This is a genomic window from Vibrio sp. 10N.222.51.C5 (assembly GCF_041474575.1).
Taxonomy (GTDB): domain Bacteria; phylum Pseudomonadota; class Gammaproteobacteria; order Enterobacterales; family Vibrionaceae; genus Vibrio; species Vibrio crassostreae_C.
In genome coordinates, this window is sequence record NZ_JBFRUJ010000053.1 from 1 (window position 1) to 57,671 (window position 57,671).

General features: G+C 45.1%; 33 protein-coding genes (1 of these 33 running past the window's edge). 17 read left to right on the plus strand and 16 right to left on the minus strand.

The window, feature by feature from the left end; translation table 11 throughout:
- Positions 1 to 202 precede the first annotated feature (202 nt).
- From AB4558_RS16665 to AB4558_RS16680, 4 genes are all read right to left on the minus strand, one after another.
- Entirely contained in the window at positions 203 to 1,084 is an 882-nt protein-coding gene (locus AB4558_RS16665; protein ID WP_004733521.1) for an NAD(P)-dependent oxidoreductase, read from the minus strand.
- Positions 1,085 to 1,625: 541 nt separating this feature from the next.
- Complete coding sequence (locus AB4558_RS16670) at positions 1,626 to 3,704, minus strand: DUF4962 domain-containing protein (RefSeq protein WP_372073769.1); 2,079 nt, start codon at positions 3,702 to 3,704, stop codon at positions 1,626 to 1,628.
- Between the two features lie 219 nt (positions 3,705 to 3,923).
- The gene (locus tag AB4558_RS16675) at positions 3,924 to 5,702 is read right to left on the minus strand and encodes a sodium:solute symporter family transporter (RefSeq protein WP_102332117.1); all 1,779 of its coding nucleotides are present in this window, start codon (positions 5,700 to 5,702) and stop codon (positions 3,924 to 3,926) included.
- Positions 5,703 to 6,428: 726 nt separating this feature from the next.
- Positions 6,429 to 7,148 carry a FadR/GntR family transcriptional regulator gene (locus tag AB4558_RS16680; RefSeq protein ID WP_017061478.1) on the minus strand — a complete coding sequence of 240 codons (720 nt, stop codon included), beginning with the start codon at positions 7,146 to 7,148 and terminating at the stop codon, positions 6,429 to 6,431.
- Between the two features lie 265 nt (positions 7,149 to 7,413).
- Here AB4558_RS16680 and phnD point away from each other — a divergent pair, with 265 nt between their 5' ends.
- From phnD to phnE (AB4558_RS16700), 4 genes are all read left to right on the plus strand, one after another.
- Positions 7,414 to 8,370: a phosphate/phosphite/phosphonate ABC transporter substrate-binding protein gene (gene phnD / locus AB4558_RS16685; protein WP_372158936.1), complete on the plus strand. Its 957-nt coding sequence runs from the start codon at positions 7,414 to 7,416 to the stop codon at positions 8,368 to 8,370.
- A gap of 143 nt (positions 8,371 to 8,513) precedes the next feature.
- Entirely contained in the window at positions 8,514 to 9,332 is an 819-nt protein-coding gene (gene phnC, locus AB4558_RS16690) for a phosphonate ABC transporter ATP-binding protein (RefSeq protein ID WP_372073767.1), read from the plus strand.
- On the plus strand, positions 9,329 to 10,204 hold the full coding sequence (gene phnE, locus AB4558_RS16695; RefSeq protein ID WP_372073765.1) for a phosphonate ABC transporter, permease protein PhnE: 876 nt from the start codon (positions 9,329 to 9,331) through the stop codon (positions 10,202 to 10,204). Before phnC ends, phnE (AB4558_RS16695) begins: the two co-directional genes overlap by 4 nt.
- A 10-nt stretch (positions 10,205 to 10,214) precedes the next feature.
- Positions 10,215 to 11,045: a phosphonate ABC transporter, permease protein PhnE gene (gene phnE / locus AB4558_RS16700; protein WP_372073763.1), complete on the plus strand. Its 831-nt coding sequence runs from the start codon at positions 10,215 to 10,217 to the stop codon at positions 11,043 to 11,045.
- Between the two features lie 279 nt (positions 11,046 to 11,324).
- On the opposite strand, the gene AB4558_RS16705 is transcribed toward phnE (AB4558_RS16700), so the two are convergent.
- Both AB4558_RS16705 and AB4558_RS16710 read right to left on the minus strand, forming a co-directional pair.
- The gene (locus AB4558_RS16705) at positions 11,325 to 13,478 is read right to left on the minus strand and encodes a heparinase II/III family protein (RefSeq protein ID WP_372057307.1); all 2,154 of its coding nucleotides are present in this window, start codon (positions 13,476 to 13,478) and stop codon (positions 11,325 to 11,327) included.
- A gap of 2 nt (positions 13,479 to 13,480) precedes the next feature.
- Positions 13,481 to 15,679 carry a heparinase II/III family protein gene (locus AB4558_RS16710; protein ID WP_372073759.1) on the minus strand — a complete coding sequence of 733 codons (2,199 nt, stop codon included), beginning with the start codon at positions 15,677 to 15,679 and terminating at the stop codon, positions 13,481 to 13,483.
- A gap of 333 nt (positions 15,680 to 16,012) precedes the next feature.
- Here AB4558_RS16710 and AB4558_RS16715 point away from each other — a divergent pair, with 333 nt between their 5' ends.
- From AB4558_RS16715 to AB4558_RS16735, 5 genes are all read left to right on the plus strand, one after another.
- A complete protein-coding gene (locus tag AB4558_RS16715) occupies positions 16,013 to 16,348 on the plus strand; it encodes a cupin domain-containing protein (RefSeq protein WP_009846518.1) in 336 nt (111 codons plus the stop codon).
- A 34-nt stretch (positions 16,349 to 16,382) separates the two neighbouring features.
- Positions 16,383 to 17,315 carry a sugar kinase gene (locus tag AB4558_RS16720; RefSeq protein WP_017061485.1) on the plus strand — a complete coding sequence of 311 codons (933 nt, stop codon included), beginning with the start codon at positions 16,383 to 16,385 and terminating at the stop codon, positions 17,313 to 17,315.
- Positions 17,316 to 17,388: 73 nt separating this feature from the next.
- Complete coding sequence (locus tag AB4558_RS16725) at positions 17,389 to 18,015, plus strand: bifunctional 4-hydroxy-2-oxoglutarate aldolase/2-dehydro-3-deoxy-phosphogluconate aldolase (RefSeq protein WP_017069898.1); 627 nt, start codon at positions 17,389 to 17,391, stop codon at positions 18,013 to 18,015.
- An 863-nt stretch (positions 18,016 to 18,878) separates the two neighbouring features.
- A complete protein-coding gene (locus AB4558_RS16730; RefSeq protein WP_017061487.1) occupies positions 18,879 to 20,645 on the plus strand; it encodes a sodium:solute symporter family protein in 1,767 nt (588 codons plus the stop codon).
- A 247-nt stretch (positions 20,646 to 20,892) separates the two neighbouring features.
- A complete protein-coding gene (locus AB4558_RS16735) occupies positions 20,893 to 21,657 on the plus strand; it encodes a transporter substrate-binding domain-containing protein (RefSeq protein WP_017067326.1) in 765 nt (254 codons plus the stop codon).
- A gap of 75 nt (positions 21,658 to 21,732) precedes the next feature.
- On the opposite strand, the gene AB4558_RS16740 is transcribed toward AB4558_RS16735, so the two are convergent.
- From AB4558_RS16740 to speA, 3 genes are all read right to left on the minus strand, one after another.
- The gene (locus AB4558_RS16740; protein WP_372158937.1) at positions 21,733 to 39,312 is read right to left on the minus strand and encodes a retention module-containing protein; all 17,580 of its coding nucleotides are present in this window, start codon (positions 39,310 to 39,312) and stop codon (positions 21,733 to 21,735) included.
- Between the two features lie 658 nt (positions 39,313 to 39,970).
- Positions 39,971 to 40,900 carry an agmatinase gene (gene speB, locus AB4558_RS16745; protein WP_102425818.1) on the minus strand — a complete coding sequence of 310 codons (930 nt, stop codon included), beginning with the start codon at positions 40,898 to 40,900 and terminating at the stop codon, positions 39,971 to 39,973.
- Positions 40,900 to 42,807, minus strand: a complete 1,908-nt coding sequence (gene speA / locus AB4558_RS16750; protein WP_372073755.1) for an arginine decarboxylase — start codon at positions 42,805 to 42,807, stop codon at positions 40,900 to 40,902. Before speA ends, speB begins: the two co-directional genes overlap by 1 nt.
- A gap of 561 nt (positions 42,808 to 43,368) precedes the next feature.
- Between speA and AB4558_RS16755 the strand changes: the two genes are divergently transcribed.
- The 4 genes from AB4558_RS16755 to AB4558_RS16770 all read left to right on the plus strand — a co-directional run bounded on the left by AB4558_RS16755 (position 43,369) and on the right by AB4558_RS16770 (position 48,789).
- Positions 43,369 to 44,805, plus strand: coding sequence for a coniferyl aldehyde dehydrogenase (locus AB4558_RS16755; protein ID WP_372073753.1), 1,437 nt, complete (start codon positions 43,369 to 43,371; stop codon positions 44,803 to 44,805).
- Complete coding sequence (locus AB4558_RS16760; protein ID WP_372073751.1) at positions 44,802 to 45,380, plus strand: TetR/AcrR family transcriptional regulator; 579 nt, start codon at positions 44,802 to 44,804, stop codon at positions 45,378 to 45,380. The genes AB4558_RS16755 and AB4558_RS16760 overlap by 4 nt, the downstream gene beginning before the upstream one ends.
- Positions 45,381 to 45,860: 480 nt before the next feature.
- Positions 45,861 to 47,435 carry an ABC-F family ATP-binding cassette domain-containing protein gene (locus AB4558_RS16765; RefSeq protein WP_372073750.1) on the plus strand — a complete coding sequence of 525 codons (1,575 nt, stop codon included), beginning with the start codon at positions 45,861 to 45,863 and terminating at the stop codon, positions 47,433 to 47,435.
- Positions 47,436 to 47,550: 115 nt separating this feature from the next.
- A complete protein-coding gene (locus AB4558_RS16770; RefSeq protein WP_372073748.1) occupies positions 47,551 to 48,789 on the plus strand; it encodes a leucine-rich repeat-containing protein kinase family protein in 1,239 nt (412 codons plus the stop codon).
- A gap of 81 nt (positions 48,790 to 48,870) precedes the next feature.
- Here AB4558_RS16770 and AB4558_RS16775 read toward each other — a convergent pair whose 3' ends face one another.
- The 7 genes from AB4558_RS16775 to AB4558_RS16805 all read right to left on the minus strand — a co-directional run bounded on the left by AB4558_RS16775 (position 48,871) and on the right by AB4558_RS16805 (position 54,211).
- Positions 48,871 to 49,320 carry a hypothetical protein gene (locus AB4558_RS16775; protein ID WP_017063604.1) on the minus strand — a complete coding sequence of 150 codons (450 nt, stop codon included), beginning with the start codon at positions 49,318 to 49,320 and terminating at the stop codon, positions 48,871 to 48,873.
- Between the two features lie 68 nt (positions 49,321 to 49,388).
- On the minus strand, positions 49,389 to 49,703 hold the full coding sequence (gene yqfB / locus AB4558_RS16780) for a N(4)-acetylcytidine aminohydrolase (RefSeq protein WP_017063603.1): 315 nt from the start codon (positions 49,701 to 49,703) through the stop codon (positions 49,389 to 49,391).
- Between the two features lie 203 nt (positions 49,704 to 49,906).
- Entirely contained in the window at positions 49,907 to 50,260 is a 354-nt protein-coding gene (gene rplT / locus AB4558_RS16785; RefSeq protein ID WP_004733517.1) for a 50S ribosomal protein L20, read from the minus strand.
- A 42-nt stretch (positions 50,261 to 50,302) separates the two neighbouring features.
- On the minus strand, positions 50,303 to 50,497 hold the full coding sequence (rpmI, locus tag AB4558_RS16790) for a 50S ribosomal protein L35 (protein ID WP_004738430.1): 195 nt from the start codon (positions 50,495 to 50,497) through the stop codon (positions 50,303 to 50,305).
- Positions 50,498 to 50,601: 104 nt separating this feature from the next.
- Positions 50,602 to 51,153, minus strand: coding sequence for a translation initiation factor IF-3 (gene infC, locus AB4558_RS16795; RefSeq protein ID WP_076654893.1), 552 nt, complete (start codon positions 51,151 to 51,153; stop codon positions 50,602 to 50,604).
- 2 nt (positions 51,154 to 51,155) lie between these two features.
- Positions 51,156 to 53,084 (minus strand): threonine--tRNA ligase, encoded by a 1,929-nt coding sequence (gene thrS, locus AB4558_RS16800; RefSeq protein ID WP_017059786.1) that lies wholly within the window; start codon positions 53,082 to 53,084, stop codon positions 51,156 to 51,158.
- 383 nt (positions 53,085 to 53,467) lie between these two features.
- Complete coding sequence (locus AB4558_RS16805) at positions 53,468 to 54,211, minus strand: sporulation protein (protein ID WP_372073746.1); 744 nt, start codon at positions 54,209 to 54,211, stop codon at positions 53,468 to 53,470.
- 181 nt (positions 54,212 to 54,392) lie between these two features.
- Between AB4558_RS16805 and hutC the strand changes: the two genes are divergently transcribed.
- The 4 genes from hutC to hutU form a co-directional block, all read left to right on the plus strand.
- Entirely contained in the window at positions 54,393 to 55,106 is a 714-nt protein-coding gene (hutC, locus tag AB4558_RS16810) for a histidine utilization repressor (protein WP_017059778.1), read from the plus strand.
- Positions 55,107 to 55,219: 113 nt separating this feature from the next.
- Positions 55,220 to 56,470 carry an imidazolonepropionase gene (gene hutI / locus AB4558_RS16815; RefSeq protein ID WP_372073744.1) on the plus strand — a complete coding sequence of 417 codons (1,251 nt, stop codon included), beginning with the start codon at positions 55,220 to 55,222 and terminating at the stop codon, positions 56,468 to 56,470.
- Positions 56,457 to 57,485 carry a formimidoylglutamase gene (gene hutG, locus AB4558_RS16820; protein ID WP_102393420.1) on the plus strand — a complete coding sequence of 343 codons (1,029 nt, stop codon included), beginning with the start codon at positions 56,457 to 56,459 and terminating at the stop codon, positions 57,483 to 57,485. The genes hutI and hutG overlap by 14 nt, the downstream gene beginning before the upstream one ends.
- A gap of 72 nt (positions 57,486 to 57,557) precedes the next feature.
- A protein-coding gene (hutU, locus tag AB4558_RS16825; RefSeq protein WP_017063597.1) for a urocanate hydratase crosses the window boundary here: on the plus strand, positions 57,558 to 57,671 show its start. The gene runs 1,581 nt beyond the window's last position; only the first 114 of its 1,695 coding nucleotides appear in the window; the start codon lies at positions 57,558 to 57,560; its stop codon lies beyond the right edge, outside the window.

The window sequence follows — 57,671 nt, forward strand, 5'->3', positions numbered from 1 at the left end:
TATAGATATAGATATAGATACAAAAATAGGAATTGAGGCAGTAACAAAGTTGAACAGAGTTTTGAGTAGGTGTAGCTGAGGAAGTAGAAGTAGAAGAGTTTAACGAGGGAACAAAGGGTTGGGTATGGCAGATAAAAACGAACCTCGCTGAGGTATCGCCGCCTAAAAAGACAGGCAATACCCTAGCGAGGTCGTACGTCGATTACTTCTCTAGTTTAGCGAAGTAGTCGAAGATTACTGGTACGTCGTTGTTACCCATTCCTGCGTCAACAGCAGCTTGTAGGCTAGTTGCAGTACCTTGAGCAATTAGAGACTCAGTACCTAGCTCTTCACAAAGAGCAAGGAAGTAACCAAGATCTTTGTTAGCGTTAGCAACAGAGAAACCTAGCTTCTCTTCGCCGTCTACTGCGTAGAACTTACAGAATTGCATGAATGGTGAGTTAGATGGACCTGCAGACATGATGTCAAACAGTTGTTGGCCATCAACACCAGCGCGTTGAGCAACAGCGAAAGCTTGAGACATAGTCGCAACAGTCGTCATACCCATGAAGTTGTTTACAAGCTTAGTAACGTGACCAGAACCTAGAGCACCTAGGTGGAATACGTTTTCGCCTTGCTCTTCAAGAACAGGTTTAACTTTGTTGAAAGTTTCCATGTCGCCAGCAGCCATGATGTTCAGAAGACCATCTTTAGCGTGTGCAGGAGTACGGCCTAGAGGTGCGTCGATCATGCCCGCGCCTTTTTCAGCTAGAGCTGCGCCGATTTTCTTAGTAGAAGCAGGGATAGAAGTACCGAAGTCTACTAATACTGCGCCTTCTTTGATGCCAGCTAGAACGCCGTCTTCGCCGTAAACGATTTTTTCAACAACAGCTGAAGTTGTAAGACAAAACTGAACGATGTCACTTGCAGCAGCTAGTTCTTTAGCAGAAGTGAATGCAGTCGCATTGCCGCGATCTGTAACGCGAGCAACAGCTTCAGCGCTTAGATCCATTACGTTTACGTGGTAGCCGCGCTTTTGTAGGTTTTCAACCATGTTGCCGCCCATAAGACCTAGGCCAATGAAACCGATTACAGGTTTAGTCATGTTCAAACTCCAAATATAGTATTGTATGATTATATGGTCATTATAATAACGACGTCTTTTCCGTTACGCAATAGTTTTAGGGTAATCCTTCAATGCTTAGACGCAAGTTGTGACGGGGATTCACTTTACGAGAAAATATGGTCACGCTTTGTACTTACAAGAGCGATATCCCAATCAAAAAATAACCTATTGATGAAATAATGCACTCTAAATGTCATACGATTAATGAGAATAAGCCACTCCAATAACGATTATTAACCTGCCGTCCCTTTTTTCAGACAAGATTAAGGCTGCCCACTGTCAGTAGTTGACAAATTATTGGAAGACAGTCACTGCCCTAGCCTTAGTAAGGTTTACTGAACACGGGTTTTAAACCAAGTTTTGTCGCCACTTACTAAGCCTGGCACTCTTGCTACTTAGCCTCTAACTAACCAACGCAACCTCTTCCCACCTCGTAGGCTACTGCCTGTTCTGTGCAAACAAAAAAACTCCGAGCTTTCACTCGGAGTTTTTAGTATCTAGCTTCTGTTGCTTCAGCGAATTACAGTTCGATTGAAACCGTTTCACCATCAACATTTAGCATTAGCGTGTTGCCTTCAAGCTTGTGAGACACTTCAACTTGCTCGCCTTCGTTCTTATTAGGAACAAGAAGCGTAAGGATGTTGTGCTCTTTTGATGGCTTGAATTCCACTTCAACGTGACGGTGGATTTCAAGATCTTTGAACTCGTATGGGTCAACTTCGCCAAAACCTTCAACGTTCTTAACTGACGTGATGTTATCAGCAGACTCGTTGATGAAGTTTACGTCTAGGTGCGCAACTTCGCCACGGATAGTGAAAGACTTGTCTGCCACGTCGTTTGCGAAAGTTGTGTGCATTAGCCAAGTCATGTCTTTCTCTTCAGAAAGCGTTGCCTTGTCTTGCATTACGAATACTTTACCTTGAACAAACCAGACCTTACGCTTGTAAGATTCAATTTCAGGAACGAAGTACTTGTAAGATGCCGTTGCATCACCCTCAACCATCTTCACATCAGATTCAGTGTCGAAATCAGAGATGTTGCCGCCCGCTTCGATACAGAAGCGATCTTGGTGGTTTTCGTAGCCCGTGTTCTTGTTCTCGCCGTACTGACCTTTACCGCCAAATAGTGGAAGGTTCTTAGAGAACGTTTGACGACGCCATTTCGTGTGCATATCAACACCGAAACCACCGTAGTAGCCAGTGATTGACGCTAGCGTTTCACCGAATGCATGCAACGTGAATGCGTTTTGGTCACCGTGAGAGTGGCTGATTGAGCCAAACGGAGAACATTTGAATACCATGTGAATATGGTTATCACGCTCATTCATCTTGTTGTGGAATGCAGCCCAACCCGTGATTGGGAATACTTTCAACAGTGGGTCATTCGATGGTGCTTTCTCTTCAGGTGCATCCCAAAGGAAGTTAAAGCGAAGATCATCGTAACCGAAGTCCCACCAACCGAAGTTGTAGAATTTGGTGTGTGCTTCAGTATCACGGCCTTTCAGTTGGTTGTAGTACCAAACATACTCAGGCTTCTGGTTAACACCTGCGTAATGCTTGATGTTGTAAGCCAGTTTTAGACCTGGGAAATCACCGATTGAAGACTGGTCACAGAAGCTCGCGCGCTTAGAGTGAACAGGCATGCAGTAAAGCGGGAAATCACCTGTGTTTTCGTAGAATGTTTTGTTGAACATGTCTACGCCACAGTATGCTTTCAATAGGTCGAATGCTTCGCCTAGGAATGCAGTTTGCGTGTTCCAGTAGTCAGGACCTTCAGCCCAACCGCCGTCTACACCGCCCCATGGTGGGTAGTGTACTGCGTAGTATTCTAGTGCGTATGCAATGTACTCGCCTGCTTTCGGGTGATCGTGGTAAAGCGCGATACACGTTGGGATGATAGCAGAAGAGATAGAACGAACACCGTGGCTGTTCAGTGGGTTGTTCAATAGATCAACCGTCACTTTCAGGTGGTGCATGATTTCGTCTAGACGCTCAATCAAAGCATCTTGAACTTGCTGACGTTCTTCATCTGTGAAGTAGCCGTGTAGCCAGTCGTAACCCCAAGCCATAGCCGCGATAACACGGAAAGCCGCTTCATCGTTATAGCCACGAGAAGTCACGCCTTCTGGATCGTACGTAGACAGTTTTAGAGTCCAAGCTTTTGCTTTAGCAATTAGCGCTTCGTCTTCTTTCACAACACCAGCAATTGCTAGGTTACGTGTCGCGTTTAGTGCCATTTGGCAATCAACGTACATTTGACGCCAGTAAGGACGCCATAGAGAAGCTTTGCCTACCGTGTCAGCTGGGTACGCTTGAGGCTCTTCGAAAGGAGCAGTCTCAAGGAACTTAACTGTCGAGTTATTGTAGAAATCATCAAACATGCAGTGAGCTTCATCAGCTTTCACTTTCGCTTTGAATTCTTCTAACTGATCTGCTTGAACAAGAAGACGTGGACGTGCTTCGCTCAAGTTGTCTAGGAATGATAGGTCGAAGTCACGTTTCTGTACTTCGATAGGGAGTAGGTCTACAAGATTACCTGCTGAAGTATCATTCTCCAGCTTCATCTTCCTGATTGCATCAAGAGATTTTTGGTCGCTCATTCTAACTCACTTATTTTTCAAGTTGATTGAAAGGAATTAGCAATAATATACGTCTTATTGTAGGACAATTAAATCTATTTCGGTTCGATTGAACCATTTTGTACAGTTTTCGTGATTTAGGTCAGATATCTTCCACCTGACCGTTTTCCGTTTCGCAGAGCAAAAAAAATGCGACGCCCTTTCGAGTCGTCGCATTCTATTATAATCGTTTTCTATGTATTAGCTTTCAGTTACTGCTTTCGCTTGCTTGCCGCCGTCATCGACCGCTTTAACCAATAGCACACCAACACCACCAACAATCACACCACAAAGTATGAAGACTAGACGTCCCCACATTGGGTTAGTGAGTAGAGCCATTAGCATGATACCGACACCCGCTACCGCAATCAGTTTACCAAGCATTTCACGCTGTTTGTTATCCAGTACTTTCTGTTCTGCTGACTCCGCAACTAATGGAGTAGACAGGTTACCGAAGAACTTATCAACGTCTGCTTGACGCTTCTCAGTTAATGGCTTGTAGAACAGAGTTGATAGGATGAAGAAACCACCTGTCAGCGTAATGTGAGCAATCAGACCGATAGCAACCTTAACATCAGACCATTCACGGCTTGTTAGCTCTTCTAGACCGAAGATTGAAGACACCATTTCAGCGTTAACAACGAAACCCACGTAGTAAGAAACAAAACCACCAACCACTAGCGTACCCCAACCAGCCCAGTCCGGAGTCTTCTTAATAAAGAAGCCAAGGAATGCAGGAATTGTCATTGGGAAGCCGATCAGTGCGCCTACATACATCATGGTATCGAACAGGCTCAAACCTTTAAGCGAGTTGATGAACTGTGCAATAAGGATGATAGCAATACCAAACACGGCAGAAGTAATCTTAGAAACCGTTACTAGTTCTTTTTCGCTAGCCGTACCTTTACGAACGATTGGTTCATAGAAGTTCTTAACAAAGATACCCGAGTTACGGTTTAGACCAGAATCCATTGAAGACATTGTCGCTGCAAACATCGCCGCAACTAGAAGGCCAACCATACCTGCTGGCATGTACTCTTGTACGAAGTATAGGTAGGCAAAGTCACCCGCTTTCTTACCTGCATCTGGGTAAGCTGCTGCTAGGTCGACACCTTGACCTGCAATGTACCAAGAAGGCATGAACCAGATAAATACACCACAAAGCATTAGCACACACGCTAGTAGCGCCGCTTTCTTCGCGTTCTTTGAGTCTTTAGCCGCTAGGTAACGGTAAGAGTTAAGCATGTTGTTAGTAATAGAGAACTGCTTCACGAAGATGAAGAATGCCCAAATGCTGAAGATGCTTAAGTAGTTAATGTTGTTACCAGAAAGGAAAGAACCGCCTTCCGCTACAGGGAAGTTATTCACGATTTCACCAACACCGCCACCTTGAACAACAGCAACAACAGCACATGTCACGGTTACTGCCATGATGATAACCATCTGCATAAAGTCAGATGCAATTACCGCCCATGAACCACCCGTTACAGACATTGCCAATACAACCAAACCGGTAATCCAGATAGTTGCTGTCATGTCGAAACCGAAGATACCAGAAGCGATGATTGCTAGTGCGTTTAACCATACACCGGCAGAAACAACACTGTTTGGCATTGAAGACCAAGTGAACACTTGTTCGTTAGTCGCACCGAAACGCATACGAATTGCTTCGATTACCGTTACTACACGTAGTTGACGGAACTTTGGAGCAAAATATGCGAAGTTCATGAAGTAACCAAATGCGTTGGCTACGAAGATGACCGCTACTGCAAAACCATCGTTATACGCTTTACCTGCCGCACCGGTGAATGTCCATGCACTAAACTGGGTCATAAAGGCGGTTGCACCAACCATCCACCACAACATGTTACCGCCCCCGCGGAAGTAGTCACTGGTGGTACTTGTAAATGTTCTAAACATCCAACCTATCGCAATCAAGAATAGGAAATAAATGCCGACAATAATCGTGTTGAGTTCCATCGTGTATCCTTTGTCCGTTGTATTTTGTTACGAGGACTATAGGAAATCTCAAACTTTATTTGTAGTACAATAATCCAAATAAGTGATGGCGATCTTATTTTGATTGATTAAGTTAATTATATATATGACATAGGATGGAATATGGCCAATCCATTAAGGAAATTACTGGTGTTTGAGATGAAAACTCAAAAAACCAAGACCAAAGAACATCACACCCATTAAAATCAAAGACTTATAAAAAAGCGAGACTTTGCACACTTATTAACAAATACAACCAAACACATATAAATATAAAATTCTCAAAAATAATAAAAGCCAAATCTGAGCTAAATCACCCTCATTTATCACACAATAAACCAGCGTTTTTTATCTATTGAGAGTGGATAATTTCATTAGAATTCTACTTAAATTAATCAATATAGAAGAGGCATATCCAGTTCAAACGATGGTAGATTCAAAATATACAAAAATGAAAAATCATGGATGACGCATAATTATTTGGGGGTCGAGAGTGTCTAAAAACGAATATCGAGCGTAATATTATTTTTATTATGATGGTAAAGAGAACGACCGCTAGGCGTATACAAGAAGGAACTGGCTTAAGAAGGAGTTAAGCGAGGATGAACCAAAACAGTGCCACACATGGTGCAACACGCTTTCTAAAAACAAAAAAGCATGCACTTGGCATACCTTTTTGATTGGTTCAAATGAAGTTGAAAACCGTGTTTAGCTTGCAGTGGCTAAACGGTGGTTAGCGTCTTGCAAGTGAGCGGCTGACATTGTACGAGCTTTTTCACTGTCGCCAGCCATAATCGCTTCATAGATTCTACGGTGTTCATTGATACATGTGCTGCCCTCTTCAGAAGAGTGCACGATGAAGTTAACGAACATGGTAGTCAGAATATTGCCGAATGGCAGGTAGAAATCGTTACCTGTCGCATTAAAGATCAAGCTATGGAAACGAATATCGATGTCTGTCCAACGTTCTTGGTCAAACACTTCTGCGTCATCCACTTCAACCATCTTCTGGAAGATCTCTGAAAGCTCGATACGTTGCTCAGCAGTCGCAAATTTTGCAGCTAATGCACACGCTTCAGGTTCAATCGCACGGCGAAGGCCTAAAAACTGAGAACAGAATTGGTCTATGTCGGTTAGACCATCCATCCATTCAATCAGTTGAGGATCAAGAAAGTTCCAGTATGCGCGATCTACTACACGAGTACCGATTTTCGGGCGGGACTCTAACAGACCTTTAGAAGTCAGTAGTTTAACGGCTTCACGAAGTGCCGTACGGCTGATACCAAACTGTTCACACAGCGCCATTTCACCAGGAATAATAGAACCTTGTGGCAGTTCACCAGACAAGATTCCACGAGCGATTTCACGCGCTACTTGCACGTGCAGGCTGCGCTTCGAGCCCGAGATTGAATTAAAAGTGCTAACCATAAGTTCACTTATTTTATATGTTATGTTTATGTATTATTTAAGGATCACTATAACAGGATTTCAACCTAGCGCCAATTGAGTAAATTAGCAACGAGTCGTGCCCTATTAATTTACTCAATGAATCAAACACTTATAAAGCATCTAACTCCATACCGCTAGAAACATTATGTTACACCATTCATAAATCCGTCATCAAAAGGCATCGGTTCTGTCATCCTCGATTCCTATACTTCCTTCCAACAAATCACTCAATTGGACTGACATAATGAAACCGACAAAAACAAATCTCACGCTTAAGAGCGCTATTACTGCTGCGCTGATTTTTTCTGGTTCTGCATTAGCAATGGATACACGATACGAAGATCGCTCTGGCAACTTGGTTGCTGATGTTCCTCAAGATGAATCACAATGGGTTGACCCAAACACGCTAATTTTTGCTTATACGCCAGTTGAAGATCCTGCAGTATACGCTGATGTGTGGAGCGAGTTTTTGAGCCACCTTGAAAAAACAACGGAAAAGACGGTTCGTTTCTTCCCTGTTCAAAATAACGCAGCTCAAATTGAAGCAATGCGTTCAGGTCGTCTGCATATCGCAGGTTTCAACACAGGTTCAACGCCACTAGCGGTTAACTGCGCAGGCTTCGCACCATTCACCATGATGGCAGCGGAAGATGGTTCTTTCGGTTACGAAATGGAAATCATCACGCACCCAGGTTCAGGCATCGAAAAGGTTGAAGACCTAAAAGGCAAAAACCTAGCATTCACATCGCAAACGTCAAACTCTGGTTTCAAAGCCCCTTCTGCGATTCTGGATGCTGAATACCAGCTTCAACCTGAACGTGATTTCAAACCGGCTTTCTCTGGCGCGCACGACAACTCTATTTTGGGTGTGGCACACAAAGATTATGACGCAGCAGCCGTCGCTAACTCAGTATTGAACCGTATGCTTTCACGTGAAGTCGTGAAAGAAGGTCAAATCAAGAGCATCTACATGTCACAAACCTTCCCAACAACAGCTTACGGCACAGCGCACAACCTAACACCAGAGCTTCAAGAGAAGATTCAAAAAGCGTTCTTCACTTTCGACTGGGAAGGCACAAAGCTTCAAGAAGAATTTGAGCGTAACGGTGAAGCGAAGTTCGTTCCGATCACTTACCAAGAGCACTGGGAAGTGATCCGCACTATCGATACAGCCAATAAAGTCTCTTACACGTGTAGCTAAGTTCAACCGAACTAAAAAGCCAATCACACACCGATAAAACTAACTGCAGGTGTAATCGCCTGCAGTTATTCACCACTCTTTCCGGTTTACTTTCCATGCCTGTCTCAGGCGAACTCTTAGTACACCGCTCTTATAGGAATTCTATGTCTACTCTTACCCTTAAAGGGCTTACCAAGCACTACTCCAGTTCTGATAAAGCCCTTACCAACGTTAGCTTGTCGGTCAATGCCTGTGAAGTGGTTGGTTTAATTGGTCCATCTGGTGCGGGTAAATCAACGCTTATCCGTTGTATTAATCGGCTCACCGAGCCCACCAGCGGCGAAGTGATCTTTTCCAATACCAATCTAGAAACGCTGTCTAAGCGACAACTGAGACAATCACGCCGTGAAATCGGGATGATTTTCCAAGAGTACGCGCTGATTGAGCGTTTAACGGTGATGGAAAACGTACTTTCAGGGCGGTTGGGTTACGTGAACTTCTGGCAGAGCTTTACTCGTCGTTTCCCTGAATCGGATATCCAAGCCGCTTATGCGCTACTCGACCGTGTTGGGTTGTTAGAACACGCCAATAAAAGGGCCGATGCTCTGTCGGGTGGTCAGCGTCAACGTGTTGGTATTGCACGTGCACTTGCTCAGAAACCGAAATTACTGTTGATTGATGAACCAACGGCCGCACTTGATCCACGTACAGCGCGCCAAATCATGCGACTGATCAGTGAGATTTGTTCAGAGCAACAGCTCCCTGCTATCATCAATATTCACGATGTTCAATTAGCAAAGCAGTTTGTTGACCGTGTGGTCGGATTAAATGCAGGTTGTGTCGTATTTGATGACAAACCAAACCTGCTCACTGAAGATGTTTTAACGCAAATCTACGGTGAAGAAGACTGGAGTCAACAAGCAGAAGAAGAGGCCGATGACCTCATCATCACGAGCCCTCGCCTGTCTGAGGCAACAATATGACTCAACCATATCCAAATCAAGCTCATCAGCATTTAAAGTCAGCACAACAACATTTAAAGTCAGGAAAACAGAATTCCAAACAATACCCGACACAGTGGACAAAGCCGCCACTGATTTCTAGCCCATGGCTACGCTGGAGCTTAATCATCATTGTCGCGGTTTACTTGTACTTTGCGACTCAATCGGTACACGTCAACTGGACTCGAATTTACGAAGGCAGCGAACGCGGCTGGCAGTTCATTTTGGCTTTCATGAACCCAGATTTTGGTGGCCGATGGAACAACATCTCACAAGGTTTGATTGAAAGTTTAACCATGACCCTGACATCGACCGTGGCGGGTGTCCTTCTTTCAATCCCATTCGGATTAGGCGCAGCGAAAAACCTTGCCCCTACGCCTGTTTACTTATTCTGTCGTGCGTTTATTTCGGTTGCGCGTAGCTTACAAGAAATCATCGTAGCGATTCTGTGTGTTGCTCTATTTGGCTTTGGTACGTTTGCGGGCTTTGTCACGCTCACCTTCGCCACCATCGGCTTTCTCGCAAAACTGTTTGCTGATGAAATTGAAGCCATTGATCCAGCACCACTCACCGCAATGCGCGCAACGGGCGCGAGTTGGTTACAACAGGTCAATTACGCGATTCAAGCGCAGATAATGCCGCGCTTCATCGGACTTTCGATGTACCGACTCGACATCAACTTTCGTGAGTCAGCCGTAATTGGCATTGTTGGCGCAGGTGGTATCGGCGCAACGTTAAACACAGCAATGGACCGTTACGAATACAGCGCAGCAGCCGCTATTCTATTGATTATTATAGTGATTGTGATGTTGTGTGAATGCCTATCAACCATCATCCGTAAGCATGTGCAGTAAGGAACGACCAATGAGCACGTTAAATGAAACACCGACAAGCGCCATCAATCGTACCCAATGGCAGCGTTACGACAGTAAACAGAGCCTCATGCTTTGGCTAGGCTGGCTTTGCTTTGTTGCTTTGACAGTATTCGCATGGCAAGTCATGAACAAGGATACGATTTGGTACTTTGTGACTGACTCACCCAACCAATTTACTGATATCTCTTCACGTATGTGGCCACCAAGATGGAGCTACTTAGAGTCTCTTTGGAGTCCGTTGTGGGACACCATTAACATCGCGACACTTGGCACACTGTTGGGGATAGTACTAGCGTTTCCAGTCGCGTTCTTAGCTGCACGTAATACAACGCCAAGCATGACGTTTATCAGACCTATCGCGCTGTTCATCATCGCGGCAAGTCGTTCAATTAACTCGTTAATTTGGGCATTGTTATTGGTAGCAGTCATCGGCCCAGGCTTGTTGGCCGGTATCATTGCGATAGCGCTACGTTCAATTGGTTTTGTGGCGAAGTTAATGTATGAAGCGATTGAAGAAGTGAATGCAACACAGATGTCTGCAATCCAATCGACTGGAGCTTCTCCGCTGCAGGTATTGAACTACGGTATTCTTCCGCAAGTGATGCCAAGTTTCATCGGCACGAGCTTGTTCCGCTGGGATATCAATATTCGTGAGTCTACAGTTTTAGGCTTGCTCGGCGCTGGCGGTATCGGCTTAAAACTGCAAGAGTCGATGGCAATGCTGGCATGGCCTCAAGTGACTGTGATTTTCTGTGCGATTCTAGTGACAGTCATCTTCTCCGAATGGCTGGCTGCGAAAGCAAGAAAAGCCCTTATCTAAATAATAAAAACAACGTCAAATAGACGGTTAGTTAGGACCAAAGCCTACTCACTGAGTAGGCTTTTTGTTTGTTGAAACGTTCTATTCTGTTTCTTACACACATAAAAAAACCGAGCAACTCGCAATGAGTTACTCGGTTTGACTTATTCCCGATGTATTCAGTCGTTGTTGGTATCAACGAACGATTTTGCAATCACGACTGAATTCAATGTGACGCTTCGTTCCCGCAAAGCACCACATCAGTACACACCATCGTTAAATGATATGTGTGTTGATCATTTACAGTTGAGCAAATGATCCTTCCCACGAGTATGTCTCACCAGCAAACTCAACAGTGTGAGTTGCTTGCTGCTTATCTTCAGCTTGGTTTGAAATACCGTAGTGGTAAGTGTTGCCAGATGTCGTTTGAATGCGCACAACAGTCCCGACACTGTTATGGCCAACAACAGACACTGATTTAACCAGACCACGAGCGCCTACAGAGGCTTCGATAGACTCGTTAAAGTAACCGTGTGTTTCCAATACAGAAGCAAACACATGGTTTTGACCAGACTGACGTAAGATGAACGCAGGCTCACTCTTAAGGTTGAAGTCTGGATCGTTAGCACCAGTGCGAGCAAAAATCACTTCGCTGCCCGCATTCGCGCTAGTTACTAGGCTGTAGTAGCTGCTGTCATGTAGCCAGCTTACTAGAGAGCCTTCTTCATTCACTTTGCCTGAAGCCACGTTCCATAAGTGCTGGTAACCGTTGTCTTCACCTAGCGGCTTAAGCGTTTTTTCCATGTTGTAATCAAAGTCAGTACGGATGATCTGACCAGAGTGGTGAACGGGTAGGTCGTACTGGTGCTCAGCGTCCGCTTCGATGCGGTATACGTCGATTACAAGTGGCTTCTCGAACTCAGGAAGTTCAGCAAGAATCACGCTGCGTTGCATGTCTACGCCAGTGTAGTACTCAGAAATTGTGCCGCTCATGCCTTGTAGAGACTGGTCGTCTGCTACGAAGAAGTGCTTCTGACCAAACTTTGACTCAGCCAATGCTGTGTTGAAATTGTTCTGCGTTTTCTGATCAACCGTTACTGTGTTGTGAGCAACCGTCTGCTTACAGTAAGACTTGTTCTCTGGGATGTAACGACCGCCAAACTTAGGCTCAACGTTTACCCAGCGACCAAAACCGTAATCGTGCAGTACTTCGTGGCCACGGTTGAATACGCTTAGGTGTAAGCCATCGTAGTGACCATGGTCTAGCGCAGAGTGGTACTGGTGATCAGAGCCGTGCTGACCAAACCAGATCAACGCCATTGTGTCGTCGTCTTGCTCATCACGGTGACGAAGGATGCTTACGCCACCTTTTTCGCCTTCAGGGCCGTCCGTTACAAACAGGCTACCCCAGTTAAATGCTTTGATGTCGGCTGCTGCATCAACCGCGTCAGACAGTGTTTTACCCGAAGCATGAACCCAAACGTTTTGTTGGTGATCAGCCATGCCAAGCAGAGTTTCAGTCTGCTCGTAACGGTGGTAACACACAGACGTTGCCATGATAACGCCTTCATCGTTGATAGAGATTGTCTTCGATGAATCATTTAGAGCTGGCAATGTACCGTCTGGGAATGCGGTTTTGAATACAGAGTACGACGTTGTCTTAATCACTGAATCGTTGAATTCATAGATACCAACTTCAGGCTGACGACGTTCAATTGCTTCAGCGAACAGGTAGATTGGACGTAGCGAGAAACGGTGGTAGTAAGGACCTTCCATGTAGTAGCCGTCTGGCGAAAACAGTTGGTCAAGTTGCGCTAAGAAACCGCCGCTTACTTTGTCTAGTTTCAGGCCGTAAAGCGCTTTGTCTACAGACTCTTGATCGTTGATTGCGTAACCACAGATACCTACCGCTGCCACTGCCCATAAGCCGTGGTTGTGTACGATATCGAAGTCGTGTGCGTAAGTCACAACGAACATTTCGATCATTTGCTTAAGAAGATCGTCTTCGATCAGACGCTTTTGCTCTTCAGAGATGGTGTGGTAAATACAACTGTACGCACAAGAAGCGTAAAGCATCCACATATTCTCGTTCAACGTTTGGTGGAACAGCTTACCCGGAGGGTTAGAGTCACGGCTTACGTTGCTTTCAAGTGTTGGGTACACCGTCGCGTACGCTGTTAGCATATCAACGATGTAATCACGGTACTTTGTTTCCTCAGTGATAAGGAACAAACGGCCCGCTAGATCCATATGGATGTAGTTTTGCTTGTGACGGTTGTGCTCGTAACCGCCGCCTTCACCGTGACCAGGTACTTCAATGCCAACTTCCGCCATGTAAGCGTCAGTTTGTTTAATGTCGCGAGTCAGTGCGTTACCTAAAAGGCTATCCTTGCCAAGTTCTTTACGAAGCTCTGCTGCTTCATCAAAGTTAAGTAAAAGTGGTTGATAGCTCATTATTATTTCCCCTGCTCTGCTCTGCTTGCTAATTCTGGGTTTAAAGTTGTTTCTACTGAGTAGAAGCCTGTCCAGCTGTATACTTTGCCGTTCAGCTCTACTTTGTGTTCAGTGCTGTCAGTCGCGCCAAGTTGGTTGCTGATCATCACTGTCACGTTTGATTTCTCTGTGGTGATCTCAACTACCGAACCGATATTGGTGTGAGCCACTACTTTGATGTCTTTCACAACACCACGTGCATTAACTGATTGCTCGAATTCTTCGTTGAAGTAACCGTGCGTTTCAACAACAGAAGCAAACAGTGTTGTTTCACCTTTGCTGCGTAGAATGAACGCAGGCTCAGAACGTAAGTTGAAGCTTGGGTCGTTAGCGCCAGTGCGAGTAAAGATAACTTCAGCATTGTCGTTAGACGTTGCACCTAGCCACGTGTAGTAGGTGTTGTTCTGTAGCCAGCTTACCAGTGCTGTGCCCTTCACTTCACCGCTTGCCACGTTCCATAGGTGTTGGTAACCGAAATCGTCACCTAGAGTGTTTAGCTCTTTGTTTGCTTGGTATTCAAAGTTAGTGCGAACAATCTGACCTTGATATTGGTGTGAGTAGTCGTATTGATGCTCGCCTTCACCGCCTTTTACAGAATCTAAGCGGTATAGGTCTAACAATAACGGAGATTCTAATTCTTCAAGATTTAGCATGAACACGCTGCGTTGCATGTCAAAGCCTTGGTAATGATCGTTAGCAAATGCACTCATGCCGTTGATTTGCTCGTCTTCTACTTTAAAGAAGTGAGGTAAACCGTGTACTGAGTCTGCACGTTCAACATCAAAGTTGTTCTGACATTTTTCATCAATCGTAACTGCATTGTGAGCAATCGTTTGACGAGCGTAAGATTTGTTTTCGTCTAGGTAACGGCCGCCGAATTTTGGCTCAACGTTCACCCAACGACAGAAGCCATATTCACGCAGTACTTCTTGACCACGGTTGAAGAAAGAAATACCCAGCGTATCAAAGTTGCCGTGACCCATGCCGTGTTGGCCGTAGTTCATAACAAGTTGAGAAACGTCGCCTTTCTTATCCTGCATACGGATAAAGCCTTGCGCGCCGTTATGACCTTGAGGGCCTTCGTTCAACTCAACACTTGGCCAGAAAGGCATGCCGATTTCTTTCTCAGCAGAAGCCGCTTCGTAGGCTTTAGATAGCTCAAGACCACATGGATGCATCCATACCGCGTCTTGAATCTTCGCCATACCAAGAATGTTTTGGTCTACGCCGTTTTCAGAAGAGTAATGCTTGCTGTAAACACTTACTGCAACCTGAACACCCATGTCTGTGATACCCATAGTACGAGAAGCATCATTCAGAGCCGGGAACTCACCGTTCGGGTAAGCCGTCGCCAGCATGGCTTGAACGGTGTTACCAATCACGCCGCCTTTGTAGTTGTAAATATCAACTTCAGGCATATGACGGTGGATCACTTCAGCGAACACACACGTTGGGCGAATCGCGTAGCGGTGGTAGTAAGGACCTTCCATGTAGTAGCCAGAAGGTGCAAACAGCTGAGAAACTTGCGCTAGGAAGCCGCCAGTGTCGTTACGGTCAATGCCGTACACCGACATTTCAAGGTATTCACGCTTGCCAAGAGCAAGACCACAAATACCGACAGCCGCTACTGCCCAAATACCGTGATTGTGAATTCGGTCGAAGTCGTGTGCGTATTTAACCGTGAACATTTCTAACATTGGTTCAAAAATGCGAGACTCAATATTGTCGCGTTGTTCTTGTGTCAGGGTTGAAGCAACACAAGAGTAAGCTAAGCTTGAGAACATTAACCAGCAGTGTTCGTTCAGGATTTGGTGGAACAAACGACCTGTAGGGTTAGTGTTTTTCTGTACGTGGTAATCAAACGTTAGGTATTTATCTGCGTACTCTTCTAGTAATTCTGTAACAAAGTCAGCGTACTTTTGCTCTTTAGTGATCAAGAACATGCGACCAGCTAGATTCATGTACGTGTAATTTTGCTTATGGCGGTTATGTTCGTAACCCCCAGCTTCACCATGACCTGGGACATCAATAGGTAAACGCATGAATGCTTCTAGATCTTTCGCGTTCGCTGCAATGGTTTTGCCCATTAAGCTAGAACGGCCCACTTCAAGATGAAGCTGCTCGATTTCTGCTTCAGTCAACAATACTGGTTTAGTCGTCATATTCTTTGTCACCCTCAATAAAGAGTTTATCTGCTTAAACTTTGATTAAATTTTCAAACTCCATATAAAGTAATACAATATGAGCTTTAATTATACCTATTCGTCGCTAAATGATGAGTAGAGTCACATAATTAGCCATAAGTCATTGATGTAGCTGGCTAATGGTAAATATTAGCCATTTATTAAGTTGTTGATTTATTTACGCTATATAAAGTATCGCTTGATCAATATCACACAAATTTAGATATATTGTATTACAATTAGGCTCATTCCCTTATGATGGATGGAAGTTAAGTAACACTTAAAAGATTTAAACAGATTAGGAGATACACAATGAACTCTTTCTTTATCCTAGATGAAAACCCATGGGAAGAACTTGGTGGCGGCATTAAGCGTAAAATCGTTGCTTACACTGACGATCTAATGGCAGTACACCTATGTTTTGATAAGGGCGCGATTGGCCACCCTCATACTCACGAAATCCATGACCAAATCGGTTACGTAGTTCGTGGTAGCTTCGAAGCTGAGATTGAAGGCGAAAAGAAAGTCCTTAAAGAAGGCGATGCTTACTTCGCTCGTAAACACATGATGCACGGTGCAGTTGCACTAGAGCAAGACAGCATCCTTCTTGATATCTTCAACCCTGCGCGTGAAGATTTCCTAAAATAATAAACAGCGCAACCTCAGTTGCTAAGGTAAGCATATGAAATCATTAAACATCGCGGTCATTGGCGAGTGCATGGTTGAGCTACAAAAGAAACAAGACGGGCTTAAGCAAAGTTTCGGTGGCGATACACTAAATACTGCACTTTACTTGTCTCGCTTAACAAAAGAGCAAGATATCAACACGAGCTACGTAACAGCGCTAGGCACTGACCCATTCAGTACCGACATGTTAGAAAAGTGGCAAGCGGAAGGTATCGACACTAGCTTAATTGCTCAGCTTGATCACAAACAACCAGGGCTTTACTACATCGAGACCGATGAAACTGGTGAACGCAGTTTCCACTACTGGCGTAATGATGCTGCAGCAAAGTTCATGTTTGACCAGGAAGACACGCCTGCTCTACTTGATAAGTTATTCTCTTTTGATGCGGTTTACCTAAGTGGTATTACGCTTGCTATCTTGACAGAGAATGGACGCACGCAGCTATTCAACTTCTTAGACAAATTTAAAGCGCAAGGCGGCCAAGTATTCTTCGACAATAACTTCCGTCCAAAACTTTGGGAAAGTCAACAAGAAGCGATTTCTTGGTACTTGAAGATGCTTAAGTACACTGACACGGCTCTACTGACGTTCGATGACGAGCAAGAGTTGTACGGCGACGAAAGCATTGAACAGTGTATTGCACGTACGTCTGAATCTGGTGTGAAAGAGATCATCATTAAACGTGGTGCTAAAGACTGCTTAGTAGTTGAAAGCCAAAGCGCTCAGTACGTTGCTCCAAACCCAGTAGACAACATTGTTGATACTACAGCGGCTGGCGACTCGTTCAGCGCGGGCTTCCTAGCTAAGCGCTTAAGCGGTGGCAATGCACGTGATGCAGCGTTGGCAGGTCATATTGTGGCAGGGACTGTGATTCAGCATCCAGGTGCTATCATTCCTCTAGAAGCGACGCCTGATCTGTCTCTATAATTACGCACTTTAACTATTAATCAAGGGTTTGCTTAGTTGAAAGCAAGCCCACATTTAACGTGAGAAAGAATTCATGACTACATTAAATGAACAACTAGCAAACCTAAAAGTAATTCCTGTAATCGCTATCAACCGTGCTGAAGACGCTATCCCTCTAGGTAAAGCACTTGTTGAAAACGGCATGCCATGTGCAGAAATCACGCTACGTACAGAATGTGCAATCGAAGCGATTCGCATCATGCGTAAAGAATTCCCAGACATGCTAATTGGTTCAGGTACTGTACTGACTAACGAGCAAGTTGACGCATCTATCGAAGCTGGCGTTGATTTCATCGTAAGCCCAGGTTTCAACCCGCGCACTGTTCAATACTGTATCGATAAAGGCGTTGCAATCGTACCGGGTGTTAACAACCCAAGCCTAGTTGAACAAGCAATGGAAATGGGCCTTCGCACGTTGAAGTTCTTCCCTGCTGAACCTTCTGGCGGTACTGGTATGCTTAAAGCACTAACAGCGGTTTACCCTGTTAAATTTATGCCTACTGGTGGCGTAAGCTTGAAGAATGTTGATGAATACCTATCGATCCCTTCTGTACTTGCGTGTGGCGGTACTTGGATGGTTCCAACTAACCTTATCGACGAAGGTAAGTGGGACGAACTAGGCAAGCTTGTTCGTGATGCAGTTGATCACGTTAACGCTTAATCTATTTTAGATTGAGTGATGAAGCCTCACCTCGGTGGGGCTTTTTGTTATCTGGCGTTTATTGCGCTGACTAACCGTAAACACGCTAAATCAACGTTGTGTTTCCCCCACACCCTATCGCCTTTCTCCCTATGGCCTCGTACAGCTCCACGACTAAGACGGGCAAGAACGAGTAATGTAAGGCTTTCAATCTACGTCAGTATGCATCTAACGAAGCGTTACTGGTGTCCCTACTGCCTATCTACCCCCTTTTACCCAGCCCTTTATCCAGCCCTTTATCCAGCAATGTTCCTTTTCGATACGTCGTCAAACATCTCTCATCGCATGCACTGATGGCCACAATAGACAAAGTGCGCCGCAAAATGTGTCCCGTCATCGAGTTTAACGCCCACTCAGTGACAAAAATTCCAAATACGCACCTCTATGATGAATAAATAGCATAGAAAGGCTTCATGGCCGCAGATAAACAGAAAATAGCGAAGTGAAAACAATGAGCTACACTTGAAATCTCAATACAAAAATTTTCAGTATAGGGTTCCAAATTAACGTGAATGTCGTCGCACAACACATCGATTTGTAGCACATTTGTTACGGTTATAATTAAAATCTTATAGATACGGCAAAGTAAGCGCTTTTGTTTATATTGTAATACATATAAACATTTAACCCTCAATTTATTTTAGATCTCAAACAAAATACACTCACATTTAAATTCAATTAAAACAAATACTTATATAACCACGTGTTAGAGGCCGAAAAATCAATGCGACCTAGATCATACTAAAGACATATTGTAGTACAAATAAACCTTGGGACGCGTTAATCTAAGCCCAGTTAATTATGATATTTAAAAGGCTGAAAAGATGACTATTGATACTTTTGTTGTTCTCGCCTACTTCTTCTTTTTAATCGCGATTGGTTGGATGTTCCGTAAGTTCACCACCTCTACAAGTGATTACTTCAGAGGGGGCGGCAAAATGTTGTGGTGGATGGTTGGTGCAACTGCCTTCATGACACAATTTTCAGCATGGACGTTTACAGGTGCCGCAGGACGCGCATTCAATGACGGTTTCGTTATTGTAATCCTATTCTTAGCCAATGCTTTTGGCTACTTCATGAACTATATGTACTTCGCTCCAAAGTTCCGCCAACTTCGTGTGGTAACGGCGATCGAAGCTATTCGTCAGCGCTTTGGTAAAACGTCTGAACAGTTCTTCACATGGGCAGGTATGCCGGACAGCCTTATCTCTGCAGGTATCTGGCTAAACGGTCTAGCTATCTTTGTAGCAGCGGTATTCAACATCCCAATGGAAGCTACCATTGTGGTAACGGGTATGGTTCTAGTATTGATGGCAGTAACCGGCGGCTCTTGGGCGGTTGTTGCTTCTGACTTCATGCAAATGCTTGTAATCATGGCCGTGACAATCACTTGTGCGGTAGCAGCTTACTTCCACGGTGGCGGCTTAACTAACATTGTTGCTAACTTCGACGGCGACTTCATGTTAGGTAACAACCTAAACTACATGAGCATCTTCATCCTTTGGGTTGTATTCATCTTCGTGAAGCAGTTCGGTGTAATGAACAACAGCATCAACGCATACCGTTACCTATGTGCAAAAGACAGTGAAAACGCACGTAAAGCGGCAGGCCTAGCATGTATCCTTATGGTTGTTGGTCCACTAATTTGGTTCCTACCACCTTGGTACGTTAGTGCATTCATGCCTGAGTTCGCTGAGCAATACACATCAATGGGCGACAAAGCCGGTGATGCTGCTTACCTAGCATTCGTACAAAACGTAATGCCAGCAGGTATGGTTGGTCTTCTTATGTCAGCAATGTTCGCTGCAACGATGTCTTCTATGGATTCAGGTTTGAACCGTAACGCTGGTATCTTTGTAATGAACTTCTACAGCCCGATTCTTCGTAAAAATGCGACTCAGAAAGAGCTGGTTATTGTAAGTAAGATAACGACTATCATGATGGGTATTTTCATCATTGCGATTGGTCTATTCATTAACTCTCTGCGTCACTTAAGCTTGTTCGATATCGTAATGAACGTAGGTGCGTTGATTGGCTTCCCAATGCTTATCCCTGTCCTACTAGGTATGTGGATTCGTAAGACACCTGACTGGGCTGGTTGGTCTACTCTAGTGGTTGGTGGTTTCGTTTCTTACATCTTCGGTATCTCTCTGCAAGCAGAAGACATCGAGAACCTATTTGGTCTAGAAACAGCGCTTACAGGCCGTGAATGGAGCGACTTGAAAGTAGGTCTTAGCTTAGCTGCTCACGTAGTGTTCACAGGTGGTTACTTCATCATGACTTCTCGCTTCTACAAAGGCCTATCGCCAGAGCGTGAGAAAGAAGTTGACCAACTATTCACTAACTGGAACACGCCGCTTGTAGCGGAAGGTGAAGAGCAACAAAACCTAGATACTAAACAGCGTTCAATGCTTGGTAAGCTTATCAGCACAGCAGGTTTCGGTATCCTAGCAATGGCTCTGATTCCAAACGAACCAACAGGACGCTTGTTGTTCCTACTATGTGGTTCAATGGTACTAACCGTTGGTATCCTATTGGTTAACGCATCTAAAGCTCCGGCTAAGATGAACAACGAGTCAGTTGCTAAATAGCTAAATAAGCAGCTAACAAGTTAAACCAAAATGAAGCCCATGTTATTCGATAACATGGGCTTTTTGTTTGTCTTCGGTTTATCAAAACGGAATATGAAACGCACCTCGATCAATGCTCACAAACCATAGAAATACCTATCTCCTGCCCTCGTTTCATCTTCTTTTCCAACCTTTCCAATGGTTTGATCTCTTTCTCTGATTGTTTCTGTTACTTTGAATGACAACACAAACACAACAGACAATTACAATGAAAAAAACATCACTATTACTTGCTTCCATTGCTCTGGCACTTTCTGGTGTCGCACACGCTGACCAGCTAGAAGACATTCAAAAATCAGGTACTCTGCGTGTGGGCACCACAGGTGACTACAAGCCTTTCTCTTACTTCGATGGTAAAAGCTACTCTGGCTACGATATCGACGTTGCACAGCACATCGCGGAACAATTAGGCGTTGAATTGAAGATTGTTCGTACCACATGGAAAGATCTACTGGCCGATCTAGACGACGATAAGTACGACATCGCCATGGGCGGCATTACACGTAAAATGCAGCGTCAGTTAAACGCGGAACAAACTCAAGGCTACATGACCTTTGGTAAGTGTTTCTTGGTTGCAAAAGGCACCGCAGAACAGTACGACAGCATTGAGAAAGTGAACCTCTCTTCTGTTCGTGTGGGCGTGAACATTGGCGGTACTAACGAGATCTTTGCCGACGCGAACTTGCAGAATGCAAGCTTCACACGCTACGAGAACAATCTCGACGTACCGAAAGCAGTAGCAGAAGGCAAAGTTGATGTGATGGTAACAGAAACGCCTGAAGGTCTATTCTATCAAGTAACTGATGAACGTCTTGAAGCGGCACGCTGCGAAACTCCATTCACCAACAGTCAGTTCGGCTATCTGATTCCTAAAGGTGAACAACGTTTGTTGAACACGGTGAACTTCATTATGGATGAGATGAAATTGAAAGGTGTTGAAGAAGAGTTCCTGATCCACAACTCCCTTAAGTAACTCTTTTCAATTTATACCGTAACAAAAAAGAGGCCAGCAATGCTGGCCTCTTTCGTTATGGTTCAATGGTTCGCTTTAACCGTGAGTTATCACATTCTGCTGTACCAATGCATCCAGAATGTCCGAAGGCATGGTGCTACTTAAGGTTAGCTGTGGCGCAAGGTCTTCAACCACAATCACCTGTTCCGTAGTACCTAAGCCATCCGGGTTGATCGTAAGCTCAATATCATCCCCGTCCACTTTCGCGTCTATTTGTTGTAGCAACGCGGTCATGTCTGGAGATGTATTTTTAAGCTCCGGCAACACTTCTCTCAAGTCAATGCTGTCCCCTTCCGACAAATCAAAGTCGGTAATCGTATCTTCAACACCATCTTCGATGTTAAGCCATACGAACGAGTCCATACCATCACCACCAGTCAGAATGTCTGAGCCTCCGCCGCCAATCAGGGTGTCGTTACCGTCACCGCCAACAAGCGTATCGTCACCTGCGCCACCTTCAAGTCGATCATTCCCTGAACCACCCGTTAAGTCAGTCGCATTAGCACCAGCCAGTAACTGAACATCATCGGTTTCCGAAGCCAAGTTAATATCAACTGCGTTAGACACAATGTTCAAGTTAAGGTCAATCGATGCAGAGGTTGCTGTATCGTTGTTGTCAGTCTCTTCAGAAACCGCCTCGACTTTCAGTGTGTAGTTACCTGGAGTTTGAGAAAGCCCAACCGCTTGCAAGCTTTCAATTGCATCTGCCGTTGCTACCCAAACACCACCGCCAAGATCCGTCACAGAACCCGCAGCACTGGTGATTTGAGCGCCAGCAGGTACATCACTGATATGCAGCGTTAGCTCTTCTGTAATGTCCGTTAAGGCTGCGATAATCCCAACTAAAGGAATGCCACTCGCACTCACAGACTGACTCGCAGTAATGTTTCTCACGTAGTTAGTCGCACTATCGATAGACAGGGTTGGTGCATTCGCCACTGGCGTCACCGCGATGTTGTAAACCACAGGTGCTGTCTCTATCGCAATACCTGAAGGGTTGCCGCTGTCTTTGGCAACAACTTCTAATCCAATGCTATTGGTTGGAGACAGGCTCGCATCAAGGAAAACACCATTTGGACTGGTTGGCGTATCAATCAACGCATTCAGGTCACTCAATGTCCCCACTAAGATGACTGAACCCGTGTTGTTGCCGTTAACAACAACCGTCGTCACTGCTGGAAGTGATACATTCAATGTACCGTAATCCACCGTCAGCGTGACGGTCATCAGATCATCAGAAAATGTATCTACATAATCAGGGTCACTGAAATTGATACCACTCAACAGTTGACCAGCATCCTCGTCAATAACCGTAGTGACACTGTCACCATTAACGACCGGTGTATCGTTCACTCCATCGACAATCGCGGTGATCTCCGCTGTATCCGTTAGGAAGTCATTAGCGCCGTTGGTTGTACCATCATCCTCTACGGTATAGGTAAACTTAACGTTGCCGTTGTATTCATCAGCTGCCGTAAATACCCAGTATGGGCCAGTGATCGTAGCATCATCAGCACCACCTACGTTCTCGAAGCGTTGTAGTTGACCTTGGCCTTCATCGAGCGCCAGATTAGTCACGGTAATCGTGTCGTTTTCCGGATCGCTCGTCGCAGCAATTAAATCGCCCTCTTTGATGATCAACTGACCTTCTTCAAGGATGTTGCCTAAGTCGATGTCCGTTGCTACAGGAGCGTCATTCACTTCCGTTACTTCAAGACTAATTTCAGCACTGTCGGTTAGGAAGTCATCCGCGCCATTAGTTGTACCGTCATCAGTAATTGAGTAATTGAATTTAACGTCACCGTTAAAGTCGTTGTCCGCTACAAATAGCCAGAATGGTCCGGTAATCGCCGCGTCATCGGCGCCACCTGCATTTTCAAAGCGGGTTAGTTGGCCTTGTCCCTGAGTCAGAGTTACACCAGTTACTGTTAAGTTGTGGTTTTCTGGGTCAGAGCTTGCTGCAATTAAATCCCCTTCAACAATAACAAGCTGGCCTTCCTCGGCAATCGAACCTAAATCAACATCTGTCGCGACAGGCGCATCGTTCACTTCCGTCACCTTAATGGTGAACGTAGTTTGATTAGTTTGAGCCGTATTCGGATCACCCGCGTCAATCAAGCCGTTATTACCACCATCATCGAGCGTTGCATTGATCGTGACTAAACCACTCTGGTTGAGGTAATTCTGGTCTGGATCGGGTTTGAACGTCACTGCTCCATTGGTCAATGCGGTATTGATGTCGGCTTCTTTACCGGTAATCACCAATGAGCCACCAGGTTGCAATACAAACGTCACATCAGGAGAACTTGTAAACTCAAATACACCTTGTGCTCCCGGCAATAATTGGTCAATTTCCAACGTCAGCGTATATGGTGCATCCGGATTATCAAAACTTGCGTCTACATCGTAGATACTAAAGTTGTCAATCGCCACACCACTTGAGTCTTCTTGCGTTTCAATGTTGGTGACATTCACAAACGTCGGCTGGTCGTTGATCGGATCAACCACTAAATCAACATCGAAACTGGTTGGTGTACCCAAATATTCGGTGTTATCAGCGTCAGTATCAACAGAGCGAACGGTAATCTGCAGCGGGCCATTGATGCCTAACACATTACCTGCATCACTGTTGTGTTCACCAGAATTGAATACGATCTTATCAAGTGACTGCGCAGCAACATCCAGTGTCCAGATCTTCGTAACTGGATCGTAACTAGCCAAGGTCGTGCCGTCTGGGTAGTAGATAGAGGCATCTTGAGGCACACCAGCAACTTCGACTCGAAGTGTCTCTGGCGCATTCTCGGTATAAGTGCCGCTGCCCGTTGCAGATAGCTCTTTATCCAAAATTGTCGCATTGATTTCGATATCAATGTTTTGACCTTCGTTACCTGTCACAGAATCTGTTGGATTAGTATCAACATCATCACCCACAGGTACCACATGCAGCTTAAAGCTTGGCAGATTTGATGCTGCAGTAGGCACACCCAACAAAGATTCTTGAGTAAATACGGCAACACCAAATTCAGCCGTACCACTGAAGTCCTTAGGCGGTAAAATCGAAATCTCACTCAAGTCGAACGATAACCCTGATGCTTGAGGTAGTTGAACACTCCACTCACCACCACCATTATTCTTCACCGTGTATGCCGAACCAGCATCTGCACGCATCTGGAAGCCATCAGGTACATCTGTAAACTTAATCGACACAAACTGTTCTGAGCCATCAAGGTCAGTCAGTGCAATCGATACAGGCCCTGTGCCCGACAAAGAAATCAGCTGGTCCTCAGTACCCGTAATCTCGATAACATCAGGATCGCTACCCGGGCCAGTGACAGACACGTCATCCACCACAGGAACGACTTCAAAACTGACATTGGTTGAGAAAGTATCGGTATCAGTCGCGCTGCCAGTTGGCGAAGCTGCATCATTGTATGTAGCAGTATCGGTAATCGTCCCGCTGACATTCACTTGCACCTGATTTACGTCATTATCTGTTGGGTAATTTAACGCCGGTCGGAATAGTACATTATCCAACGCGCCTGCATTAATCTCAGCTTCATTAAAGGTCACCGATGTGCCAAGCGATACCCCTGCGCTGGTATAGAAAGCCCCAACACTCGTGTCATTTAACGTCAGTGTGATAGAGGTGAATTTTTCGTCACCACCTTCAACTCCGCTTACTTGGTCATCAATGGTCGAGCTGAAATCAAGTTGGATATAGGTATCTTCGTAGCCGACTGGATCTTGCCCTGCTTGACCGTCGGTATCGACAAGGTTAAACGAATCGTCAAGCGAACCAACGACAGTAACGTCAATATCTGGGTTACCTTCAACATCAGGAGCAACTTTAATGACTACTTCTGTCACTAGAGTTTTCTCATCCCCCGACAATACGTCTTTAGTTACTATCGTCAACGGCAACCTAAAGTCGCCGGAGTAGTCGGCTGGTAAGTTAAGCAGTAGTCCAGAGAGGTCGGTCGAGACCCCTTGATCGACGGTAGTCTGGAATACATATTTGCCATTAACAAAGTCTAGGTCGCTGCTTCCCGATAAACTAATTGGGAAGGTGACTTCGTTCACCGCTCCTGGATTAATGGTCACACTGTCATCAATAATGATGGTCACTTGATCAGTTGAGTCATCTTCGCCCGAGAAAGTAATTAAACCATTCAATGCCGTACCTAGATCTAACTGGGTGTCCTCAATCGCATCAACAACACTGTCTGGTGTTATATCAATATCGGCTGCAACCTTAGTACTCCCAGCCACCACTTGAGGGAATGACAGAGTGACTTCTCCGTCCCTACGAGCGGCCGTAGATGACTCAACCTCAGCACCATCACCTCGGTCTATTACCGTGCTAAAGATATCCATCTTGATGTCATTGAACCCTCCTGCCCCGCTGTTTCCTGAAGGAAGAACAAGGCCGTTCGATGCACTGATGCTAAATATGTCTTCATTCGTTACAACCCAGCGCCCATTGCCTTCATAAGCAGCGCCAATAACGAGCAGTTGATTGAGTACAGCATCTGATAGCTCCGAACCGTCCACGTTTGTTAATTCAATAACTAACTGGTCAACTTCTTCGATAGCGGACGAAGCATCTGTTTCTTGATATCGAATGACGAACTCATCCGTAACCGATGTATTATCGCTGTTGGTTGTGAACTTAAGCACGCCAGTGTTTGCATCAGCAACTACGGTTGCTAGTGCTCCAGTACCCAGCACATCATCGACGATAAGCTTGTTGCTAGCGTCTTTCGGCTCAACGACTGGACGTACGATAACATCAATCGAGCCCGTGATTGTCGCGGTAGCGATGCCCTGACCAGGATCAGTCGCATCAACATACTCATGATCTCGCTCTTCGATCATGACAACCGTATTAAGCGTAAAGTCGGTGCTCGAGTCTTGTTCAGGTGTGATCTGAATAAAATTATTGTTCAGTGCAATTTGAGTAAACTCTTCTGCCGTCTGTCCACTCTTCGGCGTAATGGTTAAAGTGCCTGCTGAAGCATCGTAAACCCAAGTTACATCGCCATTAACCACAACACTTTCAACATCTGTCGGAATGGCACTGATCACAATAGAAGTGAAATGCTCATCATCATCAATATAATCAGTACCCTCTGGGTGCCAATCAATACTGATCGCCGTATCTTCATCGCCATTAGTGACTGTGCTGTACGTCGCTGAGGTATCGATTCTAGGTTCGACTAACACTCGCACTTCTTGGTCAAACGTAAGCGTATGACCGTCATTCTCAGTCACGATCACTTTACCCTGAATGTGAATGTTCTCTGTTGAAGAATCGACAGGTCTGATGCGGATTCCTGAGGTTTTACCTGCGTCAGTGATGTTCGCTTCGTAGATAGGTTTAGAAAGATCGGGGCTACCACCCGGACCGGTTTCGTAACCGACAAAGTTAAGGTCAATAATGGTACCGTCACCGTCTTCCAGAATAACGCCATCAGGAATACCCGAGAGGATAACGGTTATGGATTCTGAACCATCGTCAGGTAATGGGGTTTGATCTACTGCTGCAGGATCAGGTCTTCTCTCTCCAGACAACACGGTGAAATCAAGCTCGGCGTAGCTGTCTCCATTCTGGCTCTCTTGGATCGTGGTTTGAACACCAGGTGTTGTGCCATCGGTGATTGCTGTCCAAGCCGTACCGTTTGTACCGCCATAAGGAATATCTGCAACCCCTTTAACCTCAACGTTAACCGTTTTAGTTCCTAGGATTTCTTCATCAACTTGTGCACCAGTAGAGAGGTTCGCAGTGTCTTTAACCACACCGGTTACATCAAAAGTAAAATCGACATTGCTGTGTTTAGTCGGAACAATCTCTACGTTGGCGAGATCGGAATACGCCACTTCCTGATAATCAATACCGTTAATAGTGATTGTAGGAACTGGGGTCGTAGTTCCAAGGAAATAAAGCACCGCCCCTTCGGTAATATTACTGATACGAACAAATAGCTCTTCTGAACCATCAGTGTCCACTGAGCCATTCATTGTGATGACTTCGTCTAGCGTGAAGGCATCTTTGTTGTCCAGAGGACCTAGGTAGTCTGGGTCATCAATATTGTCTTCGTTAATACGAATCCGGTTAACACTGAACGACCCAGGGTCCGCATCGGCAGTCACATCAATGATAATGTTTTGCTCAACAGAGCGAGCGGTCGTTTTGTCTAACCCGCCGTTCGCTGAATCATCGTATGGGTTAAGCGTCTCTTCCGTAATTGCCGTCGCTTTGAACTCAATTTGTCCAGAGAAGTTGTCGATTGGGTTAACGACTGTGCTATTAATATCAGCAGATGCGATGATATAAACACCATTAACAGGCGTTAACACATTGCCATTTTGATCAAGTAACTCAAACTTCCCATCACCCTGAATCGCTTCAAGTTCATAGGTAATCGTCTCAGTATTGCTGTTATCTTGCGATTCAGCATTCAGCTGCAACGTAACATTGTCTTCATCTTCATTCACTTGATACTGATAAGTACTGTTGGCGTCATCCCACGTTGCAATATCCGCTACCGCTTCAATCTCGATTCTGAAGTTTGAGTTAACGGTGTGATCCGTATTGCCATTTTTCTCAATTTCTAGCTCATAACGAACGCGCCCACCAGTTTCATCCGAACTAGCGTGTTGGTCCGGAACAAAGAACAAGTTGTCTATCGTCGCAATAGTTTGTCTTGGCTCATTCGGATTTGGAGCAAAGCTTTGTTCGAGTTGAGGAGGACCAAATATAATGCTCCCATTTGACTCAGGCACTAATTCAATGTAGTCAGCACCATCAAAGTAATAAAAAGTACCTTGATGACTATCACCTCCGTTCGGGCTTTTAATCGTCAACTGGCCAATAGATTCAGCGTTATCTTGGTCATACAGACTAACTTGCAGCGCAACTTGAGCTGGCGCATTAGGCAAACCATTTTGGTTATCTTGAATATTCTCAAGAGCCGGCTCATCGCCTGTTGCATAAGGTATGGTTGAGTCTCTACCCGCATCCTCGAAGGTCGTCACTTTCAGAGCGATTCTTGTAGAGTCCCTATCAGTAATCGTTATATCTAACGGTGTTTCAGAGGTATCTAAATCGCCATCCGTCGCAATCACATTAATCGAAAAATCGATGGTGTCTAGGCCGTCATGATCGAGATAGCCGTTAGCTCTAAATTCAACCTCGCCATTTGAGTTGATACGCAAACGCCCTAGCTCACGGGTGTCCACGCCACCACTACCATCGTCGGTTTGTTCGTACACTCGTACTTGTTGACTACCGCTATTTAAATCGAAACTGCTGCTGTACGGCCCGCTGTTTCCTGTACGGAAAACAATATCTGCACCATTACTGGTAATGCCCTCAATTCGACTCAGTACCGCGCCATCCGCGCCGACATCCGTCGCATTAGCAAACATGTCAACTTTGGAATTACCATAGCCCTGGCCTTCAATTCGTGTGATCGATTGAGTTGTCACCAATGGAACATCATCAGTCACCGTGATTTTCAAATCGATCGCGTTTGATTGGTCTTGATCAAAATCTTCTGCAACAACAGAAAAGTTAAGGTCAATTGCGTTTTCATTCGCGCCATCAGGGTGCTTAAGTGGTTTAAACAATTCAAACTGATAGCTGTTATCCGAGGTATCGAAAATAATCTCAAACACAGCTTCATTACTCGTTGCAGTTTGAGCAACGTAAGTAAATGTTGTGCCGCTTTGTGAAACAGCAAGCCACTCTAAACTTTCTCCGTTGGAGGTTAAGCCAGTCAGAACCAAATCTTCATCAACCAGTTCATACTTCACAACACCATCCGCGCCTTCATCGACAGTGAACAGGCCATTAATAATGGTGTCTTCAGATTGATCGGAACCAATACCAGTAAGATCGTCTTCATCGACAACCGTTTCACCCGTCGGCGCACTCATTACTGGCGCATCGTCTAGCACCTCGATTGGCAATACATATTGGTTAGAATCATCGCCGTCACCATCAACCGCAACGACATCAAATGGAATCGTTAAGGTATTGGAATTCGGGCTTGTTGGATGGTTTAGAGGACCTAGCAACGTAAACGTATAAGAGCCGTCATTCGCTAGCGCGAGCGTGAAGATAGGAGTTCCACTTGTCGTCGTACCTTGATAGGTCGTTGTGTTGGCGGCACCTGTGACTTCTGTAATAGAAATCGCTTCAGTTCCAGAGGTCAATGTCGCTTCAAGCGCAGAGATATTACGCAGTTCGTAAACCTCTACTTGGTCTGCACCTTCTGTGGTAACAAATGCACCTGTTGCTTGAGAAATCGCAGAGCCGAGATCATCTTCATCAACCACAAATGTGCTGGTCGCTGTCGTATCGGTAATGACAGGCACATCATCGGTGATAGTAACGGTCAAAGGTTTCATCACAGAGTCGGTATTGTCTTGGTCGACCGCGATCACTGGCAGAGTGAATACTTGATCGTTGTTGCCTTGCACAGGCAGATGATCGAGCTCTTCCAACAAAGTGAAGGTGTATTCGCCTAGCACTACACTATTAAAAGTGATGGTAAAGATATCCGTTTGAACACCCCCACTCTCAACGAAACCAATATAGGTTCCGCTGTTGGCTGGATCTTCTTTAAGCTGAACCACTAGGCCATCCGATTTCAAATCACCAGACGTGTTGAACTGAGTGGTATCAATACGGAAATAGCTCACATCATCACTTCCCGCTGTGAAAGCAATGGTTTCAGTTTGGCTCACAGGTAAGCTCGGAGATGAACCATCCACGAGATTCGCTTCTTCCAATGCAACCGTTGGTACAGTATCAATTACCGGTGGAGCACCATCTGAAATCGTCAATGTCACGGTCGAAGTAACAATATCACCGTCTTTATCTTCTGATGTCACGGTAATCGTCTTAACGATATCACCACCAGAATGATTCAGGTTTCGATTAGGCTCAAAGCGCACATCACCTTCAAGCGTGATAAACAACGAACCTTCCGTAAATACAAACTCTTGCTCACCAGTGTTGGTTCGCACCAGAGACTCTTCAGGCTGACTACCATAAGTAAATTTGGTTATGGTGGCGCCATCAGCACTTTGCGCAGGCATCACATCAAATGTCGTTGTGGTAGGTGTGCCCGTGCTTGGTTCAGTGATGCTAAGCGCACCAGACTTCATTAACTGGACATCATCGGTGATGGTTACTGAAAGCGGTTTAGACGCTGAAATATCGCCATCGGTGTCTTGCGCGTAAACAGAAAGATCAAAACTCAGATCGTTGCTTCCTAAGCCATCAACGTGATCCAAACGCTCAAGCAGCGTAAAGGTATACTGGCTAGGATTAGTATCATCAAAATCTAGGGTGAATATGATTTTCTCACCACCCGAACCATCCGTCGTAAACGCAATGTAGTCGCCAGAACCCGCAGGCTCCTCACGTAAACTCAATTCAAGGCCATCAGACTTCAACACGCCGTTGGTATTGAACAGCCCAGCTTCAACGACTATTTTTCCAATGTCATCACTGCTCGCTAGCGAGGTGATAGTCTGAGTCACACTGACAGGCGTTCCGCTAGGTGTCGAACCATCCGCAAGTAAGCTTTCCGACAAGCTGACACTTGGCACAACGTTGATTGTTGGTCCATCGCCATCAACAATCGTAAGCGTGACTGTTGATGAAAAGGTATCTTTATCAAAGTCAGAAGACGTAAACACAATCGACTTAACAATGTCGCCCGCAGAATGATCTAGATTTCGGTTTGGTTCGAACCTTACATCACCGCTTAGCGTGACAAACAATGAGCCTTCAGTGAAGGTAAACTCTTGCTCGCCATTGTTAGTTTGATCCAAGGTGATCGCTGAAGCGCCACCAAAAGTAAACTGAGTAATGGTCGCCCCATCAGCACTTGGTGTAGGCATTACATCAACAGTAGCAGTGGTTGGTGTGCCAGTATTTGGCTCTGTGATGCTTAACGTGCCATCTTGCATCTGTTGAATGTCATCTTGTATCGTTACCATGACATCGCGTTTAACCGAATCATCACCATCGGTATCAACGGCGTAAACAGGCAGGTTGAAGTTGAGGCTGTTATTAAGATCACCATCAAGGTGATCTAACGCCTCAATCAAAGTGAAGGTGAACTGCCCTTTATTAACGCTATCAAAATCAATGGTGAATACATTAGTTACGTTACCGGCCCCGTCATCAGTAAACCCGATGTAGTCGCCAGGTGAAGCAGGATCTTCTTTTAACTGAACAACAAGACCATTTGATTTGAGTAGGTCGCCAGGATTGAACTCGTTGGTTGCAATTCTAAAGTGGCTTAAATCATCACTACCCACGGTATAAGTGATCGTTTGTGTCGAGCTAACCGCTGAACCACTCGGCATAGAGCCATCAGCAAGACCAACTTCCGATAGGTTAATATCTGGCACTACATCGATAACCGGATCAATTCCGTCTTTGATCGTCAACGTGACATCCGCGGTATCGGTATCGTTATCAAAATCACTGGTCGTCACGACTATCGTTCTCACGATATCGCCAGATGAATGGTCTAGATTTCTACTTGGTTCAAAGCGCACCTCACCTTCAATCGTGATGTACAGTAAGCCATCGGTTACGGTAAAAACTTGTTCTGTAGACACAGTTGGGTCTAACGTAACAGCCGTGCCACCATCGTAGATAAACTGAGTCACTTTCGCGCCATCAGCACTCTGTGTCGGCATAACGTCGATTGTTGGCGTGGTTGGCGTACCTGCTGCTATATCAGCAAGTGAAGGCTCAGTGATACTTAACGCCCCATCTTGAACGCCTTGTACATCATCGGTGATCACCACGGTCATTGGCGACATTGCAGAATCATCACCATCGGTATCAACCGCTAAAACAGGGACATCGAAACTTAGAGTATTGTTTTGTAATCCATCTGTATGGTCTAACGCTTCAAGCAGTGTGAACGTATATTGCCCTAGATTGGTTGTCGAGAAACTGATCGTGAAGACGTTGGTTTCGACGTTAGAACCGTCCTTGACGAAGCCAATGTAATTACCAGAATTCGCTGGCTGCTCTTTAATCTCAACCTCTAATCCATTCGACTTCAAAGCCCCCGAAGTATTGAACTGAGCAGGGTCAATTCTGAAATAACTAACATCGTCACTACCCTCTGAGTAGGTAATAACTTGAGTCATCGCCACTGGATTGCCGGTTGGCGAAGAACCATCAGCGAGATCCACTTCTGAGAGCGTAATTCCAGGGACCAAATCGATCGTTGGAAGATCACCATCGGTAATCTTCAATGTCACGGTAGATGAGACGATATCACCATCAAGGTCAGTAGATGTAACAACAATCGTCTTAGTAATATCACCACTCGTGTGATCTTGATTTCGCACAGGCTCGAATCGTATCTCACCTTCTGTGGTAATAAATACAGAACCTTCAGTGAACACAAACTCTTGCTCGCCATTCACATTGAGATCAAGGCTTTCTGCACTGTTTCCATCAAACACAAATGAAGTGATTTTTGCTCCATCTGCGCTCTGATTTGGCATCACGTCCAGAGTATTCGATGTTTCGACGACTCCAGCAGGCTCACGACTGGTTATTGTGCCGCCTTGCATCAACTGCACATCATCACCAATAGTCACGCCAAGCTGAGAGACTAACGAATCGTCGCCGTCACTATCCACCGCATACACAGGCAGATCAAAACTCAGGTCGTTGTTGCCACGTGCATCTTGATGATCCAAGGCTTCGATTAAGGTAAAGGTGTATTCACCTAAGGTTGTCCCAGAAAAACTCAACGTAAATACTGTGGTTACCGCATTCGACGAGCTGGTTGTAAATCCGATGTAGTTGCCCGACCCTTGCGGATCTTCACGTAATTCAACAGCTAAACCATTCGATGTGAGTGCATCATTGGTATTGAACTCTGTTGGTTCAAGGCGGAAGCGGACCACATCATCACTTTGATTAGTGAAGGTGATGGTTTCGGTTTGACTTACCGCACTGCCACTTGGGGCTGAACCATCCGTCAGGTTCGTTTCAGATAAGCTAACCGTTGGAATAACATCAATGGTTGGAATATCACCATCGGTGATCGTTAACGTAACGGTTGACGCGACTGAGTCTTTGTCGAAATCGCTTGAGGTCACCACTATCGACTTAACAATATCGCCGGCCGTATGGTCAAGATCTCGATTAGGCTCAAAGCGAACTTCACCTTCGAGGGTAATGTACAGTTTGCCTTCTGCGAAGATAAACTGCTGTTCGCCTGCAATATTTTGATCGAGGGTGTTTACGACGCCATCATAAGTGAACTGAGTGATGGTCGCGCCGTCAGCACTTTGGTTTGGCATGACATCAAAAGTAGCCGTGGTCGGTGTACCAGCCGCTAAATCAGCGACGGTCGGCTCGGTAATATTGAGCGCACCACCTTGCATGATTTGAACATCATCATCAATCGTTACATTAAGCTGCGATACCAGTGAATCATCACCATCACTGTCTACCGCATAAACAGGCAGATCAAAGCTCAGATCATTGTTCGCTAGGCCAGCAACATGGTCTAGCGCTTCAAGTAGAGTGAAAGTGTATTCACCTAACGTGGCTGAAGAGAAGCTAATGGTAAACACGGGGACTTCAGCGCTCGAACCGTTGGTAATAAAGCCTATGTAAGTGCCCGGATTAGCAGAATCTTCTTTTATCTCGACCGCAAACCCATTCGATTTCAGTACACCACCGACATTAAACTCAGTTGGTTCAATGCGGAAACTCGTCACATCATCACTTTGGTTAGTGAAAGTAATCGTCTCGGTTTGACTTACTGCGCTACCGCTCGGGCTAGAGCCATCGCTAAGGTTAGTTTCAGATAGAGTAACGCTTGACACGGCATCGATGGTTGGGATATCACCATCGGTAATCGTCAGCGTAACCGTTGCTGTCACGGGATCGTTATCGAAGTCACTTGAAGTCACCACAATCGACTTCACGATGTCTTCGCTCGTTGTGTGGTCTAAATTACGATTTGGCTCAAAACGCACTTCACCTTGAAGAGTAATGAATAACTCTCCTTCCGTGAAGCTGAACTTTTGCTCGCCATTGTCAGTTTGATCAAGTGTTCGAAGTTGACCATCGTAGGTGAACTGAATGATTGTCGCGCCGTCAGCACTTTGCGTTGGCATCACATCGATGGTATTGGTCGTTACAGTACCACCAGCCAAATCAGCAACATTCGGTTCAACGATATCTAATGTGCCGTTTTGCATGATTTGGACATCATCACCGATAGTCACATTGAGTTGAGACACCAGTGAATCATCACCATCTTTATCAACAGCGTAAACCGGCAGGTCAAAGCTTAGGTTGTTATTTCCTAGCCCATCAACGTGATCTAACGCTTCCAACAGTGTGAAGGTGTATTGACCGATATTGGTATCCGAAAAACTAATCGTGAACACGTTCGTTTCAACATTAGGCGCCGTCGTCACAAAGCCGATGTAGCCACCCGGCGTACTTGGGTCGACTTTCAACTCAACCGTCAGTCCATTCGATTTTAGAAGGCCGCCAATATTGAACTCAGTAGGTTCAATACGGAAACTCGTCACATCATCACTTTGGTTGGTGAAGGTAATCGTCTCAGTTTGACTGACCGCACTGCCGCTTGGAGTAGAGCCATCACTCAGGTTGGATTCAGATAGCGTAACACTTGGTACATTATCAATCGTTGGAATATCGCCATCGGTAATGGTCAGCGTAACCGTTGAGGAAACAAGATCGTTATCAGAATCACTTGAGGTCACCACTATCGATTTAACAATGTCTCCACCTGTGTGGTCGAGATTGCGATTAGGCTCGAAACGCACGTCGCCCTGTAGGGTGATATACAGCGAACCCTCAGGAACATCAAATTTCTGTTCACCCGTATCGCTTTGGTCAAGTGTTAGTACCGCTCCACCATCGTAGGTCAACTGAGTAATGGTCGTTCCATCAGCGCCTTCTTCATCAAGAACATTAACCGTTGTCGTGGTCGGCGTACCTGCCGCTAAATCCGAGACCGTTGGCTCTTCAATATCGAGTGAGCTATTGACCATCACTTGAACGTCATCGGTGATCGTCACCGCCAACGGAGACATCAGAGAGTCGTCACCGTCGCTATCGACGGCGTAAACAGGCAAGTTGAATGTGAGGTCGTTATTGCCTTGAATCGGCGTGTGGTCAATCGCTTCGATAAGCGTAAAGGTGTATTCACCCAAATTAGTACTGCTGAAATCAAGAGTGAAAACGGTAGTTTCAGTATTCGAAATATCAGTCGTGAAACCGATATAATTACCCGAACCTGCAGGTTCTTCTCTAATCTCGATCACCAGACCATCGGACGTGAGAGAATCGCCAACGTTAAATTCACTAGGCTCTAAACGGAATTTCTCAACATCATCACTTTGGTTGGTGAAAGTGATGGTTTCTGTTTGGCTAACCGCACTGCCGCTTGGTGATGAGCCATCAGCGAGATCCGATTCTTCAAGAGCAACACTCGGAACAGCATCGATAGTAGGGTTATCACCATCAGTAATGGTCAAAGTAACGGTTGATGTCACCGGGTCGTTATCAAAGTCATTCGACGTCACGACTATCGACTTAACAATGTCTTCACTCGCAGAGTGGTCTAGGTTACGGTTTGGCTCGAAACGCATTTCACCTTCAAGGGTGATGAACAAGCGACCTTCTGCGAAGTTAAACTGCTGCTCGCCTGAAATACTTTGATCCAGTGTATTTACGACACCGTCATAATTGAACTGAGTGATGGTCGCGCCATCTGCACTTTGATCGGGCATCACGTCAATGGTGTTGGTTGTTACAGTGCCGTCAGCAAGATTTGGCTCGATGATATCTAACGTACCGTCTTGCATGATTTGAACGTCATCACCAATAGTTACATTAAGCTGAGACACCAATGAGTCATCGCCATCGCTGTCTACCGCATAAACAGGAAGCTCAAAGCTTAAATCGTTTTTATCTAGGCCATCCACATGGTCTAGCGCTTCAAGTAAGGTAAAGGTGTATTCACCTAACGTAGTAGCAGAGAAACTAATGGTGAATACTGGGATTTCAGAGCCAGAAGCGTTGGTAATAAAACCGATGTAAGTGCCCTGAATAGCAGAGTCTTCTTTTATCTCAACCGCAAACCCATTCGATTTCAGTGTCCCATCGACATTGAATTCAGTTGGTTCAATACGAAATTTAGCTACATCATCACTACCAGCAGTAAAGGTAATCGTCTCGGTTGCGCTAACTGTACTTCCGCTGGGAGCAGAGCCGTCATTAAGGTTGGTTTCAGAGAGAGTCACAGGCGGGATCAAATCAATGATCGGATCTTGGCCATCGGTAATACTTAACTCAAGCGTCGAACTATCAGTATCCCCATCACCATCTTCGGCTAAAAATGAGAACTGTTTGACGATAGTTTCACTGCTTGAGTGGTCGATATCACGAGCGACTTCAAAACTGAAGTCACCGTTTAATGAGATAGTGACGACACCTTCAGTAAAACTGAAAATCTGGGTAGCATCGGGGAGCAGGCTTTGATCGAGTGAGTAATCAACACCGTCGTAGTTAAACGATTGAATTGTAGAACCATCTGCGCCTTCGAAGTTGAATAGGTTATACGAAACAACGGTATCGCCGGCTAAAGTTGGTTCCGTGACTGACTCAACTTTATCAACTAGCTCAACAACATCATCTGTGACATTAACGAGAATCTCTGCGGCTTCTGGTGTACTCGAACCGCCAGATAGTGCAGAACGGTCGCCATCTGCATCAACAGCATAAATTGGCAATGCAAAAGTTAGCAGCGCATCTTCAGCGCCTTGATGAGAAAGTTCTTCATAAAGATTAAACTCATAGTTGCCCAATGAAGGGCTATCAATTTTAACATCAAAGACCGTAATTCTCGTTCCATTGACCTCAACGTAACCTTCATAAGTTCTTACACCACCGATCTCACCAATCAGCTCAAGTAGCACAGCCTCACCATTTGAAACCAAGGTGCCACCCGTATTAAATTCCGTCGGCTCCAGTTCATAATGGTCGATGATGTCGCTTTCGAAAATATCGGCAGTGATACTTCCGCTCCCCGCTACAGGCGCGGTTCCCTCTTGTGAGCCGCCAACAATACCCGCTTCATCAACGTCAATACTGTCAACATTAATGATAACCGGGCTATCGCCATCAGTAATGGCAATGTTGATCGTATTGGTTACAACATCTTGGTCAAAATCGGTAATCGTGATCGGCAAAGCAAACGTCAGTGAATCGGTGCCCACTTGTTCTATCGGATTAGGCTGCTCGAATTTATAGGTGCCGTCGGTATCAAGGGAGATAGAGAGAACAACCTCACCTCGACCTTGGATGGACAGAGTAATCGTTGTTCCATCATCAGAAAGTCTCGCAAGCGTGTTTTGATTATCACTGAGCAACCCATCAAACTGGTCCAGTGCACTTGCATCAAATACGGCTGATTGAAGGTTATCACTACCAATATTTGAGAACGTCCCTTCGATTGCCGCGCTGCTAGTTTCAACGTTAGTGATATTGACACTTTCAACAGACGGATCTATCCCGTCAAACACTGAAACTTGTGCGTTAACGGGTGTTGCTAGCGGGTTCCCAGCGGTGTCTTCACCTTGAATATCAAAAGTGATGTTAATTTGATCGCCTGTATAGGAAACCTGACCGCCACCAACAGACGTTACGTGATCAATTGGTTGAGAAATCGTTGTGGTCAATGAAAGCTCAGCGTTGTTTCCAACACTAACAACATCGATGTCGATGCGTAATACTTCATCGGTGCCTTGAACACCAATGATAGAGTTCGTCGCCGCATCATAAATAAACGTAACGGGTTGACCACTTGAAGTAATATCACTGTTTAGCTCTGTGAGTAGCGAAGCGAGAGACAGTGCTTCTGGAACAAAAGAATCAGGGGAGAGCGCTAAACTACCAGCAATAATCGTTTCGGTAGTTGTAATAGATTGGGGGTAGGTATTGCCAGAAATTGAGCCTTCGGTGAGCACTTCACTGATTGATTGACCGCCCGATGAACGGGTTATTGTTCTGAACTCTTCTCGGTCTTCATCAACCGTTTGTTCTGCTAGACCTGCGGTCTCAAAAAATGTCGACGGATGAGTTTCGGTGTAGTTGTAGTCAATCGTCACAAAGCCAGCGTTTGCAGAACCTAATCCGCCCCCCGCAGCCGTTGCTTCTAAGATTTGGGTCGGATCGGCACCACCTAAAATGGCTTCTTGAATTGCAGCAAGGTCGTCTTCAGTAAAGGTTTCTGCATCTGATTGCTGTAAGTCAAAATTAACCTCACCAGCTATTGGGGCATCTACCCATGCAGCGTTGTCATCAACACAACCGACGCAATTCTCTGCAACCGGAATCGAATCATTCTGAACGCCTAATACAAGCTCTGACTTGTTGGCCGTAATCACGATCTCATTTTCACGGATGATATCGCCAACCGAAACTTTTCTGGCATTGCCGTCTGGCTTAACTACAACCACATCTCCACTGGTAGCTTCAACAACTGCAGTCTGACGTGAAACTTCGATATCCATATATCCCCCGATGTCACAAATCGCTTCTTAAAGAGTTGTGAACATTATTTGTAATAGCAATATCAGGTTTTCAACAACTTATATCTCGCTCTTCGGAACACATTCAACCGGTTCATCGAAGAGATACAAAAAAGTATAAGTTTTACCTGTTTTTTTATAGTTTACTTACCTTTAAGCCTAGCCTCCCCCATAAAAAATGCCACGTCTGTGCGAATAGACCTCTTCTTACAAATAAGTCTATTTTCTTAGGGTTTCCTGAACACTAGTTAAAAGTTAGTAGGGCGCTGATTTATATGCAAATAAACTCACACTTTGATTGCGCCTCATTATTTATAAATATATACAGCAATAAAGTTGATAAATCATTAGCAAATAGGGGGCATTAATTGAGGCTAACTATGCGTTTATAGCAAAGCAGAAGTAATTCCCATTTATGAGACACTAATCAGAGGAAAGGTGATGAAATTCGAATCAAAAACAATCAAATAAGTTGCATAAAGCGTATCTGTCGGAATTTTAACCAATTGATAAATAACTGCTACCCACTTCAATTTGGTCACAGGTTCTTTTCTGGAAGTGATAAACAAAAAAGCCCACCAAGTTAAACCTGGTGGGCTTTTGAATCAGTATGCAGCGTTATGCTGTTAGCTGTAAAAGATTATGATTTAGCGAGGCGATTCGCCGTCCAAACATAAAGTAATTCAAGTGCAATCGTCGCGCCAGCCAATGCAGTAATCTCACTTTGGTCATACGCCGGAGAAACTTCTACAACGTCCATGCCGACCATGTTGATACCCTGCAAACCACGGATAATTTTCAGAACTTTATCTGAGTTCAAACCACCACACACTGGCGTACCAGTACCCGGCGCAAAAGCAGGATCTAGACAATCGATATCAAACGTTAGGTAAACTGGCTTGTCACCAACAATACCTTTCACTTGAGCAATGATCTCGTCTACACTCATGTCATTCGCTTGCATCGCATTGATGACATTAAAGCCGTGACCTTCTTGCTTATACTCGGTACGAATACCAATTTGCACTGAATGTTCAGGCGAAATTAAACCTTCGTTTGGTGCATGGTAGAACATGGTGCCGTGATCGTAACGACTGCCTTGGTTGTAAGTGTCGGTATGTGCATCGAAGTGAATCAACGCCATCTCGCCATATTTCTTACCATACGCTCTTAGCAAAGGCAGTGTAATGAAGTGATCGCCACCTAAACCTAACAGAGTTTTACCGCTATTTAGAATCGCATCAGCCGCCGCTTCTAAACGCTGAGTTAGGTCTTCTGCATCACCACAATCGAATACAAGATCGCCAGCGTCAATTACCGAGGTGTGTTCAAATACATTGAAGTCCCACGGGAATTTTTTACCTTCCCACGCCAGGTTCACAGAAGCACGACGAATCGCATCAGGGCCCATACGTGCACCCGGACGACCAGATGTCGCCATATCTAGCGGCGCACCCAACACAACCACATCAGCGTCGTTGTCGATTGGGTTTTGAACTAATGGACGACGCATAAACGTCATCGCATTGGAGTACAGCGAGTAATCTGGTTTCGTAAATAGATCGTTCATTAAAAATCCTCAAGATAGGTGTAACCCATCAAGCCTTGCTCTAACTCTTCAAGTACGCTCTGCTGCTCTTGCGCTGGTACTTTAGCCGTGACCAATTCTTTGTAGTTCTGACGAATTAGGTCCATATCGATATGAACATAACGCATCATGTCTTCTACTGTGTCGCCTTCGTTGATGTAGTCAATGTTCGCTTCTCCGCTTTCATCAACATTCACCACAACACTGTGCGTATCACCAAATAGGTTATGCATATCGCCCAAGATCTCTTGGTACGCGCCTACTAGGAAGAAGCCCATTAGGTATGGTTCATCTGGGTTCCACGCTGGCACTGGCAATGTTGTTTCAATGCCTTGACCATCAACATACTGGTCAATCGTACCGTCAGAGTCACAAGTGATGTCCAACACCACAGCACGACGCTCATCCGCATTATCTAAACCGCTCAGTGGCAATACAGGGAACACCTGATCAATACCCCAAGCATCTGGCAATGACTGGAATAGTGAAAAGTTCACGAAGAACTTGTCCGCTAAACGCTCGCTCAACTCATCCAAAATTGGACGGTGGTAACGGTTCTTTGTGCTCATGCGAGTGCTAAGCTCGTAGTTAATACGCAAAGACATTTGCTCTGCCCAAGCACGATGCTGAAGATTCAGCATACCGGTCGCAAATTGGTTGTGCGCTTCTGCAATATCGCTCTGAGTGTCGTTATAGATCTCAATCAACGCACGGTCATCATTACCAGCATCGAGCTCTAAGAAGTTCTTCCACATGTTGTTTAGCAACAGTGGTGCGTCTGCTTCTGGCGCAGCCATATCTTCCGGTGAGTAGCTTTCAGTACCAATCACGTTGGTGATCAACACAGCATGGTGCGCAGTCAGTGAGCGACCAGACTCCGAAATAATCACAGGTTGTGGCTGATTGTAGAGTTTACAAATATCCCCTACTGTCATCACGATGTTACGAGCGTACTCAAGCAAGCCGTAATTCATTGAGTTTGAAGATTGGCTACGCGTGCCGTCGTAATCGACTGCCAAGCCACCACCAACATCTAAGAACTTCAGTTGAGCGCCAATATCACGCAGTTCACAGTAGAAACGAGCCGCTTCACTCACGCCATTTCGCACGTCACGAATGTTTGCCATTTGTGAACCTAGGTGGAAGTGCACGAGTTCAAGTACATCCAGCTGGTCTTCGACTTTCAAGCGTTCGATAACAGTAAGCACTTGTGATGCAGACAAACCGAATTTCGACTTCTCACCACCACTTGCTTGCCATTTACCTGCACCTTGAGAAGCAAGACGAATACGTAAACCCAAACGAGGTTTTACGCCAAGTGCTTTCGCTTCAGAAAGAACAAGATCAAGCTCAGACAACTTCTCTAGAACGATAAAGACTTTGTGGCCTAGCTTTTCGCCAATCAGTGCAAGGCGGATGTATTCTCTGTCTTTGTAACCGTTACACACGATCACAGAGCTCGCTTTTTGAGCCAACGCCAGTACCGCTAATAGTTCAGGTTTGCTGCCCGCCTCTAGTCCTAGCTGCTTTTGCTCTAATTGAGCTTGGCTCGCTAAGATCTCATCAACCACTTCTTTTTGTTGGTTAACTTTAATCGGATAAACAAGTAGGTAACGATTGTCGTACTGATATTCGTCGATCGCTTGGTTAAATGCGTTACAGATATTGTGCACACGTTGATGCACGATTTGAGGAAAACGCACAAGAGCAGGTAAACCAATATTTCTTTGCTCTAACTGTTTTACGATCTTACTTAGTGGGACTTGATGATCCGTCTCGCTCGGTGAAACATACACCTCACCGTTATCATCAATTCCATAAAAACCTTGGCTCCAGTGCTTTACATTATACTCAGCACGGATGCGTTCCAAATTAACCGAATTTTCCAATTCTAGAGACCTCACACTATAGGGCCATCGACAGAAGATACCTCTTTGGAATAGCGAGGTATAACCCAACAAAAAGCGTTCAAAAACGATTTGTTGGCTGCATTAACCGATATTATTAAGAGCGAGTCCAACCATTGATATTTGTGGTGACGATTACGTTTTTTTATCGACAGATCGACTTAAAATGACAGGTAAGGAATTACAAGGTTTTAGGGTAAAAAACAGGCTGAAGCGCATTAAATATAAAGCAATTTCTCACATTAAATTAGGGAGAAAAAATGTGCAGAAACCAAAAGATTTTTAGTAAATTGAGTGAGGTTAAGTCAGAGTTGTGACAAATATAAGCACTTCACAATCTGAACTCTCGCTATCACCAACACAGCTTGTGTCCCGCGATTCGATGCCGATAAACACTTCATTCTTCCTACTAGAACTCGCTCACTTCAATGTTGTAACCGCTCAATTTTTGAACTTTTCTCGCGCATATCTTGTATTCGGTTCAATCTTCTTGTAATTTTAACTGACCAACCAATCGGTCAGCCTTCGAATTTAGGGGATACTATGAGCCATAATCTAGACCTTGAACCAAACACGTCGAGCACCAACGACATGGATCAAATATTCAACCGACAACAAGATCACTACCGTAACAACGTTAATCCAACACTTGATCAGAGACGAAATGATCTCTCAGTCTTGAAAAAACTATTAATGCGCTACCAAGAGCAGTTAATTGAAGCAGTATCTGAAGATTATGGCCATCGAGCAAAGCACGACAGCTTGATTGCTGATATCACCCCTTCTCTTCACCAGATCAATTACAGCGTGAAGAACCTTAAGAAGTGGTTGAAGCCATCGCGCCGCAAAGCTGGTTTGATGCTAACGCCAGCAAAGATCACGGTTCATTATCAGCCAGTAGGTGTGGTTGGTATCATCGTGCCTTGGAACTTCCCAGTCATGCTCTCTTTAGGCCCTCTGATCACAGCGTTAGCAGCGGGCAACACGGCGATGCTCAAGATGTCGGAGTTTACTCCAGCGACCAACCGAGTTTTAAAAGCGATGTTGGCCGAAGGCTTTAGTGAAGATCAGGTTGCGATTATCGAAGGCGAAGCTGACGTTTCCGCTAAATTTAGCCAACTGCCGTTTGACCATATCCTTTTCACAGGCTCAACCGCTGTGGGTAAACACGTTATGAGAGCAGCGGCTAACAACTTAACACCAGTTACCTTGGAATTAGGCGGCAAATCTCCAACCATCATTGCCCCTGACTTTGATGTGGCTGACGCTGTTGAACGTATCTTGTTTGCCAAGAGTCTAAACGCTGGCCAGATATGTGTAGCGCCTGATTACATCTTATTGCCGCGAGAAAAATCAGACGAGTTCATCACAGCCTATAAGCGTTATTTCAAGAAGCTTTATAAAGCCGGTATTGAGAGCAAAGACTTAACCTCAGTGATCAACATGCGCCAATACAATCGCTTGAAAGGTGTCATTGAAGACGCACAAGCCAAAGGCGCGGTTATTCACACGGTAACCGAACAAGCACAAGACGATGTAAACCACAGAATGACGCCGCACCTTCTCACCGAAGTGAACGATGAGATGCTCGCGATGCAAGAAGAGCTGTTTGGTCCTGTTTTGCCTATCGTGCCTTATGATTCCATCGAAGAAGCAATCAATTACATCACAGAGAGAGAACGCCCACTGGCTCTGTACCTAATGAGCCATAATAAAGAAACCCAAGACAAGCTTTTATCAGACACGCACTCTGGCGGTGTTTGTATTAACGACTCGCTAGTGCATGTGGCAGCAGAAGACGCGCCGTTCGGTGGCATTGGCCCTTCAGGCATGGGACACTATCACGGCATTGAAGGCTTCAAGACCTTTAGCCATGCCAAAACCGTTCTAAGCAGAGGAAAAATCAACTTCACCAAGTTAATGCATCCTCCTTACAACAACCCAATCAAGAAACTGATGTTCAAAGTACTCAATAGATGATCACCAAAAGACAAAAAATCCTAGATGCTGCACTCTTGCTATTCTCTCAACAGGGGCTAGAGGGCACATCTACTGGACAAATAGCGAAAACAGCTGGTGTGGCGAAAGCGACGCTGTTCCACCACTTCGAAAACAAATCTCTATTGATTGATGAACTGTTTCGCGAGCTGAAGTTAGAGCTATTCTCGACCCTTCAACCGCACACTGATGTGGCAGTAGAAGATCGCTACCAAGCCTTTAAGTTCATGTGGTTCTCAGGGATTGAGTGGGCATTAGAGAATCCAGTTGCGATGAAGTTCTTCACCAATGTTCATTTCGACCCAACGACTCAAACTCGAGAAATGATTGTTTCACAGATGTTCGCATCGTTAGACGAGATCATTTTGAAAGGGCAAGAGGATGGTGAATTAATGGTGTTAGACATTAACCTTGTGAGGCACTTCATCCATAGCCACTTTCTGATTTGTGCAAACTGGCTGATTGAACAAAGCGAGTCTCCACCAGAGCAAACATCGAAGTACATCAACGATAGCTTTGATATGTGTTGGCGAGCTGTCGGCGGACAAAACCTGTAATTTGCACATTATTTGAAGCTCTTGCTTTCAAAGAACACTCTAAAGCGCCTCATAGTTGTATAGGCGCTTTAATTATTTGAACACAATTTAATCACCTCAACATATTGACTCAGAGTACTTTCTTTCAGTACCACCCCACCATCATTTCAAAAGAGAATAACGCCATAATGAAGTACTAACATCCTGACATCCGATTTATTTTTATAAAAATCATTTGGACACTCGGGGTTAGTGGGCGTTACTTCGTCATCTATTTTCGCGACAAATCAAGCTCTTAAAGATCCGTTTTTTGACAAGCTACATCTTTAAGATCAGTACGTTAAAGACAGGAATCAGATCAGCACTCTATTTCCTATCTTTGATTGGTACGCTACCTAAGTAACGTCTTTGGCGATCTATACATAGAATTCTATGTAGGGTTCTATATAGAAAAAGCGCCTCACCCCTTTTACTCGTTTACACGTAAAGGGAGGTATTTTTATGCCTACTATATTAGCCAACAATCTCTCATTCCAACTCGATACTGGTGAGTGGTTATTCAAAGACATCACCTTTAATTTGAGCACTCGCCTCACCGGCCTAGTCGGAAGGAATGGGGCTGGAAAGTCACTACTTCTTTCGTTACTGATCGGGCAAAAACAGCCCACAACAGGCAGTATTTCGCGCCAAGGTTCGATCGGCTTTTACTCTCAGTTGCCATCAACGCTACTGGATTCCGCCACCACCATCGCTGACTTCTTAGGGCTCACCGAAAAGTTAGATGCATTAAAAGCGATAGAGCAAGGTAGCTGCGAACTGCAGCACTTCAATATCGTTGGAGATGATTGGGATTTAGAGACACGTACCCAGCAGTTGCTAGGTACACTCAAAATCACTAGTGATTTGAACACGCATTGTTGCTCTTTGAGTGGTGGGCAACTTGCCCTGTTACAGCTTCATCGGCTATTCGTATCAAATAACGACATACTGATCCTCGATGAGCCTTCGAACCATTTGGATAACGATGGACGCAATTGGGTACTCGAACAGTGCCAGTTGTTTGAAGGCAAAGTGCTTGTCGTCAGCCATGATCGAAGCTTATTGAGACAAATGGACGGGATCTACCATCTCAATAGCTTGGGCGTACGTTTCTATAAAGGAAATTATGATGATTACTTCAAACAAGTGTCTAGCCAAAGCGAAGCGCTCAACAAACAGATCGCGCATCATCAGTCCGAAAAGAAACGACTCGAGCGTCAAGCTCAAGCCAACAAGGAAAAGGCGCAGCAGCGAGAATCTCAGGGAAACCGACTCAGAAAGTCAGGTAGCCAACCCAAGATCTTATTGGATGCGATGAAAGATAAAGCAGGACAAAGCCAAGCCGCGTCTGCGACAAGCCAAAGGAACCTCATTGACCAAAACCAACATAAACTTCAGTCGCTTAAAGAACTGAAGGAACGGCTGAAACCACAAGCTTTGTATCTACAGCAAAGTAATAGCAGTAAAAAGAGCTCTTTGTTAACCGTTGAAAACTGCCGCCTTATTTACGGCTCAGGTGCGCCAATCAGTTTCTCTTTATCACAAGGGGAACGGTGTTATCTAACCGGTGCTAATGGGTGTGGAAAGTCGACACTGTTAAAAGCGATTCACGGTCAACACGCCAATTATAAAGGCTCGATCAAGCGCTTGGGGGCGACCGTCTATTTGGATCAACACTTTGGCCTGTTAGACACCAACGATACGATGTTCGATAGTTTAATAACGCATAGCTTTGGATTAACAGAGAGCGACGCGCGAACCCTGCTAGCGAGAATTGGATTCAGGCGAGACTCAGTATATCGAAAAGTCGCTCACCTCAGTGGTGGCGAGAAAATGAAATTGGCGATGTTGATTGTCAGCCATAAACAGGATGCCCCACTTCTTTTGCTTGATGAACCAGACAATCACTTGGACATAGACTCGAAGCAAATATTGGCGTCCGCTTTACGTGAATACCAGGGTGCATTCATCTTGGTCAGTCATGATAGCGATTTTGTTGAGGAGGTCGGCGTTAGCCAAAACCATATACAGCTTTAACCTTCGTAAATTCGTTCACTTAGTTTAGTTAGGCGAGTATTCTTCCGGATACTCGCCTTTCTTGATTGAGACAAGTAAACTACGCGCCTCGAACATCTATTCATAAGGCTAAGGTTTGCATACTCTAGAACAATTAAAATCAGGGCAACTTAAAGGTATTAAGCGCTTAAAACTGTCGGAAAGTCTCACCGAGTTTCCTCTAGAAATCATAGAGCTTGCAGATTCTCTTGAGATCCTAGACCTTTCAGGTAATCAGCTGTCAGACCTACCAGCCGAGTTATCAAAGCTAACTAACCTGCGTATTATCTTCGCGTCGAATAACCTGTTTACGCACCTGCCTGATGTTCTAGGGTCACTTCCTAAGCTCGAAATGGTTGGCTTCAAAACCAACCAAATCAAAACCGTTAGCGAACAATCTCTGCCGACTCAACTACGTTGGTTAATCCTGACCGACAATGAGATTGAGGCCCTGCCTAGCTCACTAGGTGAAAGACCGCGACTACAGAAACTGGCATTGGCGGGTAACAAGATTCGCGTGTTACCAGAAAGCATGGAAAACCTATCCAACCTTGAGCTAGTTCGCCTGTCTGCAAACCAGTTGACTGAATTCCCAGAGTTCCTTATCAAGCTACCAAAACTGGCTTGGTTAGCGTTTGCGGGTAACCCGTTTTGCAAACACCCTAGCAGCTTAGATAGCGTGCCTGCGGTTAGCTCTCAAAGCTATTCACTGAATCAAGTACTTGGCCAAGGCGCATCTGGCGTGATCTCGCATGCAAGCTGGCTAAACAGCGACTTCGATTTTCCACAGGAAGTGGCGGTTAAAGTGTTTAAAGGCGAAGTCACCAGTGACGGCTACCCACATGATGAACTGGAAGCGTGCTTGCAGGCTGGACACCATAACAACTTGGTAAAATCTATCGCCCAAGTAGAGGAACAAGATTACCTAGCTTTGGTGATGGAACTCATTCCAAACAGCTACTACAACCTAGGGCTACCACCAACACTCGAGACTTGCACGCGTGATACTTTCCCAGAAGGTTTCGAACTTTCAATTGCTCAAATCAATAGCATTACAGAGCAGATGATTGATGTGTTTGAACACCTTCATGCCAATAAAGTCTCTCATGGTGATCTATACGCTCACAACACTTTAGTGAACGAACAAGGTCAGATGATCTTTGGTGACTTTGGCGCTGCGACTATCTACGGCTACCTAACTGAAGAACATCAACAAGGTATTCGCCGAATTGAAGCACGTGCATTGAAGTACTTTATTGAAGACCTACTGACGATTTGTGCAAAGCAAGATCAAGACAGCGAGCTTTATACTCGATTGGCGAACTTCGAAGCTTAATAGAAGTATTCAGTCAGATTGAAGACAACAAAGCCAACATCACTGTTGGCTTTTTTATATGCTAATTAAACGAACCAGCGTTTAGCTTTCAACTTGAACAAGCTTCAAGTACGAATGCAGCTCTCCGCTCTTATACTCAACCGCAGAGTGAATATTAAGGTCAGCACGAGCCACAACAGCAAACTGGTAGCAGTTCTCACCCTTCAGAATCTCGACGTGTAACAAACCGTCTTTTAGTTGCCACTGCCCTGTTGTTTCAAATCGGTCGAACAAACGATATTCAATCAAAGAACCGTCAGCATTGAAGTGCACTTCAGTGATGTAACCGCCGGGGCAGCTCTTCACCCAAACTCGATTCTCGATATCACTGACCGTAAAGTTACGCCTTGTGTCACGCCACGCTAGAAAGCCTTCGCTATCATAAAGAGCAATGTCGAGATCAGTTCTAGAGATTAACGGCTGCTCATTTTGCTCACGACAATAAAGTTGAAGCAAAATTTGCTGAACTGTTTCGCTCTGTAATTCACTCATTGTGGCTTCCCTTTATCATTGCTCTGCGTTAGACGCAGTATTGATCAACAAATTCTATTTAAAGCGGGCTACACAAGCTCGTAAGAAACCACATACAGTTGAGAGATACCCGGGTAGATATCTTGAATCACGTCTTTCAGTACTTGCAGCGTCATGTTCTCTTGCTGAGCATGGAACTCACCTAAGTCATCAAACAAAATTGGCTCAACGCTGATGATCTTAAGATTACAGAACACACGGTCTTGCTCTAGCGTCGATACTTCCACAACACTGCCTGGCTGGTAGTCTCGCTCAGATTCATCACGAATAGTAATCGTCTTCTTGCCAGATAGGATGTCAGTTTCAAAACGTTCGAAGAACGTCATAGTGGTCGGTGCGGTCATTTATTTCGGTCGCTTTACATTTAAAGGTTAGGTAAATGTTTATATACCAGAATGCGTGTTCAAGCGAATAAAAATTAGGTGCGGGATGCGAGATGCGAGATGCGAGATGCGAGATGCGAGAGAGTATGGCAAAGCCAAATTACAGGCAATAAAAAAGGAGAACCGAAGTTCTCCTTTTCTTAAACCTTTAAGCTAACTCTAAATTATAGAGATGCTTTCGCTTTTTCAACTAGAACAGCAAATGCTGCTTTGTCGAATACTGCGATGTCAGCAAGAATCTTACGGTCGATCTCGATAGATGCTTTCTTTAGGCCATTGATGAAACGGCTGTAAGATAGACCATTTTGACGAGATGCCGCGTTGATACGTGCAATCCAAAGTTGACGGAATTGACGTTTCTTGTTGCGACGGTCACGGTAAGCGTATTGACCAGCTTTGGTAACTGCTTGGAAAGCTACGCGGTAAACACGTGAACGTGCTCCGTAGTAACCTTTAGCTTGTTTTAGAACTTTCTTATGACGTGCACGAGCTTGTACACCACGTTTTACGCGAGGCATTATGCTTCTCCTAAACTAAACGAATTTATAAACTAAAAAGAATTAAGCGTATGGCATCATACGTAGAACTTGAGCAACTTCACATTTAGGAAGGATCGAGTTCGGACGTAGCTGACGCTTGTTCTTAGTAGTACGCTTAGTCAGGATGTGACGTTTACCAGCGTGCTTAAACTTAATACCACCAGCAGTTTTCTGGAAACGCTTAGCAGCACCTTTGTTGGTTTTCATCTTAGGCATGATGAATAACTCCGCATTGTTGAGTTGTTAATAACATAGTAATTAGGGCGAATAAAACCCCGCAACCTGAGGCTGCAGGGTTCAATTACTTGCAAAGCCGTTAATTACTTCTTTTTAGGGGCCAACACCATGATCATCTGGCGACCTTCAATTCTCGTTGGGAAAGATTCGACTACTGCAAATTCTTCAGTATCCGCTTTCAAACGATTAAGAACGTCAACACCGATTTCTTGGTGAGCCATTTCGCGGCCACGGAAGCGAATTGTTACCTTCACTTTGTTGCCGTCTTCTAGGAAACCAGTCAGGTTGCGTAGTTTTACCTGATAGTCTCCAATATCAGTTCCAGGTCGGAATTTAATTTCCTTGATCTGAACCTGCTTTTGCTTCTTCTTCTGCTCTTTCGCAGCTTTGCTCTTCTCGAAGAGGAACTTACCGTAGTCCATCACACGACAAACTGGCGGCTCGGCGTTAGGGCTGATCTCTACAAGATCCATACCAGCTTCATTTGCAGCTTCCATCGCTTCAGCGATTGATACTACACCAACAGCTTCGCCGTCTGCGCCAGTTAGACGCACTTCACGAACGCCACGAATGTCACCGTTTAAACGGTGCTGGTTTTGTTTGGCCGGTTGTTGGCCACGTCTTCCGCCTTTAATAGCTATTCCTCCAGATTGAGCTTACGGCTTGAAACCTCGGCTTGGATGTATGAAATAAAGTCATCCACTTTAAATTTGCCAAGGTCCTTACCTTTACGTGTACGTACTGCAATTTCGCCGGCTTCCATTTCTTGGTCACCACACACAAGCATGAACGGTACACGTTTCAAAGTATGTTCGCGGATTTTAAAGCCAATCTTCTCATTTCTCAAGTCTGCTTTGACTCTAAATCCACTTTTTTGCAGTTTTTTCGTAATTTCTTGTACATATTCAGACTGTTTGTCTGTAATGCCCATTACAACTGCTTGTTCTGGCGCCAACCACGTTGGGAAGAAGCCAGCGTATTCTTCAATAAGAATACCAATGAAGCGTTCTAGTGAACCTAAAATCGCGCGGTGGATCATAACTGGCGTGTGACGCTCGTTATCTTCACCTACGTAAGTAGCACCTAAACGTTCTGGTAATGCAAAATCGAGCTGCACTGTACCACATTGCCAAGCGCGGTCCAAACAATCATGCAAAGTAAATTCAATCTTAGGTCCGTAGAACGCACCCTCGCCTTCTTGAATCTCGTATGCAATGTCCATTGCCTCTAGCGCTTGCTTAAGGTCAGCCTCTGCACGGTCCCACATTTCGTCTGAACCTACACGCTGTTCTGGACGAGTAGATAGCTTAACAACGATGCTTTCGAAGCCGAAAGTTGTGTAAGTATCGTAAACCATTTCAATACAAGCTTTAACTTCTTGTTGAACTTGGTCTTCAGTACAGAATACGTGAGCATCATCTTGAGTGAAGCCACGAACACGCATAATGCCGTGAAGTGCGCCAGACGGCTCGTTACGGTGACATGAGCCGAACTCAGCCATACGTAGCGGTAGATCACGGTAAGATTTCAAACCTTGGTTGAAGATTTGAACGTGACCAGGACAGTTCATTGGCTTGATAGCGTATTCACGGTTCTCTGAAGAAGTAGTGAACATCGCTTCAGCGTACTTATCCCAGTGACCAGAGCGTTCCCAAAGAACACGGTCCATCATTAATGGGCCTTTAACTTCTTGGTAATCGTACTCAGTCAGTTTTTGACGAATAAATACTTCTAGCTCACGGAAGATAGTCCAACCGTTGTGGTGCCAGAACACCATGCCTGGTGCTTCTTGCTGCATGTGGAATAGGTCAAGCGCTTTACCGATTTTACGGTGGTCACGTTTAGCCGCTTCTTCTAGGCGCACAAGGTGAGCTTTAAGTGCCTTCTTGTCGTGGAATGCAGTGCCGTAGATACGTTGAAGCATCTTGTTGTCACTGTTACCACGCCAGTATGCACCCGCTACGTTAAGTAGAGTGAAGTGCTGGCAGAAGCTCATGTTAGGCACGTGTGGACCACGACACATATCGATGTATTCTTCGTGATGGTACAGGCCTGGACGATCGTCTTTAGAAACGTTCTCGTCCAAGATCTCAATCTTGTAAGTCTCGCCGCGAGCTTCGAATGCGTCGCGCGCTTCCTGCCAGCTAACTTTCTTCTTAACAACCTGGTATTTGGTCTTCGCTAGCTCTTTCATGCGCTTTTCGATCTTTTCTAGATCGTCTTGCGTTAGAGAGTGCTCAAGATCGATATCGTAGTAGAAACCGTTATCGATAGTAGGACCGATCGCCATTTTCGCTTCTGGAAAAAGCTGCTTAACCGCGTGGCCTAAAAGGTGAGCACAAGAGTGACGAACGATCTCAAGGCCATCAACTTCATCTTTAGCAGTGATGATTTCTAGGCTTGCATCGTTTTCGATAAGATCACAAGCATCAACTCGCTCGCCGTCTACACGACCAGCAATGGTTGCTTTCGCAAGACCAGGACCGATTGATAGGGCAACATCTAGAGTTGATACAGGGTTGTCAAATTGACGCTGACTACCGTCAGGAAGAGTAATAATTGGCATTATTTGTCCTTTACAGTGGTGTTGCACACCAAGCAACACATGAAAATGTTTAATATATGTCTTTCAATCAACGAGTACGCTGATTGGGGATATATGCATAATAAATATACCCACATAGAAGCAAATACAGATGCCCTATTTGTAGGTATCCGAGCATTGTAACGAAATAATATAAAATGACAATGTTAGTCCCGCAGCACCACAAAACTATATGACTGAAATGTCTCTTCTATATAGATCCTTCTAACGCCTAACCCATAGTTCAATCAGTAATTCGTTGGCTTTATCTACAATACAAAAAAGCCGAACGGATAAGTTCGGCTATAGAAATCGTACTGTCTTGTCTCTATTAATAGAAAAAGCGACTACTAACAGAAAGGGAACTACGCACTCATGATTCTTGATACAGCGTTGCGAATGTCTGAGTCGGCCGCATTAGCAGGTAAGCTGAATGAGATGTATTGGTCGCCGCGGAAGCTCATTGAGCGGTCGATTTCTGCTAGGCAGTGAACCATTGAACCTTCAACGATGAATGACAGCTCGATCTCTTTATTATTCATGAAGCCGCCGCTGCGAAACTCAATCTCTTGGTAACAGCCCGAACGAGAAGCAAAGCTGTTGCCTTTTAAGAAGCCCTTCTCTACGTCTGCTTTCACCATTGCCATACCTGATGCTTCCACGCCTCGGATGATTTTAGCCACTGTTGGCAATGGGTGTACGGAGATAAAGTCACGGTCTTTAGGGTCAATCGCGAAGCCTATATCTAGGTTGGTTTCAACCCACACATGGCATTGGTTCATTTGTGCGTTCAACGCGGTGACTGGCGTTTCATCATTTAACTTAAGACGGAATGGAACCAGTTTGGTTTCGCCCGGTTGGATAACGAAAGGCTCTACGGCTTGAATACGACCCAGTGAAAAGGTTTCGTAGCTGGTGCTATCTTCCGTTTCTACTTTTACTTCTGTGTTGAGAACCAAGTTGATCAGGTCGATTTGTTGCTCAACGTCACCACCAACAATGTGAACATTGCCAGACAACTCTCCACCTTGGAAAACTTCAATATTATCTAAGACAGTATCAACCTTTGCTGCACCGATGCCCAACGAGGCCTTTAATTTCTTAAACATATTATTTCCCTTTCTAATTATCTGATTTACGAATAGTTATTGCGTGACAATTTGCGACACTTGCCTCACAGAATCAAGCAATTTGCCCCATCTATGTTGAATAAGGTCACATTGCCCGAGGAAATGTTGAAATCGTGAAAAATTCCGTTACTCTATTTGTATAGTCAAATAAGGTTTCATTATGTCGAAAGCACCGCTCTACCTTCAGATAAAACAGTTCATAGATGACAAGATCAGCAGTGGTCATTGGCCGGTGGGTTACCAAATCACCACAGAACTCGAACTTACCGAGCAGTTCAATGTGAGTCGAATGACGGTCAATAAAGCCATTCGAGATCTTGTGTCTGAAGGCAAGCTCATCAGGAAACCAAGACTGGGGACTTTTGTTTGTGAACCCGACGAAAAAGCGCAATCTCCGTTGCTTGATATCAACAACATAGCGCAAGAGATCAAAGACCGAGGCCAAACGTATACTAGCCAAGTTATCAAGCACGATAGTATCAAGGCTGATGAAAGCACGGCTACACGGTTAGGTGTGATGATTAACGCAGAAGTGTTCTATAGTGAAATCATACACTTTGCGGACAACGCACCGATTCAATTGGAAGCGCGCTGGGTGAACTCTCAAGCCGCTCCAAAATACCTAGAGCAAGACTTTTCAACCTCTACGCCCAACGAATACCTTTCAAAAAGCTGCCCGTTAAGTGCTATCGAGCACACGGTTGAAGCCATTATTCCAGATTCTCAAATCAGAACGTCACTAAAGCTATCTGAATCAGAACCTTGCCTTCTTTTGAATAGAAGAACATGGAGCAAAGAACGCCTCATCAGCTTTGCATTGCTCTACCATCCTGGCTCTAAGTACAAATTAAGCTCCAAGATACTTCTAGATTAAAGAACATCATCCTGATCGCCGATCACATTTTTGCAACATCAACTTGATTCGGGTCAGCGTTTAGCCTATTTATTTGTATATACATTTAATATTTAGCAAAGATCTAGGTGATTATGAATTTGATCCTCAAAAACGCACGAGTGGTCTCCATGAGTTCGGGAGCCGACGGTTATCAGTCCTCTTCCCCTCAAGATATCGTTATCGAAGACGGTAAGATCGTGTCTATCTCTTGTTCAAACCATGAGGCTCATGCTTATGAGGTAGAACAACCGAGCACTGATAACTCTGCGGATTACATCACCTATGATTGCAAAAACAAGCTCGTTACCCCAGGTCTGATTGATTGCCACACTCACCTCGTATTTGCAGGCAATCGCGCCAACGAATTTGAACAGCGTTTGAATGGTATCTCTTACACCGACATCGCCAAACAAGGCGGCGGGATTCTTGCGACAGTCACTGCAACACGCGCAGCGCAAGAGTCTGAACTGGTTGAAATGGCACTACCTAGACTCGATGGCCTGCTAAGAAGTGGCGTAACCAGCATCGAAGTAAAATCGGGCTATGGTTTAACACTTGAAGACGAACTCAAGATGTTACGTGCAGCTAAAGCGTTAGAAAATCATCGCCGAATTAAGATCACTACCACTCTCCTTGCAGCACACGCAGTACCGCCAGAATACAAAGAACAACCAGATCGTTACATAGATCTGGTTTGCCAAGAGATCATTCCTAAAGCTGCGGGGCAAGGGCTCGCCGATGCCGTTGACGTGTTCTGCGAATCTATCGGCTTCAACTTAGAACAAACCGAACGTGTATTTGCAGCTGCCAAAGCACATGGGCTAGCGATTAAAGGTCACACTGAACAACTTTCAAATATGGGCGGCAGTGCGCTCGCAGCTAAATACGGTGCACTCTCTGTCGACCATGTTGAATACCTTGATGAAACCGGAGTAAAAGCACTGGCAGAATCAGGCACAGTCGCCACCTTATTACCCGGGGCTTTCTACTTCTTGAAAGAGACTCAACAGCCACCTATTGCTTTACTTCGTGAACACAAAATCCCAATGGCGATCGCGACCGACCTAAACCCCGGCACATCTCCCTTTGCAGACTTAACGCTGATGATGAACATGAGCTGCACCCTGTTTGGTACGACGCCTGAAGAAGCGCTACGCGGTGTAACTTGTAACGCGGCGGCTGCCATTGGTGAGTCACAAACCAAAGGCAAAGTCGAAATCGGTTATGCCGCAGATTTGGCTATCTGGAACATCGACCACCCTGCAGATCTAAGCTATCAAGTCGGTGTTCCTCACCTGCATAAACGCATTGTTAATGGCGAGGTGTGTCATGACTCAATCTAAATCCAACGGTATCCAAGAGAACGCAACAACCGTGCATAACTTTGTGTGGACCGGACGTAATGATCTTGAAGATGGCGCACTCGGTACTCGCGTTCATCACATTACCAAGCAAGTGCAAAGTAGTGAGTTAAGTGACAAGCTGACTGACGGTGATATCGCCTTGGTAGGCTTTGCCAGCGATGCCGGTGTTGCAAGAAATAAAGGACGCGTGGGCGCGAAACAAGCACCTAACTTGATACGCCAAGCGTTGGCGAATATGGCTTGGCACAGTGACGCACACATCGCCGATCTTGGTGATATCGAGTGCAATGATGGTCAATTAGAAGTCAGCCAAAAACAGTGTGCTTCTGTGATTGCCAATGCCTTAGCAACCAACAAAGTGATTACCCTTGGCGGTGGTCACGAGGTGGCTTGGGCAACGTTCCAAGGTCTCGCTGAGCACCTAAATAAAATTCAATCAGAACACAATCCTAAGATCGGCATCGTTAATTTTGATGCTCACTTTGATCTTCGTGAATTTGAAAGCGACATCACCGATGTTAAACCGAGCTCCGGCACGCCTTTTAACCAGATCAGTGATTACTGCCACGCACATCAATGGCCGTTTCATTACGCTTGTCTTGGTGTGAGTGCCGCCAGCAATACCAAAGCGCTGTTTAACAAAGCTGACCAACTGGGCGTGTGGTATGAACACGACCGCAACATGACCCAAGTGAATCAAGTCGCTCAACTGATCAAGTTACAAAAATTCATCGTTGAGTGTGATTATCTCTATCTCACCATTGATCTCGATGTTTTCCCCGCAGCTACTGCGCCGGGCGTAAGTGCACCAGCGGCAAGAGGCGTGAGCTATGAAGCGCTTGCTCCTTTTCTAGAACAGATTTTCCAACACAGTGAAAAACTCATTATCGCGGACATAGCGGAATACAACCCAGACTACGACGTCGATGGCCAAACGGCTCGATTAGCGGCTCGTTTATGTTGGGATATTGCCAGTGCAATGGCCAGCGACTAATCCAGCTATACCGATAACTACAACTACAACTACAACTACAACGATATAACGTGAAACAGAAGGAATTCCAAAATGACGGAACACCACAACAGTGACCCTCGTCTCGACACGACTCGCGAAATTCGCGCACCTCACGGCACCACTTTGCGCGCTAAATCTTGGTTAACAGAAGCACCACTGCGTATG

Coding starts and splice junctions, on each gene's coding strand:
- AB4558_RS16665 (WP_004733521.1), bottom strand. CDS start 1,084: ATGACTAAACCTGTAATCGGTTTCATTGGCCTAGGTCTTATGGGCGGC.
- AB4558_RS16670 (WP_372073769.1), bottom strand. CDS start 3,704: ATGAGCGACCAAAAATCTCTTGATGCAATCAGGAAGATGAAGCTGGAG.
- AB4558_RS16675 (WP_102332117.1), bottom strand. CDS start 5,702: ATGGAACTCAACACGATTATTGTCGGCATTTATTTCCTATTCTTGATT.
- AB4558_RS16680 (WP_017061478.1), bottom strand. CDS start 7,148: ATGGTTAGCACTTTTAATTCAATCTCGGGCTCGAAGCGCAGCCTGCAC.
- phnD (WP_372158936.1), top strand. CDS start 7,414: ATGAAACCGACAAAAACAAATCTCACGCTTAAGAGCGCTATTACTGCT.
- phnC (WP_372073767.1), top strand. CDS start 8,514: ATGTCTACTCTTACCCTTAAAGGGCTTACCAAGCACTACTCCAGTTCT.
- phnE (WP_372073765.1), top strand. CDS start 9,329: ATGACTCAACCATATCCAAATCAAGCTCATCAGCATTTAAAGTCAGCA.
- phnE (WP_372073763.1), top strand. CDS start 10,215: ATGAGCACGTTAAATGAAACACCGACAAGCGCCATCAATCGTACCCAA.
- AB4558_RS16705 (WP_372057307.1), bottom strand. CDS start 13,478: ATGAGCTATCAACCACTTTTACTTAACTTTGATGAAGCAGCAGAGCTT.
- AB4558_RS16710 (WP_372073759.1), bottom strand. CDS start 15,679: ATGACGACTAAACCAGTATTGTTGACTGAAGCAGAAATCGAGCAGCTT.
- AB4558_RS16715 (WP_009846518.1), top strand. CDS start 16,013: ATGAACTCTTTCTTTATCCTAGATGAAAACCCATGGGAAGAACTTGGT.
- AB4558_RS16720 (WP_017061485.1), top strand. CDS start 16,383: ATGAAATCATTAAACATCGCGGTCATTGGCGAGTGCATGGTTGAGCTA.
- AB4558_RS16725 (WP_017069898.1), top strand. CDS start 17,389: ATGACTACATTAAATGAACAACTAGCAAACCTAAAAGTAATTCCTGTA.
- AB4558_RS16730 (WP_017061487.1), top strand. CDS start 18,879: ATGACTATTGATACTTTTGTTGTTCTCGCCTACTTCTTCTTTTTAATC.
- AB4558_RS16735 (WP_017067326.1), top strand. CDS start 20,893: ATGAAAAAAACATCACTATTACTTGCTTCCATTGCTCTGGCACTTTCT.
- AB4558_RS16740 (WP_372158937.1), bottom strand. CDS start 39,312: ATGGATATCGAAGTTTCACGTCAGACTGCAGTTGTTGAAGCTACCAGT.
- speB (WP_102425818.1), bottom strand. CDS start 40,900: ATGAACGATCTATTTACGAAACCAGATTACTCGCTGTACTCCAATGCG.
- AB4558_RS16755 (WP_372073753.1), top strand. CDS start 43,369: ATGAGCCATAATCTAGACCTTGAACCAAACACGTCGAGCACCAACGAC.
- AB4558_RS16760 (WP_372073751.1), top strand. CDS start 44,802: ATGATCACCAAAAGACAAAAAATCCTAGATGCTGCACTCTTGCTATTC.
- AB4558_RS16765 (WP_372073750.1), top strand. CDS start 45,861: ATGCCTACTATATTAGCCAACAATCTCTCATTCCAACTCGATACTGGT.
- AB4558_RS16775 (WP_017063604.1), bottom strand. CDS start 49,320: ATGAGTGAATTACAGAGCGAAACAGTTCAGCAAATTTTGCTTCAACTT.
- yqfB (WP_017063603.1), bottom strand. CDS start 49,703: ATGACCGCACCGACCACTATGACGTTCTTCGAACGTTTTGAAACTGAC.
- rplT (WP_004733517.1), bottom strand. CDS start 50,260: ATGCCTCGCGTAAAACGTGGTGTACAAGCTCGTGCACGTCATAAGAAA.
- rpmI (WP_004738430.1), bottom strand. CDS start 50,497: ATGCCTAAGATGAAAACCAACAAAGGTGCTGCTAAGCGTTTCCAGAAA.
- thrS (WP_017059786.1), bottom strand. CDS start 53,084: ATGCCAATTATTACTCTTCCTGACGGTAGTCAGCGTCAATTTGACAAC.
- AB4558_RS16805 (WP_372073746.1), bottom strand. CDS start 54,211: ATGTTTAAGAAATTAAAGGCCTCGTTGGGCATCGGTGCAGCAAAGGTT.
- hutC (WP_017059778.1), top strand. CDS start 54,393: ATGTCGAAAGCACCGCTCTACCTTCAGATAAAACAGTTCATAGATGAC.
- hutI (WP_372073744.1), top strand. CDS start 55,220: ATGAATTTGATCCTCAAAAACGCACGAGTGGTCTCCATGAGTTCGGGA.
- hutG (WP_102393420.1), top strand. CDS start 56,457: ATGACTCAATCTAAATCCAACGGTATCCAAGAGAACGCAACAACCGTG.